Origin of the sequence: Aeromonas sp. R10-2, assembly GCF_040908445.1 — a bacterium.
Lineage (GTDB): Bacteria > Pseudomonadota > Gammaproteobacteria > Enterobacterales > Aeromonadaceae > Aeromonas > Aeromonas veronii.
In genome coordinates, this window is the sequence record NZ_JBFODS010000033.1 from 1 (window position 1) to 57671 (window position 57671).

Sequence of the window (57671 nt, forward strand, 5' to 3'; positions counted from 1 at the left end):
CATATACAGGACCTTAAGAAAACACTTCATTTGAAATTCCTTCTAAGGTCCTGTTCTGTATCGATTTTCGCTGCTTGGTTCGACGGGCATTTTTCGCCAAGTAAACGGCAGCCCATTCCAGACGCTCTCTTATTTCCACCAACACCCGATGAGCCACCGCTTCCAATAACGGGAACCACCAGGTTCCGCTATTTTTCGCCGCTTTCAGTGTGGATAAACCGTCCCCCATCAGCGTCTGAGCTACCCGTCTTTTCATCACCAGCGACAACAGGCTGGCCCACACCAGCCCCTCGGCAATGGCTTTCTGACCTGTCACAAAGCCCTTGAGCCGGTTGTGCGACTTCCACTCCTTAAACAGCAGCTCCACCTGCCAACGACAGCGGTACAGGCTCATCACCCGCTCTGCTGGCCATGCCTCTCGTGGCAGATTGGTCATCCAGATACAGAACCGTTTCTCCTCGGCAAACCAGCGTCGGATCAGCCGATACTCGAACTTGCCCGATTTCACCACCATATCCAGTACCTCTGCCCGACAGTGCCGCCGTCCAGCATCCTTGAGTGACAGGCCCGCCAGCTTCGGCACTTCCCGTTCGTCACCGCGCCATGCCCGGATAATCTTCGGGTTCAGGCTCTTACTACCCCTGACCAGATAGAAACCGCCCGCCTCGTTTAGTTTCGCAAAGTAGGCCATATCGATGTAACCCGCGTCCGCCAACAGCAGGCTGTTATTGAGCCGCTCGGGCTCAGGCAGGAACTGGCGCTCTGACGCCGTATCGGCAGAGACCTGCATGCAAACTGGACTTTGCTCCAATAGAGACATGAGCATATGACACTCGATTGCCGCCGGGCTAATGGTCTTGAACCTTCCCGGAAACACTTCGGCCAGGCTTTTGTGGACGGCAAAGGAAGTACCATCCTGCAACAACACCTGTTTGAATGCGCCAAGGGATGCAGTCTTCATCTGTTGGCCGATACGCAAGGCGATAGCCCGTTCAACCAGCGCCTTCATGAACAGGGCGAACGACGCTTTGCGCAACTGGTTGTGAAAGGGCTTGTAGGAAACCTGATGGGCATCAACCAGTTGCAAGGCATTGAAATGATGGTGCAATCCAGCGATACCATCGACCTGGTCGCAGCCAAGTGCCCGCAAGAGTGCAGTCACCAGCATGGCAGGCGTAATGGCTCGTTTGCGCAAGCAAAATTGGCAGTCACGGGCAATGCGGTCGAGTTCGGCAGGAGAGAGAAGTTGCTCAAGATAGTGGTTGGCATCGATAATGGTCATGGCTTCGTGCGTGGCGGTTTTGTTTGGCGATAAAATCAGATCACAATCGAAGCCATTTTTATATCTATTTCAATTGGTTGCTGCTAAAGATCCTGTACATGTGGGGTTACTAGGGTCTGGCCCTTTTTAACCTGAGTTTCCCCAAGCTGGATTGAGCCCAGTTTGAAGGTACAGGTGTCACCGTCATTAAAGAGGAACTGACCTTGCGAGTTCGTGACGTCCGAGTAATTGCCGCATTTGTAGTTCAACCCGGCTACCGCACTATCAATAAAGGTGGCAGTCAACGCAGGTTTGGTGGCGTTTCCACCATTGCCACTGTTATTGCCATTATTTGTGCTGGCACCGTCGCCACCACCGCCACAACCTGCCAGCGCCAAGCTGGATAACGCCGTCACAACCGATAAAGCCAGAATATTTTTTTTCATTTTTATTTTCCTGAAACAACGATGCATATGTCACCGGCACCTGGCTGAGGAAGTCAGAATGGGTGGCATGAATTGATGCAAAAGAAGCCCAATTGATGTTTTTGTTAGTTTCATTTGAGATCTATGCGGTGGGCATCATACAGGGGCTCATATGGTTTTCAACTTGATCTGGATCTCGAGTTCATATGAATTGTGAGCTTGCTCAACAAAGTGGAAGCGGGGGCTGATTGTTGGTTAGGGAATGTTGACTGGAGAGTATTAGAGAGAGGGTTTGTGAGCGTTGGTCGTTTCCAGCTGTAGCCAACTCTTGCTCGCGCGGTTTGTGGGGATTTTGCGAGCCGGATCACGGGCTTGCCGGGGGGCTGGATGAATAAGAGGGGAAAACGGTTTACAGTAACTTGCTGAACAATAAGAGAAATGTCGTTTGGGTCCTTTGGTTGTTAGCATAAAAAACTGAAAAGTAGCTAAAAAACAACTACTTATAAGGTTATTTGCTTAGAATTCAAACCGTTAACGCAAACGTTTTTCCCTTATCATTTGCTTGACCCGCATCGGGGCTGACTTAGAGTAAGCCTGCGTGCTAGATAGCCTGCTCTGACAGGCAAGCAAGTTCCCTCACTTAATAACAATCAAGGATACGATCGTGACTAAAGTGCTCAAGCTGGCCACTGTGGCCTCCCTCACTCTCGCTGCTCTCTCTGCTCAGGCTGCTTCCGAGCCAGCCGTCATTTATGACACCGCGGGCAAGTATGACAAATCATTCAACGAAGCCGTGTTCCGTAACGGCGTCGAGCTCTACAACAAGGACAAGGGCGTCAAGGTCAAAGAGTTTGAACCCCAGAACGAAGCCCAGCGCGAGCAGGGTCTGCGTCGTCTGGCCAGCCGTGGCAACGGCCCGATCGTGGCGGTCGGTTTCAACATGGGTTCTGCGGTAGAGAAGGTTGCGACCGAATTCCCGAAAACCCAGTTCACCATCATCGATATGGTGGTCGACAAGCCGAACGTCCAGTCCGTCATCTTCAAGGAGCATGAAGGTTCCTTCCTGGTGGGTGCACTGGCCGCCATCGCTTCCAAGAGCGGCAAGGTCGGCTTCGTGGGTGGCATGGATATCCCGCTGATCCGCAAATTCCAGTGCGGTTACGAGCAGGGTGCCAAGTTCGTCAATCCGAAGATCGAAGTGTTCCAGAACATGGCGGGCTCTACCCCGGCCGCGTTTGCTGACCCGGCCAAAGGTGCCGAGCTGGCCAAGTCCCAGTTCGCCAAGGGCGCTGACGTGGTTTACGCCGCAGCTGGCGGTACCGGTATTGGTGTCTATCAGGCAGCCAAGGACAGCGGCAAGTTCGCCATCGGTGTGGACTCCAACCAGAACCACCTGCAACCGGGCACCATGCTGACCTCCATGGTCAAGTCTGTGGGTCTGGCCGCTTACCAGACTTGGGATGACGCTGCCAAAGGCGAGTGGAAGCCGGGTATCAAGAACCTGGGTCTGGCCGAAGGCGGTGTGGATTGGGCGCTCGACAAGGACAACGAGAAGCTGATCACCCCGGAAATGAAAGCCAAGGTAGATGCCATCAAGGCTGAAATCATCGCTGGCAAGGTCAAGGTTCATGACTACATGAGCGATAACACCTGCAAATACTAATTAGATAGCTGCTACGACTCTCAACGCACCACCGGCCCGCACGGGCCGGTTTTTAGTCTTATTTCATGAAACGCAGGGCTGCATCATGGACCAGACAGATCGCTATGCCATCGAATTAAGAGGTATCGATAAGCGGTTCGGCGAAGTGTACGCCAACAAGCTGATCGACCTTAAGGTTCGCAAAGGCAGTATCCACGGCATTGTCGGCGAAAATGGCGCCGGTAAGTCCACCCTGATGAGCATCATTTATGGTTTCTACCATGCCGACAAAGGCGAGATGCTGATCGACGGGAATCCTTTCAAACCCCATGGCTCACAAGATGCGATTGCCGCAGGGGTGGGCATGGTTCACCAGCACTTCATGCTGGTCAATAACTTCACCGTATTGGAAAACGTCATCCTCGGCGCTGAGAACGGCTGGCACCTTCAGCAGAGCGTGGCGTCAGCCGAAAAGCTGCTTGGCGAACTGGCGCGGGATTATGGCCTCGACGTGCCGTTGCACGAAAAGGTCGAAGATCTGCCGGTTGGCTTGCAACAGCGGGTCGAAATTCTCAAAGCGCTCTATCGCGGCGCCCGCATCCTGATCCTCGACGAGCCGACCGGGGTACTGACCCCGCAAGAGGCGGATCACCTGTTCGAGGTGCTGAAAAAGCTGCGGGATCAGGGGGCGACCATCATTCTTATCACCCACAAGCTGCGGGAGATCCTGGCCATTACCGATCAGGTCTCCATCATGCGCCGTGGCGAGATGGTGGCACACGTCGCCACCAAGGATACCGACAAGGAGCAACTGGCCGAACTGATGGTGGGCCGCAAGGTGCGCCTCAAGGTCGACAAGGGGCCAACCCAGCCCGGTGAAGCCAAGCTGAAGATCGAAGGGCTCAGCTATTTCGATGCCAGCAAGGTGGAGCGGGTCAAATCGGTCAGCTTCGAGGTGCGGGCCGGTGAAGTGGTCGGCATCGCAGGGGTCTCCGGCAACGGTCAGTCCGAACTGCTCAGCCTGCTTGGCGGCATTCTCAAGCCGAGCAAGGGCAGCTTCACCATCAGCAGCCGCAGCGGCGTGCACAAAGTGAGCGCTGAGCACCCGGCCGATCCCGAACTGGTGCGCAACTACGGCCTCGGCCATGTGCCGGAAGATCGCCACAAGATGGGGCTGATCAACCGCTTCGAGGCGAAAGAGGCCTTTATTCTCGGTTATCACCGCCGTCCGCAATACAACAAGGGGTGGCTGCAGAACAAGGAGGCGATCCAGCAGGATTGTCAGGCCAAGATGGAGAAGTGGGACGTGCGCCCGCCCCATCCCGATCACAAGACCGCCAACTTCTCCGGTGGCAACCAGCAGAAGCTGGTGATCGCCCGTGAAGTGGAGCAGGACCCGGATGTGCTGTTGATCGGCCAGCCGACCCGCGGGGTCGACATCGGCGCCATCGAGTATATCCACCAGCAGATCATCGCCATGCGCGACAAGGGCAAGGCTGTCTTGTTGGTTTCGGTGGAGCTGGACGAGATCATGAGCCTCGCAGATCGCATTCTGGTCATTGCCGATGGTCGCATCGTCGGCGAGCTGGATGGTGCCAAGGCGGATGAGCGCACCATTGGTCTGATGATGGCGAATATCGTTCCCGATGACGTTGCCAAGGAGGCCCACTGATGAGACAAGTACGTATTCCTGCCTGGGTCTCCGTAGGCGTCTTGTCTGCGGTCAACATCCTGCTGGCCTTCCTGGTGTCGGCCATTCTGTTTTACTACCTCGACATCAACCCGGTCGATGCCGCCAAGATCATGTGGTACGGCGCGTTCGGCACCGGTGAAGGGGTCGGCTTCACCCTCTACTACGCAACCGGCTTTATCTTTACCGGTCTGTCGGTGGCGGTCGCCTTCCACGCCGGTCTGTTCAATATCGGCGGTGAAGGTCAGGCCTATATCGGCGGGCTTGGTGTCGGTCTGGTCTGTCTGATGCTCGGCGATGTGCTGCCGTTTGCCCTGCTGTTGCCGCTCTCCATCATTGCCGGTGGTCTGTTCGGTGCGGCCTGGGCCTTTATTCCGGCCTGGCTGCAAGCCAAGCGCGGCAGCCATATCGTGATCACCACCATCATGTTCAACTTCATCGCCGCCTCGCTGATGGCCTATCTGCTGGTGGAGGTGTTCAAGCCGCCCGGCTCGATGGCGACCGAGAGCAAGGTGTTTGCCGAAGCAAGCTGGCTGCCCAAGATGAGCGGGCTGGCGAACCTGTTCGGGATGGAGATCCCCAACAGCCCGCTCAATATCAGCTTCTTCTGGGCGCTGATCTGTGCGGCGCTGGTGTGGGTCTTTATCTGGCACACCCGCTGGGGTTACGAGATCCGCTCGGTCGGCGCCAGCCAAAGTGCCTCCGCCTACGCCGGTATCTCCTATCCCAAGGTGGTGATCCTGGCCATGGTCATCTCCGGCATGCTGTCGGGCTTCTTTGCCCTCAACGTGCTGCAGGGTGAGCTGCACCAGATCAAGCTCAACTTCGTGGAAGGGTTCGGTTTCACCGGTATCGCGGTGGCGCTGATGGGGCGCAACCATCCGGTCGGCGTCATCATCGCCAGCCTGCTGTTCGGTTTCCTCTATCAGGGGGGCGCCGAGCTCAGCTTCGAGTTCGGTGTCGACCGCAACATCGTGGTGGTGTTGCAGGGTCTGGTGATCCTGTTCTGTGGCGCCCTTGAGCACATGATGCGCCCGCGCATCGAGCAGCTCTATCTGGCATTTGCCAACCGCTCAGCCGCGAAAGCTAAAGGAGTCTGATCATGTTTGAAATTCTGATCCTGATGCTGGATGCGACCATTCGTACCGCGCCGCCCCTCATTCTTGCCGCCATGGCGGGCATGTTTTGCGAGCGCTCCGGGGTGGTCAATATCGCGCTGGAAGGCAAACTGCTGGCGGCGGCGTTCGCCAGTGGTGCGGCGGCGGCGGTCTCCGGTTCTGCCTGGGTAGGTCTGGGTGCCGGGGTGGGTGTCTCCATCCTGTTCGCCCTGATGCACGGTTTTGCCACCATCACCCATCGCGGTGATCAGGTGGTGAGCGGCATGGCCATCAACATTCTGGCGGCCGGTCTGACCGTCACCCTGGGCCGTTACTGGTTCGATCAGGGTGGCCAGACGCCGGCGCTCTCCGGTGATGCCCGTTTCGCCCCCATCGATCTGCCCTATGCCAAGGAGTTGTGGGATGTGCCGGTGATCGGCCAGCTCTACAGCGAGCTGCTGAGCGGCCACTCCCTGCTGGAGTACGTGGCGTTCGCCTGCGTGCCGCTGGCCTGGTGGGTGATGTTCCGTACCCGCTTCGGTCTGCGGCTGCGGGCGGTGGGCGAGGCACCGGCAGCGGTCGATACCGCCGGTATCTCTGTGGTGCGGATGCGCTACACCGCGCTCCTCATCGGCGGCCTGCTGGCCGGTATCGGTGGCACCTATCTGGCGGTGGCCCAGACGGCCCAGTTCATCCCCAACATGAGCGCGGGCAAGGGCTTTATGGCGCTGGCGGCGCTGGTGTTCGGCAAGTGGCGTCCCTGGAATGCCATGGCAGCCTGTCTGCTGTTCGGCTTCCTCGATGCGGTCGCCATCCGGCTGCAAGGGGTCAGCATCGGTGGCTTCGCCATTCCGGTGCAGGCCATCGAGGCACTGCCCTACATCCTGACCGTGTTCCTGCTGGCCGGTTTTATCGGCCGCGCGGTGGCACCCAAGGCACTTGGTACACCTTATGTGAAGGAGCGGGAGTAGCGCCTTTTATTGCGATATTCCCGATCACACAGATAACAGCAGGCCCACTTCGGTGGGCCTGTTTTTTATGGTTTGAGTGGCTGATTACAGCAGGAACAGGGTCGCCAGCCCGAGGAAGATAAAGAAGCCGCCTGTGTCGGTGATGGCGGTGATCATCACGCTGGCCCCCACAGCCGGGTCGCGGCCGAGGCGGGTCATGGTCATGGGGATGATGACTCCCATCAGGGCGGCCACCAGCAGGTTGAGCATCATGGCCAGGGTCATCACGGCACCGAGCGCCGCATCCTGATAGAGCAGATAGGTGGCGATGCCCATGGTGCCGCCCCACACCAGCCCGTTGATAAAAGCGACGCCGAGTTCCCGCAGCAGCAGGAAGGAGAGGTTGCCCGCCTGAATGTGCTGCAGCGCCAGCGCCCGCACTATCATGGTGATGGTCTGGTTGCCGGTGTTGCCGCCGATCCCGGCGACGATGGGCATCAGCGCCGCCAGCGCCACCAGTTGGGAGATGGTGTGCTCGAACAGGCCGATCACCCGCGAGGCGACAAAGGCGGTGCAGAGGTTGATGGCAAGCCAGGCCCAGCGGGTCTTGACCGCCTTGGAGACCGGGGCGAACACGTCTTCATCCTCGCTGATACCCCCCATCCGGCGCAGGTCGGTGTCACTCTCCTCATAGACCAGATCCACCACCTCTTCGACGGTGAGGCGGCCCATCAGCTTGCCCTTGCCATCCACCACGGCGGCGGAGAGCAGGTCATCCCGCTCGAAGGTGCGGGCGGCCGCTTCGTCGTTATCCTCCGGATCGAAGGTGACCGGATCACGCTCCATCACGTCGCTCACCAGGGTGGCGGGCTTGTGCAGCAGCACAGTGGTGAGGGCCAGCTCCCCCAGCAGGTGGTTGCGCCGATCGATGACGAACAGCTTGTCGGTGTTGGCGGGGATCTTGCCGCGTAGCCGCAGATAGCGCTGCACAGTGGCGAGCGTCACCTCGGGGCGGATGGTGATGATCTCGAAGTCCATCATGGCGCCGACGGTGTGCTTGCCGTAGCGGATCACCTCCCGCACCCGATCCCGGTCGGCGGGGGCCATATAGGTGAGCAGCCGCCCCATCAGGTTGCGGGGCAGGTACTGGCCCAGATAGATCTGGTCATCGATATCCAGAGAGCGCAGGGCGTGCAGCAGCTCCTTGTCGCTCATCCCGCTGATAAGGCTGTCCCACACCGTCTCCGACGCTTCAACCAGGATCTGGCCGCGCTTCTCCTCCTCCACCAGCGCCCACAGGGCATGACGCTCATCGGGCGGCAGCGACTCCAGCGCATCGGCGACGTCGGCGGCGGGCAACCCGTTGACCAGCGAGGTGAGTTCGCTGGTCTGATCGCGTTGCTCGGCATCCTGCACCACCTGCGGATCGAGCAGGCTGTCGGTGAGGGCGTCATCGCGTAGCAGCAGGGTGAGAATGCGGGATCTGTCATCCGCGCGCTGCCGGGCGCTGTTCTTGATGGGAAGAGACATGGGATGAATTCCTGAGATGGTAGCCAAGGGCTCAATGCCCATAGGATACCAGACTTAAAACAACAGGTTATGACCGTGATGGGAGAAGAGGGAGGTAAAGGTGAGGCCACCTGCTGGTGGCCTCATGATCGTTTGCCGAGGATCCCTCAGGCGAGGGCTCGCTGAGCCTGTGGTGCCTCGCCAAACCAGGCGAGCCGGTCGGCCAGGGTTACCACAGAACCCACCATGATCAGGGCCGGGCTTTCGACCCCCACCGCCAGCGCGGGTAGCTCATCGAGAGTGCCACGAATGACCCGCTGGCAGGGCTGGGTGCCGCGCTCGATCAGCGCCACCGGGGTGTTGCTCGCTTTGCCGTGGGCCAGCAGCTGCTCGCGGATGGTGGCGCAGGATGAGAGCCCCATGTAGAACACCAGGGTCTGCTTGTCCTTGGCGAGCAGCGGCCAGTCGAGATCCCGGGCGCCCCCCTTGCCGTGGGCGGTGACGAAGCGTACGCTCTGGGCGTGATCGCGGTGGGTGAGCGGAATACCGGCGTAGGCGGCGCAGCCGCTGGCCGCAGTGATCCCCGGCACCACCTGAAAGCCAATCCCAGTACCAACGAGCGTCTCCAGCTCCTCGCCGCCACGGCCGAAGATAAAGGGGTCACCCCCCTTCAGCCGCACCACCCGCTGGCCCTTTTTCGCCTCCTCCAGCAAGAGCTGGTTGATCCCCTCCTGCGGCACGCAGTGGTTGCCCGCCTGCTTGCCGACGAAGATGCGCTTGGCATCCCGGCGCACCAGCGCCATCACTTCGTCAGAGACCAGTCGGTCGTAAACCACCACGTCCGCCTGCTGCATCTGGCGCAGGGCGTGTAGGGTGAGCAGGCCCGGATCGCCGGGGCCAGCCCCCACCAGCACCACTTCGCCTCCGGTCTGGCTTTCATCGGCAAACAGGTTGTCGGCCAGCTGGTGGGCGCTGGCGCTATCGCCCCGCGCCAGCGCCTGCCCGAGGCGATCGGCCCCGAGCAGCCGCTCCCAGAAGCGGCGCCGCTCTCCCATGCTGGCGAAGCGGGCCTTGACCCGCTCCCGCAGGCTGCCGGCGAAGGCCGCCACGGCCCCCAGATGCTGCGGCAGCAGGGCTTCCAGTTTTTCCCGCAGCAAACGGGCCAGCACAGGCGCCTTGCCTCCGGAGGAGATGGCCACCATCAGCGGCGAGCGATCGATGATCGACGGCATGATGAAGCTGGAGCGTTTCGGGTCATCCACCACGTTGGCAAAGATCCGCGCCTGATTGGCGCTCTGGTAGACCAGCGCATTCACCTCGCGCCGATCGGTGGCGGCCACCACCAGCCACTTGCCCGCCAGTTGCTGCGGTGCAAATTCACCGGCCAGCCACTCGATGCTCCCGTTGGCAGCCAGTTCCGCCAGCTCGGGGTCGAGCTCGGGCGCCACGACGGTGAGGCGAGCACCGGCATCCAGCAGCAGGCGCGCCTTGCGCTCTGCTACCTCGCCGCCGCCGACCAGCAGTACGGGTTTGTTGTCGAGTCGGCAAAAGATGGGCAAGTAGTCCATGGGGCCTCCTGATCAGGCGGTTCGGGTCTGGTTGGCGGTGCTGGTGGTTTCGCTCACCGCGACCGGGCGCTCAGCCTTGGGGGTGGCATACCAGTAGCCGAGGCCCATAAAGAGGGCGCCGGAGACGGTGTTGCCGAGGGTCACCCACAGCAGGTTGTGGCCGATGCCGCTCAGGGTGTAGGCCTCCGAGTGGGCGCCAAACCAGGAGAGGGCGAACAGGGTCATGTTGGCGATGGAGTGTTCGTAGCCGGAGGCGATAAAGGCCAGCAGACACCACCAGATGGCGATGAAGCGGGCAGCCCCTTCGGTGCGCAGCGCCATCCAGATGGCGAGGCAGACCAGCCAGTTGCAGAGGATCCCCTTCATAAACAGGGTCAGCGCCGGTGCCTGGGTTTTGGCCAGCGCCACCTTGTGGGCCAGACTGCCTGCGTCCGGCAGCAGGCTGCCGCCGTAGGAGTAGATCAGCGCCACCACGATGGAGCCAATCAGATTGCCGGCCCAGGTTTGCGGCAGGATGCGCAGCAGGTCGGCCATGGTGATCTTGCCGGTTTTCACCCCGAAGGTGAGGAACATGGTGTGGCCGGTGAACAGCTCGGAGCCGGCGATGATCACCAGGGTCAGGGCGATGCCGAAGGTGGCTCCCATCACCAGCGGCCGGATGGCGGGATCCACCAGATTGCCGAGGGTGAAGATGAGGATGATGCCGAGGCCCACATAGGCCCCCGCCATGGCGGAGCTGAGCCAGAAGCCGAGCTTGTCGCTGCGCTCGAAGCAGTTGATGCGGGCCGCGTTGGCGGCGCATTTGTTGATGGTTTCCGTGTACATCTTGTGAGTCCTTGAAAGGGCTGCCCTCAGGCAGCCCGAAAGAGAGTGAAATCGGCTTTAGACGGCGACCCAGACCTGCTGGTCGCGCACTTCAACGGGATAGCTCTGCACCGACATGGCTGGGTTGTCGAAACAGTGGCCATCGCTCAGGCGAAAGCGCTGCTTCTTGAGCGGGCTGGCCACCCAGAGTTCGCCGTCGTGTTCGCAGATCAGGCCCCGCGACAGCACGTTGGCGGCGAAGAAGGGATCCCGGTTGTCGATGGCGAACACCTCGGCCGCCGCGCTCGGGCGGAACAGGGCGATCTGACGACCCTCAATCAGAGCGCAGACGCCGGTTCCCGGCAGGATGTCGTTGAGTTGGCAGGCAAGTTTCATCATTTGGTTTCCACCTCGATCTGGTAGACGGGGATGCGCTCGGCCGGAGTGGCGGGTCTGTGCTGGTCGCGCTCGCTGACGAACTGAACGTCCGGGTCGCGCTTGTCGCTGTTGATGAAGTGGCTGAAGCGCTTGAGCGCCTCCTCTTCATTAAGGGTGCGCGACCATTCGCACTCGTAGCTGTCGATGAGGGTCTGGATATCGCGCTCGAGCGTGTCGGCCAGTCCCAGCTTGTCGTCGACGATTACCTCACGCAGGTAGTCGACGCCCCCTTCCAGATTGCCGAGCCAGACCGAGGTGCGCTGCAGTTTGTCGGCGCTGGTGACGTAGAACATCATAAAGCGGTCGATCAGCTTGATGAGGGTCTCGCGGTCGAGGTCTGAAGCCAGCAGATCGGCGTGGCGCGGTTTCATGCCGCCGTTGCCGCCCACATAGAGGTTCCAACCCGCATCGGTGGCGATGATACCGACATCCTTACCTTGGGCTTCCGCACATTCACGGGTACAGCCGGAGACGCCGAACTTCATCTTGTGGGGGGTGCGAATGCCCTTGTAGCGGTTCTCGAGGAAGACCCCGAGGCCGACGCTGTCCTGTACGCCGAAGCGGCACCAGGTGCTGCCGACACAGGTCTTGGCCATGCGCAGCGCCTTGGCGTAGGCCTGACCGGTCTCGAAACCGGCCGCCAGCAGCTTGCGCCAGATGGCGGGCAGATCATCCTTCTGGGCCCCGAACAGGCCGATGCGCTGGGCGCCGGTGATCTTGGTGTAGAGCTGGTAGTCGCGGGCCACTTCGGCCACCGCCAGCAGCCCCTCCGGAGTCACTTCGCCACCGGCCATGCGCGGGATGACGGAGTAGCTGCCGTCCTTCTGCATGTTGCCGAGGAAGATGTCGTTGGTGTCCTGCAGCGGGATGTTGCGCGGGCTCAGCACATGCTCGTTCCAGCAGGAGGCGAGGATGGAACCTACGGTCGGTTTGCACACCTCGCAGCCATAGCCTTGGCCATGTTTGGCCAGCAGTTCGTCGAAGCTCTTGATCCCCTCCACCTTGACCAGATGGAACAGCTCCTGACGGGAGTGTTGGAAGTGGGCGCAGAGGTGGTTGTTGACCTCGATGCCCTGCTTCACCAGCTCGGCGTTGAGCACCTGACTGATGAGCGGCACGCAGCCGCCGCAGCCGGTACCGGCCTTGGTGTGCTGCTTGATGGCGGCCAGCGTGGTGTGACCCTCGGCCACCGCCTGGGCGATGTCGCCCTTGGAGACGTCGAAGCAGGAGCAGATCTGGGCGCTCTCCGGCAGGGCATCCACCCCCAGCGTCGGCTTGGCACCGGCGTAGGCGGGCAGGATCAGGGTATCCGGGTGGCTCGGCAGCGGCAGGGCGTTGAGCATCATCTGCAGCAGGTTGCCGTAATCTTCCACATCACCCACCAGCACGGCGCCGAGCAGGCGGCTGTTGTCTTCGCTCACCACGATCTTCTTGTAGACGCCGGCCTGATCGTCCTGAAACACATAGCTGTGGCTGCCCGGGGTGCGACCATGGGCATCGCCGATGGAGCCGACGGAGACGCCGAGCAGCTTGAGCTTGGCGCTCATGTCTGCCCCCTCGAAACAGCTGTCGCCGCCGAGCAGATGGTCGACGGTGATCTGGGCCATCTTGTAGCCCGGCGCTACCAGTCCGAAGAAGCGCCCCTGCCAGGCGGCGCACTCGCCGATGGCGTAGATGTCGGGGTCGGAGGTGAGGCAGTGATCGTCGATGACGATGCCGCCGCGCTCGGCGATGGCGAGATCACCGTAACGGCCCAACGTATCTTGCGGACGAATGCCGGTGGAGAAGACCACCACGTCCACTTCCAGCTGGCTGCCGTCGGCGAAGGCGAGGCGGTGTTTCGCCTGTTCACCGCCATGCATCAGGATCTCGCTGGTGCTCTTGCTGGTGTGTACCTGCACCCCCATGGATTCAATCTTGCGGCGCAGCAGCTGGCCACCCTGACCGTCGAGCTGCTCGGCCATCAGCACAGGAGCAAACTCCACCACGTGGGTCTCGAGACCCAGTGCCTTGAGGGCGCCGGCGGCTTCCAGGCCAAGCAGGCCGCCCCCGATCACCACCCCGCTCTTGCCACTCCTGGCGGCGCTGCGGATGGCTTTCAGATCCTCGATGGTGCGATAGACGAAGCACTCGTGGTGCTGACTGCCCGCAATGGAGGGCACCCAGGGGTAGGAACCGGTGGCCAGCACCAGCTTGTCGTACCCGACCACAGTGCCCTTGTTGGAGTGCACTTCGCGGTTGGCCCTGTCGATTGTTTTCACCGCTTCGCCGAGCAGCAGGCGGATGCCGTGCTTGTCGTAGAAGCCGGGTTTGACGAGGGAGAGATCTTCGCTGGTGTGATGGGAGAAGTAGGAGGAGAGATGGACGCGATCGTAGGCGGGACGGGGTTCTGCACCGAAGACGGTGATCTCGTAGCGGCCCGGCTCGGCCCGCTCGATCAGCTCTTCGATGAAGCGGTGCCCCACCATGCCGTTACCCACAACGACCAGTCTGACTTTGCTCATGATTGCCTCTAGTTTGGAGTAATAAAACATCATTCTGGGGCTAGGCTACCCAGTCAGTCGGGGCGGGCAATTGATGCAAATCAAGTGTCTATTTATATATCTCGTCAGGGGTAATTTAATAAAATTCAAAGATATACAAAAATAGGTATACCAGTTGAGTGTTTTGGTGCTGGGTGCGAGTGGGACATAGAGAGAAGGGGGCTGGGGCTTAAAATGCAAAACGCCCCCATTTCTGGAGGCGTTTTTTTACAAACAGAACTGCGCTTACAGAATAAAGCGGCTCAGATCCTCATCCTCGACAAGCGCACCGAGGTGGGCGTTGACGTAGTCGGTGTCGATGACAAAGGTCTCGCCGGACTTCTCGGAGGCGTCATAGGAGATATCTTCCATCAGGCGCTCCATCACGGTGTGCAGACGACGGGCACCGATGTTCTCGGTACGCTCGTTAACCTGCCAGGCCGCTTCGGCCAGACGGCGGATGCCATCCTTGGTGAACTCGATGTTGACCCCTTCGGTGGCCATCAGCGCCTTGTACTGATCGGTCAGGGAGGCGTTCGGTTCGGTCAGGATACGCTCGAAGTCATCTGTGGTCAGGGCGGTCAGCTCGACCCGGATCGGCAGACGGCCCTGCAGCTCGGGGATCAGATCTGACGGCTTGGCGATCTGGAAGGCGCCGGAGGCGACAAACAGGATATGGTCGGTCTTGACCATGCCGTGCTTGGTGTTGACGGTGCAGCCCTCGACCAGCGGCAGCAGGTCGCGTTGTACCCCTTCGCGGGAGACATCTGGACCCGAGCTCTCGCCGCGCTTGCAGATCTTGTCGATCTCGTCGAGGAAGACGATGCCGTTGTTCTCAACCGCTGCGATCGCTTTCTGCTTCAGCTCTTCCGGATTGACCAGACGGGCCGCTTCCTCTTCGATCAGCGCCTTCATGGCCTCTTTGACCTTGATCTTGCGCTTCTTCTTCTGGTTCTGGCCCAGGTTCTGGAACAGCCCCTGCAGTTGGTTGGCCATCTCTTCCATGCCCGGCGGGGTCATGATTTCGACGCCCATCGGGGAGGCGGAGAGTTCCAGCTCGATCTCTTTGTCATCCAGCTGACCTTCCCGCAGTTTCTTGCGGAAGATCTGGCGGGTGTTGGAGTTGTCGGCTTTCTCTTCCTCACCCCAGGTGTTGCGCGGGTTGGGCAGCAGGGCGTCGAGGATGCGCTCTTCGGCGGCTTCCTCGGCGCGATATTTCATCTTCTCCATCTCGGTTTCGCGCACCAGCTTGATGGCGGCATCGGTCAGATCGCGGATGATACTGTCCACTTCCTTGCCGACATAGCCCACTTCGGTGAACTTGGTCGCTTCCACCTTGATGAAGGGGGCGTTGGCCAGCTTGGCCAGACGACGGGCAATCTCGGTCTTGCCGACACCGGTCGGGCCGATCATCAGGATGTTTTTCGGGGTCACTTCATGGCGCATCTCTTCGTTGAGCTGCATCCGGCGCCAGCGGTTGCGCAGGGCAACGGCAACGGCGCGCTTGGCATCGGCCTGACCAATGATGTGTCTGTCCAGCTCGTGGACGATTTCTCTCGGGGTCATCTCGGACATGATGGTGTTCCTGTATCCGGGGCGGGCAGTGCCCACCCCTTGGGAAATTGGGTTGGCTGGCGGCCTTATTTGGCTACGTAGTCCAGCACTTCGATGGTGTGGTTGCCGTTGGTGAAGACACAGATGTCGCCCGCAATCTTGAGGGACTTCTCGACAATGGTCCTGGCATCCAGCTCGGTGTTTTCCAGCAGCGCGATGGCGGCGGACTGGGCGAAGTTGCCGCCGCTGCCGATGGCGATGAGATCGTGCTCCGGCTGCACCACGTCACCGTTGCCGGTGATGATGAAGGATTTGTGTTCGTCGGCCACGGCCAGCAGCGCTTCGAGGCGGCGCAGGGCGCGATCGGTGCGCCAATCTTTGGCCAGCGCCACGGCGGCGCGCTCCAGATTACCCTGATGGGCCTGCAGTTTTGCTTCGAAACGCTCGAGCAGGGTGAAGGCGTCGGCGGTACCGCCAGCGAAACCGGCCAGCACCTTGCCGTTATAGAGACGATGAACCTTGCGGGCGTTGCCCTTCATGACGGTGTTGCCAAGAGAAACCTGGCCATCGCCACCGATGACGACCTGACCGTTGCGGCGAACTGAAACTATGGTAGTCACTTTACTTACCTCGCTTGAGCCGAATGACGGCCTGACTGTGCATGGCAAGAAAGATGGGGATGGCAAACGGGCTTTTCAACCCTGCTTTTGGTCGGGATAAACGGGGTAGCAATTAGGGTGGGTGCGAGTGACACCAAAAGAACAGGGCCGGGTGTTGCCACCCGGCCCTGCGTCATCGGTAAGCGGATTACCCTTTCTTGGGAATGCAGCCGCTGATGCCGGAGCTCTGCAGCTTGCTGTTGGCCGCGTCGGCGGCCGCCTTGCCGTTGAAGGGGCCCACCATCACCTTGTAGACGGTGCCGTTGGCGCCATTGATCACCTGCAGGCTGGAAGAGAGGCCGGCGGTGAAGGCGATACGCGCCTTGAGCGACTCTGCGGAATCCTGCGAGCGCAGGGCGGCGCACTGCATCATGTAGCGACCGCTGTCGGCGGCTGCGGTCTGGGCTGGCGGGGTGGCCGCTTTGGCCTTGGCCTTGGCCGCTTCGGCGCGCTCCCGTTCCAGCTCGGCACGGATCTCCCGCTCCATCCGTTCCCGTTCTGCCTTGCGGTCGATCACCTGCTCTTGTGCGCTGGCAACCGGTGCACCCGAGGTGGAAGGGGTGGTCGCCGGATTGGGCTGATAGGGCTTGGGCTGGCCGATGGGTGTTCCCGGTTGGGGAATGTCGGTCGGCACCGGTTGTGGCAGTTTCTCCGGTTGCATGGTCATGGTATCTGCCGGTGGTGGCGGCAGCACACCTGGCTGGGTCGGCGGCTCTATGATATCGACCTGCTTGTTCTCAAGTCGTTCGATGTAGCTCCACTTCTCCTGAGGCAGCCCGTTATTCTGCGCTTTTGGCTTGTTGGCCTTTACCTGCTCCTCGATGGTGGGGGCGTCGTTGCCCTTGCCATTGATCATGTAAAGGAAGCCACCAAAGCCTGCCAGCAGTGCCACGACCAGCAGCACTGGAATAACAGGAAAGCGGCGAGGGGCCGCTTTCTTGGTATTGCGGCCACCCGCCCGACGTCGCGGGCGGCTGCCGACATAATCCCGGGTTGCCATCTATTACATGCGCTCCAGGGTATGGATGCCCAGTACGCCGAGGCCCAGTTTCAGCACCTTGGCGGTGGCGGCGCACAGCAGCAGACGGCTCTGACGGGTCGCCTCGTCCACGCCATCCTTGTTGATCGGGCAGGCTTCATAGAAGGTCATGAAGTTGCCTGACAACTCGTACAGGTAGGTACAGAGCAGGTGTGGCATGCCTTTGTCGGCCACGCCGTTGACCGCGTCGGAGAACTGGATCAGCTTCTGGGCCAGCACCTCTTCGGCCTCTTCGTTCAGGGTCACGTTGCCGGTCAGCGTCTCGGCATCGATGTTGGCCTTGCGGAAGATGGACTGGATACGGGTGTAGGCGTACTGCAGGTAAGGGGCGGTGTTGCCTTCAAAGGAGAGCATCAGATCCCAGTCGAAGATGTAGTCGGTGGTACGGTTCTTGGAGAGATCCGCATACTTGACCGCGCCCATGGCGATGGCGTTGACCACATTGGCCTTCTCTTCGGCAGAGAGGTCGCTGTTGCGGCTCTCCAGCAGGGCGGCGGCGCGCTCTTCGGCCTCGTTCAGCAGGTCAACCAGCTTGACGGTGCCACCGGAACGGGTCTTGTAGGGACGACCATCCTTGCCCAGCATCATGCCGAAAGCGTGGTGCTCGAGCGGTACGGATTCCGGCACATAGCCCGCCTTGCGGGTGATGGTCCAGGCCTGCATCAGGTGCTGGTGCTGACGGGAGTCGATGAAGTACATGACACGGTCGGCACCCAGGGTTTCATAACGGTATTTGGCACAGGCGATGTCGGTGGTGGTGTAGAGGAAACCGCCATCGCTCTTCTGGATGATGACGCCCATGGCCTCGCCATCCTTGTTCTTGAACTCGTCCAGGAAGACAACGGTGGCGCCTTCGCTCTCGACCGCCAGCCCCTTGGCTTTCAGGTCGGCAACGATCTCCGGCAGCATGTCGTTGTACATGGACTCGCCCATGATGTCCTTGTTGGTCAGGGAGACATTCAGGCGGTCGTAGTTGATCTGGTTCTGTTCCATGGTCATGTCGACCAGCTTCTTCCACATGGTACGGCAGTACTCGTCGCCACCCTGCAGCTTGACCACGTAGTTACGGGCGCGCTCGGCGAAGGCTTCGTCTTCGTCGTAGCAACGCTTGGCCTGGGTGTAGAAGGCTTCCAGATCCTTGAGCGCCATGTCGCTGGCGTGCTCGTTGGACATCTTTTCCAGATAGGCGATCAGCATGCCGAACTGGGTGCCCCAGTCACCGATGTGGTTGGCGCGGATCACTTTGTGGCCGAGGAATTCCAGTGCGCGAGCGGCCACGTCACCGAGTACGGTGGAGCGGATGTGGTGCACTGCCATCTCTTTGGCTACGTTGGGGGCGGAGTAGTCCACCACCACGGTTTGTGGCGCGGGCAACCGTACATTGGCGTTGGCAGAGGTCACCATGGCCTCGACCTGACCGGCCAGCCAGCGCTGGTCAAAGAAGAAGTTGATGAAGCCGGGACCGGCGATCTCGACCTTGGCGATCAGGTCGGAGGCAGGCAGATGCTCGATGATGGCAGCCGCCAGCTCACGGGGATTCTTGCGGGCCGGTTTGGCCAGCAGCATGGCCAGGTTGGTAGCCAGGTCGCCGTGAGCTTTTTCCTTGCATCGGTCTACTTGCACGCGGGCTTCCAGGTCCGCCGGCAGGACGCCTGCTGACTTGAGATTGGCTACCGTTTGTTCAAGTAGATGATGAATATGCTCTTTCATAACTGACCACCAAGGTTGCGCGTCGAAAAATGACTGATATATAAGGGCGTGAATTTTACCCGCATCGGCCCGAGAAAACTATAGGGATGACCCGCCGCTCGCTGTCGGGCGGATATTTCACTGCGTTTGGCGCCATATTCCAGAATATTGGGCGGAAATTACGGTGCTTATCCATTTCTACTGCATATCGAAGCGGCTTGTCCAGGCTATTTTCCCCTGATTGTTAAGGGTTTTTCCTTTCCGCTGACGGGAATGATCTCCTCCCTCTGGCCCGGCGTATCAACAGAGGTTCCCAACCGAGGAGTTTGCGATGCGACTGGCGCTGTTTCCCCTATCTGCCCACCTGCTGCCCGGCGGCGTCATGCCGTTGAGGATCTTCGAACCGAGATACCAGCGGATGATCGCAGAGGCGGGGGAGTCCGGCTTTGCCCTCTGCATGGTGGATCCGCGCCAGCCCGACGCCCTGCGCAACATGCTGCCCATCGCCACCCGGGTCACCATCATCGATTTCGACCGGCTGCCGGACGGCATGCTGGGGATCACGGTGCAGGGGATGGAGCGTGTGCAGATAGAGGATCTGTGGCAGGAGCAGGATGGCCTGCGTATCGGCGAGGTGACGCCGCTGACGGCCTGGCCGCCCCGCCGGCTCCATCCCGATCAGCAACCGCTGGTCGAGGCGTTGCGGGAGGTGTTTGCCGACTATCCCGACTATGCCGCCCTCTATCCCGCCCCCCGCTGGGATGATGGCAACTGGGTGGCCCAGCGCTGGCTGGAGGTGCTGCCGATCCCCCCCGAACAGAAGCAGCTGCTGCTGGCCGCTGCCGACAATCAGCCCGCCATCGCCCTGCTCAAGGGGGTGCTGGTGGCCAGCCACTGATTTTTTCTGACCTGCTGATCCGCCAGCGCCGCAGCGCCGTACAAGTCATCACCACAGCATGTTCGACAGCACACCAAAGGGATGGCGCAATGGCATATACTGGCCAACCACACTCGACCATACGCAGGACCTCGCCCGTGATGGATAACCCGGATGGCGACCTCAAATCTCTGCTGATCAGGGTGGCAGAGCAGGCCGACAAGGCTGCTTTTGCCCGCCTGTTCCAACACTTTGCGCCGCGTATTCGCAGCTACGGCCTGCGCCACCTCGGCAGCGAAGCCAACGCCATGGAGCTGGTGCAGGAGACCATGCTGCTGGTGTGGCAGAAGGCGCGTCTCTACCACCCCGAGAAGGGGGCGCCGACCACCTGGATCTACACCGTGATGCGCAACCAGTGCTTTGACATGCTGCGCCGTCGTCGCGCCAGCAAGGAGGATCTCTGTGCCGAGGAGCTGTGGCCGGTGCTGGAGTTTCAGGCCGAAGAGGAGCACCTGAGCGGGGGCGAGGATGCCGTGCTGACCCGTCAGATGGCCCACTACCTGGGCACCCTGCCGGAGCCGCAACAGCAGGTGGTGCGCGGCATCTATCTGCAGGAGTTCTCCCAGCAGGAGCTGGCGGAGAGACTCGGCGTGCCGCTCGGTACCATCAAGTCCCGCCTCAGACTGGCGTTACAGAAACTGAAAGAGCAAGTGGAGCAAGGCCATGATTAAAGCCCATCCGACCGACCCTATGCTGCGCGCCTTCGCCGCCGACGAGCTGCCTCTGCCGCTGGCGGTGGGGCTCTCCGCCCACTGTGAACTCTGCCCCGATTGTGCTGCCCGACTGAAGACATTCGAAGATGAGCTGGCGCAGCAATATCTTGCCTCGCCAGCAGAGCCCGAGCTGGCCTCACGCGATGAAGTGGGACTGGACGCCGGATTCGACGCCATGCTGGCGGATATTCTGGCCCAGCCGCTGGCAGAGCCCCTCTCCGAGCCAGCACACGACCAGCCCCGAACGCAGCACGGCGAGCTTGAGGTGGCCGGTCACGCCTACCGTTTGCCACGGGTGCTGGCCCGTTATCGTTCGCCCAAGTGGCGCCATATCGGGGCTATTCGTCAGCAGAGTCTGCCGCTGGACGAGATGGGGGCGCGCGCCAGTTTGCTCCATATCGAAGCGGGCGGTCGCATCCCCGAGCACACCCATCAGGGCTATGAGCTGACCCTGCTGCTGGCTGGCAACATTCAGGATGGCGATACCCTTTACAAGGCGGGGGATTTCATCTGGCGCGATGCCAGCCACTCCCACAGCCCGCATACGCCAGATGGCTGCCTCTGCTACACGGTGCAGGATGCGCCGGTGCAGTTCACCAAGGGGTTGTCGCGGCTGCTGAATGGCATCAGCCAGCACCTCTACTGAGCACCATGACGCCATAGAAAAAGGGACCAAGTTGGTCCCTTTTGTCATTTCATTGCAGGCTGCCGATCAGGCGACAAACACCAGATAGACGGCGAATGCCACGATAAAGCGGTAGATGGCGAACGGGATAAAGTCGATGCGGCGGATCAATGTCAGGAAGGTCTTGATCGCAAACATCGCTACCACGAAGGCGGTGATAAAGCCCACTGCAAACATCGGGAAGTCGGCCATCGAGAGGAAATCGCGGCTCTTGTAGAGATCCAGCCCACTGGCCGCAACCATCATGGGCACAGCCATGATGAAGGAGAACTCGGCGGCGGCGTGACGGCTGATCCCCATCAGCATGCCACCACTGATGGTGGCGCCGGAGCGGGAGAAGCCGGGCCACAGGGCCAGACACTGGAACAGACCGATGCCGAACGCCTGCTTGTAGCTGATGTCATCCAGGGTTTCGGCTGTGACGGCTGGGCGGAACTTCTCGGCGATGATCAGCAGGATGCCCCCCGCGACCAGTGCGTACATTACGGTCTGTGGACCAAACAAGTTGGCCTTGATCCAGCTGTGGATGGCCAGACCGACCACGATGGCGGGCAGCATGCCGAGGATGACGTGGATCAGCGACAGGGTGGCATGATCCTGAGAGGGCTTCTGGCCAAAGTGGATGCCAATCAGGCCAAACAGGCGGCGCCAGAAGACGGCGACGACGGCGAGGATGGAGCCCAGCTGGATCACCACTTCGAAGGTGGCAGCCTTGGGCCCTTCAAAGCCCAGCAGATGGCCGACGATAATCATGTGGCCGGTGGAGGAGACGGGGAGGAACTCGGTCAGCCCCTCGACGACGCCCAGAATAAAGGCGACCAGCAGGCTATAGGTGTCAGTCATCGAACAAACAATCCTTAACTTCGTTGATGTAAAAACGCCCCGGGAGGGTCTCGGGGCGGCTTATCTTGCTCGATAGTGACTGCTGAGGCTATGTAAAAATCATGAAACCTTTAAGTCAGTCGCGGATAAAACGGTAGCGGGTCTGGTGGTGATAACGCCCGCCCGGCAGCAGCCAGGGGTTGCCCAGCTCGGGGCGATTGGGGCTGTCCGGTAGCTGTTGCGCCTCAAGACAGAAGCCGTCGTGATCCCGGTGCGACTGGCCGCTGCGGTTCGGGGTATTGGCCAGCCAGTTTCCGGTGTAGAACTGTAGCGAGGGCTGGTTGGTATAGACCTCCATCGCCAACTGCTTGTCGCCAGAGACTATCCGAGCGGCCCATTCTGATGTCGGGCCGTTGAGCACAAAGGCGTGATCGTACCCCTTGGCCTGTTGCTGCTGGGGATGGTTCAGCCAATCCTGGCCAATCAGGCGCTCGCGGCGCAGATCGAATGGCCCCTCCACCGGAGTGATGGTGATCGGCAAACCGTTCGGGTCGGTCGGCAGGAAGTGGTCGGCATTGATGCTGATGAGGTGGTCACGGATATCGCCGCCATCGGTTTGCCCATCGAGATTGAAGTAGGCGTGGCTGGTAAGGCTGACCGGGGTCGCTGCATCTGTGCTGGCCACAAAATCGACCACCAGATCGCTCTGCTCCAGCCGGTACTCCAGGGTGACCCGCAGATTGCCGGGAAAGCCCTGATCTCCCGCCCGGGAGAGCAACGCCAGCTTGACCCGATCCGCCTCCAGCTCCTTGATTTGCCAGCGCTGGTGATGAAAGCCTGCCTGCCCGCCGTGCAGACAGTTGGGTGCCTGATTGGCATTCAGCGGCCAGCGCTGTCCATCACGCACCAGCTCGGCACCGCCGATGCGGTTGGCAAAGCGTCCTGCTACCGCGCCCAGCCACACCTGCTGGGTGGGATAGGCGTCGTCGGCACAGCCCAGCAGCACTTCACGCCGTTTGCCCGCCACCGGCAGGGTGAGGGAAGTGAGGGTGGCGCCGAAGTCGAGGCCGCGCAGCCGCAGCCCCTCTTCATTTTCCAGTTCGAACGGGGTCATGGCGCTGCTCATAGCTTGCCTGCACCGGCGCTGGCAGAGCAGACGTAGCAGTCGGCCTTGAGGCCCGAGATGGCCGGATACTCCGCCTCGACGGCGGCAATCACCTCGGCCACCTTCTCGGGGCGCAGCAGGGCGACCACGCAGCCGCCGAAGCCGCCACCGGTCATCCGCACGCCACCATCTGTGCCGATCCTAGCCTTGATGATCTCCACCAGACCGTCGATGGCGGGCACTGTGATCTCGAAGTCATCGCGCATGGCGGCGTGCGACTGGGCCATCAGCTCGCCGAGACGGGTCAGATCGTGGCTCGCCAGCGCATCGGCGGCCGCCAGAGTGCGGGCATTTTCCCCAACGATGTGGCGGGCACGACGATAGCAAGCATCATCCAGCCCGGCCTTGCGCGCTTCCAGTCCGGCCAGATCGAGGTCGCGCAGCGCCTTGACCCCGTAGTGACGGGCGGCCGCTTCGCACTGCTGGCGACGGGTGTTGTATTCGCTGTCCACCAGACCGCGGCGCACATTGGAGTTGACGATCAGCACCGCCAGATCGGTGGGCATGGGGATGAGGCGGGTCTCCAGCGAGCGGCAGTCGAGCAGCAGGGCATGATCGGTTTTGCCGCTGGCGGAGATCATCTGATCCATGATGCCGCAGTTGCAGCCGACGAACTTGTTCTCCGCCTGCTGGCCGTTGAGGGCGATCTCGGCCTGGCTGATGTCGAGCCCCAGCGCCTCTTTGAAGGCCTGACCAATGGCTACTTCCAGCGAGGCAGAGGAGGAGAGCCCCGCCCCCTGCGGCACGTTGCCGGAGACCACCAGATCGAGGCCGCGCAGGGCATAACCGCGCTCCTGCAGATACTTCACCACGCCGCGGATGTAGTCGCTCCAGCGTTGGTCGGCGTGGTGCTCGATGGGCTGATCGAGGTCGAACAGGTCACGCTGGTTGTCGTAGTCGGCGGCGATCACCTGTACTTGCCGGTCATCGCGCAGACCGATGGCGACGCAGGTCTCGTAGTCGATGGCGCAGGGCAGCACGAAGCCGTCGTTGTAGTCGGTATGTTCACCGATGAGGTTGACGCGGCCGGGGGCGCGCACCAGCAGATCGGGCGCTTTGGCAAATTGCTCGGCAAAAACGGTGCTGACGCGTTGGCTGGGGGTCATAGGGCCTCCTCATTGGTGTGGCTGGTCTGGTTGTAGTGAACGGGGCTCAGGGCACGCAGCCGCTCGGCAGCCTGCTCGGGGGTAAGGTCACGCTGGGTTTCGGCCAGCATCTCGAAGCCGACCATGAATTTACGCACGGTGGCGGAGCGCAGCAGTGGCGGATAGAAGTGGGCATGCAACTGCCACGCCTCGGGGCAATCCGATTTGGGCGGGGCAAAGTGCCAGCCCATGGAGTAGGGGAAGCTGCACTCGAACAGGTTGTCGTAACGGCTGGTGAGCTCCTTGAGCGCTACCGCCAGATCCTGTTGCTGGGCCTGGGTCATATTGAGCATGGAGGGGACGTGCGCCTTGGGCAGCAGCAGGGTTTCGAACGGCCAGGCGGCCCAGAAGGGGACCACGGCAAGCCAGTGTTCGGTATCTACCACGATGCGCGAGCGATCCGCCAGCTCCCGCTCCACATACTCCAGCAGCATGGGGCGGCCATGCTCGGCCAGCCAGTCACGCTGGTGCTGCTCTTCGCGGGCGATCTCGTTGGGCAGGAAATCGCTGCCCCAGATCTGGCCGTGGGGGTGCGGGTTGGAGCAGCCCATAACGGCCCCTTTGTTTTCAAATACCTGCACCCACTCCCACTGGGCCGACAACTCGGCGACCTGATCCCTCCAGGTGGTGATCACCCCTTCGATGGCGAGCAACGGCAGCTCGGGCAGGGTCTTGCCGTGATCCGGCGAGAAGCAGATCACCCGGCTGGTGCCGCGGGCGGCTTCCAGCTTCAGCAGGGGATCGCTGGCGCTATTGGCGGCCGGGGTATCCTGCATCAGGGCGGCGAAGTCGTTGGTAAAAACGAAGGTGCCCTTGTAGTCGGGGTTGATGTCGCCGGTGACCCGGGTGTTGCCCGCGCAGAGGAAACAGTCGGGATCGTGGGCCTGTTTGGGGGCCTGACTCACCTTCTCCACCTGTCCCTGCCAGGGGCGTTTGGCCCGATGGGGGGAGACCAGCACATACTGGCCGGTTAGCGGATTGAAGCGGCGATGGGGATGATCGATGGGGTTGAACATCATCTCTCCTGAATAAGGTATTGAAAAATAGGGTCATCTATTAACAGGGAGCAGGCAGGCCTACTCCTCGTAACCGTTCGGATTGGCAGATTGCCAGCGCCAGCTGTCGGCGCACATGGCGTCGATGTTGCGGGTCGCCTGCCAGCCCAGTTCACGCTGCGCCTTGGCCGGATCGGCCCAGCAGGCGGCGATGTCGCCCGGGCGGCGCGGTTCGATGCGAAACGGCAGCAGCTTGCCGCAGGCATTGGAGAAGGCGGCGACCAGCTGCAATACGCTCTGGCCCTGGCCTGTGCCCAGGTTGTAGGTGTGCACGCCACCCTTGCCGGCACAGTGTTGCAGTGCCTTGACGTGCCCCTCGGCGAGATCCATCACGTGGATGTAGTCGCGCACACCGGTGCCGTCCGGGGTGGGGTAATCGTTTCCAAAGACCGAGAGGCAGTCGCGACGGCCAATGGCGACCTGGGTGATATAGGGCATCAGGTTGTTGGGGATCCCTTGCGGGTCTTCACCCATGGTGCCCGATTCGTGGGCGCCGACCGGATTGAAGTAGCGCAGCAGGGTCATGCTCCAGTGGGGCTCGGCCAGTTGCAGATCTTCGAGGATCTCCTCGATGATCAGCTTGGATCGTCCGTAGGGGTTGGTGGCGCTGCGGGGGAAATCTTCGCGGATCGGCAGGCTGGCCGGATCGCCATAGACGGTGGCCGAGGAGCTGAACACCAGATTGTGCACATTGGCCCGCTTCATCGCCTGCAGCAGGGTGAGGGTGCCGCCGAGGTTGTTCTCGTAGTAATCCAGTGGAATGCGGGTCGATTCACCGACCGCCTTGAGGGCGGCAAAGTGGATCACTGCATCGATTTGCTGTTCGGCGAAGATCCGGTCCAGCAGGGCGGCATCGCGAATATCCCCTTGATAGAACAGGGGTTGCTGGCCGCTGATGGCGGCTATTCGCGCCAGCACGCTGCGCTTGCTGTTGCCGAGGTTGTCGACCACCACGGGATTCATGCCTGCCGCTTGCAGGGCCAGACAGGTGTGGCTGCCGATATATCCGCAACCGCCGGTGACCAGAACGTTCATCTTGCTCTCCACTGAAAAGTGTCTGGAAGCAGTCTAGCCGAGGGTGTGGCGACCAAACTGTGAGCTTGCTTGCAAAATGGTGTAAACGATTACACTGTTTTTATGGTTATCCTGACGGCAGATATGCGTTTCACCCCTGTTTTCAATGGCTTTGCTGGGTATAATGGCGCTCTATTGCACAGTGAAAGAAGTGAAAACAGCATGAGCACCATCAAGGATGTCGCCCGTTTGGCCAATGTGTCGGTGGCAACGGTTTCACGGGTGATGAACAACTCCCCCAAGGCCAGTGCCGCGTCTCGCGAAGTGGTGCAGAAGGCCATGGCTGAACTGGGCTACACCCCCAACGCCAACGCGCGGGCACTGGTCAGCCAGACTTGCGACACCATGGGGGTAGTGGTCGGTGACGTGGCCGATCCCTTCTTCGGTGCACTGGTTAAGGGTGTCTCCGGCATCGCCGTCGAGCAGAACCTTCACCTGCTGATGGGTAACGGTTTTCACAAGGCGCGTCAGGAGCGTGAAGCGATCGAGCTGCTGATCGGCAAGCGCTGCGAGGCGCTGGTGGTGCACAGCAAGGCGTTGAGCGACGAGGAGCTTTACGATTACGCCATGCGGGTGCCCGGCATGGTGCTGATCAACCGCGATATTCCGGCCCTCAAGGGACGCTGCATTGCCCTCAATAACCGGCTGGGTGCGGCTACGGCGACTCGCCACCTGATCGAACTGGGCCACCGCCATATCGCCTTCATCAGCTCGGATCACGCCATCGAGGATGCCACCTTGCGCCTGCAGGGTTATCAGGATGGACTGATGGAGGCGGGTCTGGCAGCCGATCCCGAGCTTATCGAGAGTGGCACCCCGAACGAGGAGGGGGGCGAGCGCGCCATGCTCAACCTGCTGGCCAAGGGGCTCAAGGTGACCGCCGTGGTGGCTTATAACGATGCCATGGCGGCGGGCGCCATCTCGGTGCTGGCGGACAACGGCCTGCGAGTGCCGGAGGAGGTATCGGTAGTGGGCTTCGATGACATCATCTATGCCAGATATTTGCGCCCCAAGCTCTCCACCATGCGCTATCCCATCGAGTTGATGGCGGCCCAGGCGGCCAAGCTGGCCATTCAGCTGGCGGCGGGGGAGAGTGACGCGACCCAGAGCCGGATCTATACCCCCACCCTGATCAATCGCCACTCGGTGGCACCGGTTCGGGCCGGATAGCCCCCTTTTGCGGCTCTGTTCAGGGCCGTTTCTTGCACAGTTATTGTTTTACCTATTTTTAATCATTTTTACTCCGCTTTACTTAACAAAATTAGTGTAATCGTTTACATCTGTGTGAGCGAGATCGCCGTTCCCTGCGTCATACTTCTCTAGACTGAATACGTTTTCCAATCAGCAGGGAGAGAGTGAATGCTCAGGGAGATAGTGGCGCGTCAGGATTGGCAGACTCAGGCCATTACGTCGGTAAATCGTCTGGCTGCCCATACCCCCATGTGCAGCTGGCGCAGCGAAACGGATGCCAGGGGTGATCTGGCCTCTTCCTCCCGTCTCTTGCTCGATGGCGAGTGGCGCTTCTCCTTCTTTGCCGCCCCCGAGCGGGTGCCCGAGAGCTGGCTGGTGCAGGATCTGGCGGATGCCACTCCCATTACCGTGCCGGGTAACTGGCAGCTGGATGCCGCCTATCCGGCTGCGCGGCCGCTCACCGATGGCCCCATCTATACCAATATCAAGTACCCCTTTCCTTGCGATCCGCCCCGGGTGCCTTCGGAGAACCCCACCGGTTGCTACTCCCGCGAGTTCGAACTGCCCGCCGACTGGCTGGCCAGCGGTCAGAGCCGGATCATCTTCGACGGGGTGAGCAGCGCCTTCCACCTTTTTTGCAACGGCCGCTGGGTCGGTTACTCCCAGGACAGCCGCCTGCCCGCCGAATTCGATCTGACTCCTTATCTGCAGAGCGGTCGCAACCGGCTGGCGGTGCTGGTGCTGCGCTGGTCCGACGGCTCCTATCTGGAAGATCAGGATATGTGGTGGCTGTCGGGGATCTTCCGCTCCGTCAGCCTGCTGCACAAACCGTCCCGTCATCTGATGGATATGCGGGTGACCCCCGAGCTGGATGCCAGCTATCGGGATGGCCGTCTCAAGATTGCACTGCAGGTGGCTAATGGGGCCGGTCTGTCGGTGGAGGTCAATCTCTATGACGGCGGCGAGCGGGTCGCGACCCTGTGCCAGCCGATCGGTACCCAAGCCATTGATGAAAAAGGGGCTTACGACGATCGCGCCGAGTTCTGGCTCGACGTGGCTGCGCCGCGCAAGTGGAGCGCCGAGACGCCCCATCTCTATCGCCTGACCCTGACCCTGCTCGACGAGCAGGGTCAGGTTATCGAGAGCGAGGCGTGCGATATGGGCTTTCGGGTGGTGGAGATCCGTGGCGGCCTGCTGCGAGTCAACGGGCAGCCGCTGCTTATACGCGGTGCCAACCGTCATGAACACCATCCCGCCAAGGGTTATGCCATCGATCGCGCCACCATGGAGCGGGATCTGCTGCTGATGAAGCGGCACAACTTCAATGCGGTGCGTTGCTCCCACTATCCCAACCATCCCGACTTCTATCGCCTCTGCGATCGGCTCGGTCTCTATGTGGTGGACGAGGCGAATCTGGAGACCCACGGCATGACCCCCATGGGGCGGCTGGCGCGGGATCCCGCCTGGAGCAACGCCTTTCTGGAGCGGGCGACCCGCATGGTGGCACGGGATTTCAACCACCCCTCGATCATCATCTGGTCGCTCGGCAACGAGTCGGGTTACGGCCCGGCCCATGATGCCATGTATGGCTGGATCAAGCGCAGCGACCCGAGCCGTCCGGTGCAGTACGAGGGGGGCGGGGCCGATACCCCGGCCACCGACATCATCTGCCCCATGTATGCCAGAACCCATCAGGATCAACCCTTTCCTGCGGTACCCAAGTGGGCGCTGGCCAAGTGGATCGGCCTGCCCGGCGAGCACCGGCCGCTGATCCTCTGCGAATATGCCCACGCCATGGGCAACAGTCTGGGGGGCTACGTCCACTATTGGCAGGCGTTTCGCGATCATCCACGCCTGCAAGGCGGGTTTGTCTGGGATTGGGTCGATCAGGGGCTCGACAAATACACCGCCGATGGTCGCCACTACTGGGGCTATGGCGGCGACTTTGGTGATGTGCAAAACGATCGTCAGTTCTGCTGCAACGGTCTGCTGTTCCCGGATCGCACCCCCCATCCCACCCTGTTCGAGGCAAAACGTGCCCAGCAGCCGTTCCGCTTCACCCTGCTTGAGCACACACCGCTGCGGGTGCGGATCGAGAGCGAATACCTGTTTCGGGAAACCGACAACGAGCGGCTTTGCTGGCAGCTGTGCGAGAACGGCCATGTGCAGCAGCAGGGGGAGGTTTCCCTCATGCTGGAGCCGCAAGGGGTGGTCGAGTTGACCCTGAGCGGGACGCTGCCCCCCTTTTGCGGCAGGCTCACTGGCCTGGCTCGATCTGGCCATCGTGCAGCCACAGGCCACTCTCTGGTCGCAGGCGGATCACAAGGTCGCCCGTCAGCAGTTCACCCTGCCGACTCCCCTTGCCCTGCCAGCGCCGGTCGCTGCCGCTACCCTGAGCGAGCAGCCGGATGGCTGGCGGATCACCGCCGCAAACAGCCAGTGGTGGCTCGACAAGCAGAGCGGCTGCATCACCAGTTGGCAAAAATCGGGGCAGGAGCAGTTGCTGGCGCCGATCATGGATCACTTCTACCGGGCGCCGCTCGACAACGACATTGGCACCAGCGAAGCGGATCACGCCGACCCCAACTCCTGGATTGCTCGCTGGCAGGGCTGTGGTCTCGGTCAGTGGCAGCACCGCTGTCTGGGGATCACGGTCGCCGGAGGGGATATCCGGGTCAGTCATGGCTACTTCCACCACGATGAGCTGCTGCTGGTGAGTCACTGGCATCACCGCTTTACCGACGATGGCGCCATGAGCCTGGAGATAGAGACCGAGCTGGCGCAGGTGCTGCCTTCGCTGCCGCGGATTGGTCTGCAGATCCATCTGGCCGAGGTGCCAGCGCGAGCAGAATGGCTGGGGCGTGGCCCTCACGAGAACTATCCGGATCGTCTGCTGGGCGCCGATCTTGGTCTCTGGAGTTTGCCGCTGGAGGCGATGCATACCCCTTACATTTTCCCGAGTGACAACGGCTTGCGCTGTGATACCCGCCAGTTGCAGCTGGGCAGCACTATGGTGAGCAGCAGCTTCCATTTCAGTGCCAGCCGCTTCAGTCAGCAGCAGCTGGCCGCCGCCCGTCACCAGAGCGATCTGGTGGCTGAAGAGGGGCTGTGGGTCTGTCTCGATGGCGCCCACATGGGGGTGGGCGGTGATGACTCCTGGAGCCAAAGCGTGCGTCCCGAGTATCAACTGCTCGAGCGTCGTTACCGTTGGGGCTGCACTCTCTGTTAAGCCAGCTATTGAGGCGACTGCCTGGCCAGTGCGCCATTTTGACAACAGACCAGTAACGACTAGCCTCAATGCTGTGGGAAAGATTGAGTCTCAAGTTTGATTTTTATTTATATGTATTTGAAAAATAAATATAAAGTTTCAATGTAACAGAGTGTAAACGTTTTCATTTTGTCGTCATGATCACAGAAGAAATGACAACAAACTGATTACATTGATTGGCGCTTGCTCAATTGCTCGCCACCCTACAACACAGATAGACACATCGGAGCACACATAATGAAAAAACTGACCACAGTTGCCGCCCTGCTGATGGGCATGATGGCTGGAGCCAATGCCCAGGCTGACACTCGTATCGGGGTAACCGTCTACAAATACGACGACAACTTCATGGCGGTCGTGCGCAAGGCCATCGAGAAGGAGGCGTCAGCCACTCCGGGGGTGGAGCTGCTGATGAACGACTCCCAGAACGACCAGTCCAAGCAGAACGACCAGATCGACGTGCTGCTGGCCAAAGGGGTGAAGGCGCTGGCCATCAACCTGGTTGACCCGGCTGCGGCCCCGGTGGTGATCGAGAAAGCCCGTGGCGAAGATATCCCGGTGGTCTTCTACAACAAGGAGCCGAGCGCTACCGATCTGGCCAGCTACGACAAGGCCTACTACGTGGGCACCGACTCCAAGGAGTCAGGGATCATCCAGGGTCAGCTGATTGCCAAACACTGGAAAGCCCATCCGGAGTGGGATCTGAACAAGGATGGCGTGATCCAGTTCGTGCTGCTGAAAGGGGAGCCGGGCCACCCGGATGCCGAAGCGCGCACCTCCTACGTGGTCAAGACCCTGAACGATGGCGGCGTCAAGACTGAACAACTGCACATGGATACCGGTATGTGGGATACCGCCATGGCGAAAGACAAGATGGACGCCTGGATCTCAGGCCCCAACGCCAACAAGATCGAAGTGGTCATCGCCAACAACGACGGCATGGCAATGGGTGCAGTCGAGTCACTGAAAGCCCAGGGCAAGACTGCCATTCCGGTATTCGGCGTCGATGCGCTGCCGGAAGCGCTGGCCATGGTCAAGAGCGGTGCCATGGCGGGTACCGTGCTGAACGATGCGGCCAACCAGGCCAAAGCCACCTTCGAGCTGACCAAGAATCTGGCTGAAGGCAAACCGGCCGGTGAAGGCACCAAGTGGAATATCGTCGACAAGGTAGTACGTGTTGCCTACGTCGGTGTGGATAAAGACAACCTGTCCCAATTCGAGTAATTCCCTCCTCCAGGGCAAGGGAGATCCCCTTGCCCTTTTTTCAACCAGATGTGATGGCTGATATGACAACACAGCAACAATCAGAATGGCTGTTGGAGATGATTGACGTCAGTAAGAGCTTTCCCGGCGTCAAGGCACTCGATAATGTCAATTTACGGGTCCGTCCTCATTCTGTGCATGCGTTGATGGGCGAGAACGGAGCGGGAAAATCCACACTGCTCAAGTGCCTGTTCGGCATTTACGAGAAGGATCAGGGCAAGATCTTCTTCAAGGGGCAGGAGATCAACTTCACCTCCTCGAAAGAGGCGCTGGAAAATGGCGTCTCCATGGTGCATCAGGAGCTCAACCTGGTGCTGCAGCGTACCGTGATGGACAACATGTGGCTCGGCCGCTACCCCACCAAGGGGTGGTTTATCGACCACGGCAAGATGTATGACGACACCAAGCGCATATTCGATGAGCTGGATATCGACATCGACCCCAAGGTGAAGGTCGCGACCCTGTCGGTCTCCCAGATGCAGATGATCGAGATCGCCAAGGCGTTCTCCTACGACGCCAAGATCGTCATCATGGACGAACCCACCTCCTCGCTGACCGAGAAAGAGGTGAACCACCTCTTCAAGATCATCAACAAGTTGAAGGAGAAGGGGTGCGGCATCGTCTACATCTCTCACAAGATGGAAGAGATCTTCCAGCTCTGTGACGAGATCACTATATTGCGGGATGGCCAGTGGGTGGCAACCCAGCCGCTCAAGGGCATGACCATGGATCAGATCATCGGCATGATGGTCGGCCGTGAACTGACCCAGCGCTTCCCGGAAAAGACCAACCAGCCGAAAGAGGTGATCCTCGAGATCGAACACCTGACGGCGAAGAACCAGCCCTCTATTCAGGATGTGACCTTCAACCTGCACAAGGGGGAGATCCTCGGCATCGCCGGACTGGTGGGGGCCAAGCGCACCGACATCGTCGAGACCCTGTTCGGTATTCGTGATCGCAGTCAGGGCAGCATCAAGCTGCACGGCAAAGAGGTGGCCAACCACAACGCCCACGAAGCGATCCGCAACGGCTTTGCGCTGGTGACGGAAGAGCGCCGCTCCACCGGTATCTACTCCCGGCTCGATATCGCCTTCAACTCCCTGATCGCCAACATGGACAGCTACAAGGGCTCCATGGGGCTGCTCAGCGACAACAAGATGAAGAGCGATACCCAGTGGGTGATCGACTCCATGCGGGTCAAGACGCCGACCCAGCAGACCCAGATCGGTTCCCTCTCCGGGGGCAACCAGCAGAAGGTGATCATCGGTCGCTGGCTGCTGACCCAGCCGGAGATCCTGATGCTCGACGAGCCCACCCGCGGTATCGACGTCGGGGCCAAGTTCGAGATCTACCAGCTCATCCTGGAGCTGGCGAAGAAGGACAAAGGGATCATCATCATCTCGTCAGAGATGCCGGAACTGCTGGGGATTACCGACCGCATCATGGTGATGAGTAATGGCCGGGTCGCCGGGATCGTCAATACCAAAGAAACTGACCAGAGCGAGATACTGCGCCTGGCATCTCTGTACCTCTAGAGACAGGAAGACATTTATGGAGTCGGCTAAAAATTTCAATCTGATGCAGGCGCTCAAGGAAAACGCCATCTATCTGGTGCTGCTGGTGCTGCTCATGGTCATCGTGATCCAGGAGCCCTCCTTCCTGAGCCTCACCAACTTCAGCAACATCCTGACCCAGTCCTCGGTGCGGGTCATCATCGCGCTGGGGGTGGCGGGCATCATCATCACCCAGGGGACGGATCTCTCGGCCGGTCGTCAGGTCGGTCTGGCGGCACTCATCGCGGCAACCATGTTGCAGGCGCTGACCAACGTCAACAAGGTGTTCCCGACGCTGGGGGAGGTGCCCATTCCTGCGGTGATCCTGCTGGTGTGCGTGGTGGGGGCGCTGATTGGTCTGGTCAACGGTCTGATCGTCGCCTACCTGAACGTTACCCCGTTCATTACCACCCTGGGCACCATGATCATCGTGTACGGTATCAACTCCCTCTACTTTGACTCGGTAGGGGCTTCGCCGGTGGCCGGGTTTGACCCCCGCTTCTCCAGCTTCGCCCAAGGGTTTATCCGGATAGGAGGATTCAAGCTCTCCTATCTCACGTTCTATGCGGCCATCGCCAGCGTCTTTGTCTGGGTGCTGTGGAACAAGACCCGCTTTGGCAAAAACATCTTCGCCATCGGTGGCAACCCCGAGGCAGCCAAGGTCTCCGGCGTCAACGTGGCGGTCAATCTGGTGATGATCTATGCGCTGGCGGGGGTCTTCTACGCCTTCGGCGGCATGCTGGAAGCGGGCCGGATCGGTAGTGCCACCAACAACCTCGGCTTCATGTACGAGCTGGATGCCATCGCGGCGTGCGTGGTGGGCGGCGTGTCGTTTGCCGGCGGGGTGGGAACGGTCGCGGGTGTGATTACCGGCGTACTTATCTTCACCCTGATCAACTATGGTTTGACCTATATCGGGGTCAGCCCTTACTGGCAGTTCATCATCAAGGGCGGTATCATCATTCTGGCGGTGGCCCTGGACTCCATGAAGTACGCCAAGAAGAAATAACGATTGGCAGAGAGGGTTGGCGTTGTCAGCCCTCTCTTCTGGAGGGAACCCATGCCATTCAAGGTCAAGATTTACCTCTTGCTGCTACTGGCCATTCTGGTCACCATCGGCACTGCCGGGCTCAGCGTCAACCACTTCATCAGTGGCTATATTCGCACTCAGGCCACCCACAACATCAACGAGCAGATCACCCTGGTCAAAGAGAAGCTGGCCAGCGACATTAATCAGAAAATCCTGTTGGCCGCCAACCTCAACTTCGGGGTGACCAACGTCAAGAAGACCCTGCAAGAGACCGGCTTTCACAACATCGTCAAGGTGATCGGCGACATGGCCTTCGACGTGAGCGGGGTCATCAACGACAACGCCAAAGTTGATGCCCTGCGCAAGCTGATCCCCGCCGCCAACAACCAGATCACCGTCAGCCCGCTGCAACAGGTGGATGGCAAGCCGGTCATCACCATTCTGGTGCCGCGCGGTGCCGATTCCGCCTATCTCTACTACCTCGACATGAGTGAGTTCAAAAGCCTGCTTGAGAAGATGAGTGGCGATGGCCGCTACTTCACGCTGGCCGACAGTCAGGGCAACAGCCTCTATGACAGCAAGCCGCAGGGGGAGAGCGAAGCGCGTCCCAACCAGCTGGATATTCGTGGCAGCAGCTGGACGCTGACCGGCTACATCGACCTTGACTACATCCGGGCCATGACCCGGGCTCTCAACGGCCAGATCATCATGGCGCTGTGCGGCGTGGCGATCGTGGTGATGGTGCTGGCGATGCTGGCGCTCAATGTGGCCTATCGCCCCATCCTCTCGCTGCGGGATCTGGTGCTGGAGCTCTCCCGCGGCAGCGGCGATCTCACTCGCCGACTGGCGGTGACCAGCAAGGATGACCTTGGCCAGATCTCGGCCGGCATCAACCGCTTTATCGAGCGGTTGCAGGAGATGATGGGGGAGGTGCGACAGGCGAGCGGCCAGCTCAACAGCGGTATCGAGGGGCTGGCCAGTCAGACCGGTGCCGCCCAGTCCCTGCTGGCGGAACATGTACGCGAGACCGAGCAGGTGGTGACTGCCATCAACGAGATGAGCCGCACCGCGGTCTCCGTCTCCGAGAGTGCGGCCAGCACCGCCCAGCTCACCGGCCAGAGTCAGCAGCTGGCGAGCCAGTCCCGTCAGGTGGTGGATCAGGCGATGGCCAGCGTGATGGCGCTGGTGGACGAAGTGGAAGCCACTGCCCGCTCCATCGAGGCGATGCAGCAGGATGTGCAGCAGATTGGCTCCGTGCTGGGGGTGATCGGCAGCATTGCCGAACAGACCAACCTGCTGGCCCTCAACGCCGCCATCGAGGCGGCCCGCGCCGGTGAACAGGGTCGTGGCTTTGCGGTGGTGGCAGACGAAGTGCGTTCCCTCGCGGCCCGCACCCAGCAGAGCACTGCCGAGATCCAGACCATGCTGGCCAGTCTGCAGCGGGGCACCCGAACTGTGGTGGATGCCATGGGCAACACCAAGCAGAGCTGTCAGGGGGCGGCCGAGAACACCACCCGGGTCAACGAGTCGCTGGATCTGATGGCAGGGGAAGTAGTGGAGATCAACGATCTCATCAGCCATATCGCCACGGCGGCGGAGCAGCAGAGCGCGGTGGCCGAAGAGATCAACCGCAACATGAGCGCCATCGCCGAGGTGATCCGCCAGCTGACCCACAATGGCGAAGCGACGGTCGCCAGCTCCGCGGCGATGCAACAGACCTACGACCGGCTGCGGGAGATCGTGGGCCACTTCCGGCTGGAGTGAGGCCGGTGTTCAGTCAATAACAAAACAGGGCCATCCGGCCCTGTAGTTGTTTTCCCGTCTGCCTGAATCAACCGGCCTTGCGGCGCAGATAGACCCCGGCTTCCATGTGATGGGTCCAGGGGAACTGGTCGAACAGGGCGAAACGGGCGATCTCGTGGGTTTCGCCCAGCACGGCCATGTTGGCCTGCAGTGTCTCGGGGTTGCAGGAGATGTAGAGGATGTTGTCGTACTCCTGCACCAGCTTGACGGTGGCATCATCGAGACCGGCGCGGGGCGGGTCGACGAAGATGGTGTTGCACTGGTAGCTCTTGAGATCGACCCCCTTGAGGCGGTTGAACTCCCGCTCGCCACGCATCGCCATGGTGAACTCTTCGGCCGACATGCGAAGGATGATCAGGTTGTCGACGCCGTTGGCGGCGATGTTGAACTGGGCGGAGTCGACGCTCGGCTTGGCGATCTCGGTGGCCAGCACCTTGCGGAAGTTCTGCGCCAGCGCGATGGAGAAGTTGCCGTTGCCGCAATAGAGCTCCAGCAGGTCCCCTTCGCTCCCCTTGGTCACATCCAGCGCCCAGGCCAGCATCTGCTCGTTGATGGCGGCGTTGGGCTGGGTGAAGCTGTTCTCCACCTGTTTGTAGGTGAGCTGGCGACCCGCCACGTTGAGCTGTTCGATGACGAAGTCATCCCCCAGACAGATCTTCTGCTTGTGGGCGCGGCCAATCAATTGCAGCTCGAACCCCTTGGCGCGCAGATCGGCCTGCAGCACTTCGGCGGCTTGTTGCCATTCGGCCTCCAGCTTGCGGTGATAGAGCAGGCTGACAATGATCTGGCCGGACTGGGTGGAGAGGTAGTCAATCTGGAACAGCTTGCGGCGCAGCACCGGGTGTGGGCGCAGCCCCTCCAGCAGCAGCGGCATCAACTGGTTGATGAGGCGGCTGGCGGTGGGGAAGTGGTCTATCTTGATGATCTCTTTGGTCGCCGGGGCATACATGCAGTGGAAGAGGTCATCCCCTTCGTGCCAGATGCGAAATTCGGCGCGCATCCGGTAGTACTCCGCCGGTGAGCTGTGCACCTCCAGCGCGGGAGGGTTGAAGCTGGCAAACAGCCCGGTGAGGCGCCCGCGCTTTTCGTCGAGCTGGGCCTGATAGTCGGCCGGGGTTCTTGGCGCCGGAGCATCCGCAAAAGGCTGTTGGGACTGGGTCATAGATACCTCATGTGCACACCGGCCGGGCCGGGTCGAAATCGGGGGAAGGCAACAGGCCACCCAAAGGGGCCGATTTTAAAAGCCAGTCGCAGATTGTCCAGTATTTTGTGGTCAAGAAGTGTTCAGTCAGGCCGATAGCTGATCTACAGGCATGGTGGGAGGACACATTATGCAAATCGAAGGCGTGGGCGCAGCCCAACCCAAGGGAGTGGGTGTTTCTCCCAAATCGCCCCAACAGGCGGAGCAGAAACAGGTCAAGAGCGAGGAGGCGGTCTCCTTGCACAAGCCGCCCAAGTGGGCGCAGGTGCTGATCCAGCAGGCGTTGCAGTTCTCGCTGGAGATCAACGGCCAGGGCTATCAGGCGCCGAAGGTGAAAGAACCTGAGGAGATCACCCCGGAGACCCTGTTCGACTTCCAGTCGGTGGCTGACAACGTGCTGCAGTTTGTGACCGGGCGGCTTGGCGCCGCACGGGCTGATGGCAAATCTGACGACGACCTGACCGGAATGATGGAGCAGGCCCGCAAGGGGGTCGACAAGGGCTTTGACGAGGCGAAGAAGCAGCTCGGCAAGTGGGCGACTGACAACGACGATATCAAAACCGGTATCGATCAGAGCTACAAGCTGATCCAGAAAGGGCTCGAGGAGTTCGAGAAGGAGTTCTTCGGCAAGGTTTCCCCGACCGACATGGGGCAGGCCGAGATGGCCAGCCGCCAGCAGGGGTATCTGGAGATCCAGACCAAGGATGGCGACAAGGTGGTGCTGCGCTTCAACGACAGCTGGCAGACCAAGTCCCAGACCAGCGAGAGCGGCAGCCAGTTCAGCCTCAAGTCGAGCCAGAGCTTCAGCTTCTCGCTGGAGGGGGACCTCAGCAGCGACGAGATGGAGTCCATCGGCAAGCTGGTCAAGGGAATCGATGAGCTGGCGGGGAACTTCTTCTCCGGCAACTTCGAGGATCTGCTGGACAAGGCGGGCGAGCTGAAACTGGATGACAGCCAGCTGGCCTCCTACTCTCTCAAGCTCAAGCAGAGCGTCAAGCTGAGCCAGACCTATCAGGGGGCGCACTCCCTGCAGGATCTGATCAAGCCGTTTGCCGACTATCTGCCCAAGCTGGATCAGGTGCAGAAACAGGCGGATAGCCTGCTGCCAGCATCCCAGCAACAGGCGCTGACCCCGGCCGTGCTGGCCGCGAGAGGGGAAGGGGAACCGGCACAGGTCGATCGCTTCACCAGCTTCAACCAGCGGATGCTGGAGGCGCTGCGGATGATCAACCAGTTCCAGCCCTCCACCGAGCCCGCCAGTAAGAACGCCTGAGCCACAGCGCGTAACGCAAGTAATGACCTGCCGTTTGCCAGCCCTTCCCGGGGCTGGCAAACTGGCCTTTTCTCCAATCCGGTTGCCCCATGAACCCCAAGAAGCCAAGAGACAAGCGCGAGCTCTGCTACCCCTTTATCTTCGAAACCTCGCTCAAATGTGATTTTGAAATCGCCACCGACGAGCTCTGTTGTCAGGTTGGGGCCGTGCTGTCACACCTTGCGCCGGATGCCGATACCGAGCCCATGATGGCGGATCTCGCGGCGTTGCAGCGGCTTATCTACAACCTCAACGGCTCGGTGCGCGGCAAGCTGGGGATCTTCGATGCAGATCTTGAGTGGCTCAAGGCCCGTTACGACCACTACAACGAGGCGAGTCGCGGCAGCGTCACCGGTTTTGTGCTGCCACAGGGGCCACTGCCCATTCCCACCATCCATCTGTGCCGCTGCGGCAGCAAGAAGGTGGTGCGGCTGCTGGTCCGGTTGGAAGAGAGCGGGGTGGCCTTCGATCCCATTCTCTATCGCTTCGCTAACCTGCTGGCCAACTTCTTCTTCGTGCTCACCGTCTACCTCAAGCTGCGCTGGCAGGTGCCGGAAGTGCCCTACGTCAGCATCAATTACTGATGGCGGCTGGTTAGCGGCCAGACGTCATGGTGGATTGAACGGAATAAAAAACCGGAGCCTTGGGCTCCGGTTTTGTTTTTCAGCGCGTCAGTTGCCCGCTCAGCTGGAGATCAGCACCCGGGCCGAGTTGGCAGGGATGGTGAGCTGCACCTCGCCCTGCACCACCTCGAACTTCTCGCCATTGAAGGCGTCAGTGAAGCGGCTGGCAGGGCTGGCGGTCTGCCACAGGGGCAGGCTGATGGTGCGCGGCTCGCTCGGATGGCGGTTGCAGGCCACTACCACCTGATCGCTTTGCAGGGTACGGGCAAACACATAGCTGTGGGGGCCGGCATAGAGGGTCTGGATATCGCCACGGCGCAGGGAGGGGCGCTGGCGGCGGATCTGGATCAGCCGGCGATAGTGGTCGTGCAGCACGTGATCCCAGTCTGTGGTATCCCACGGGAAGCAGCGGCGGCAGTCCGGGTCGTTGCCGCCGGAGAGCCCCACTTCATCGCCATAGTAGATGGAGGGCACACCGATATAGGTGAGCAGCAGGGTGGCGGCCAGCTGCATCCGCTGCTTGTCTTCACCCAGCAGATGGAGGAAACGGGCGGTGTCGTGGCTGTCCAGCAGGTTGAACTGGGCCAGCTGGTTCTTGAACGGGATGTGGGCCCGCGCCAGTTTGAGCCAGCGATCCAGCTCTTCGGCGCTGATCTTGATGGGGTGGTAGGCGATATCCTGCCCCGCCAGGAAGGCGCGGATCGGGTGGGCGAAGCCATAGTAGTTCATGGCGCCATCCTCCTGATCCCCTTGCAGCCACTGGCTCGCCTCGAAGAAGTGTTCGCCGAGCACATAGGCGTCCGGGTTCTCCTGCTTCACTGCCCCGCGAATGGCGCGTACATGGCTGCGGTTGCCCTCGGCGGTGCCGCGCTCACCCAGCATGTGGATGACGTCAAAGCGCCAGCCATCGATCTGGTAGGGGGCGCGCATCCAGTAACGGAGGATGGCGTCGTCGGCCCGATAGACGGCGTCTTGCACCTTCTCGCAGGAGAAGTCGAGCTTGGGCAGGCTGCGAATGCCCTTCCAGCTGACGTAATCCCCTTCTTTATCAAAGGTGTAGAAGCTGCGCCACGGCGAATCCGGGTTGCTCTGGGCGCCCAGTGGCGGGCAGAACCAGGGGTGTTCAGTGGAGGTGTGGTTGACCACCGCATCGAGAATGATCTTCATGCCGCGCTGGTGCAGGTTGCGGGTCAGCTCGGCGAACTGCTCGTTGCTGCCGAGGTGGGCGTCCACCTTGAAGTAGTCCTGGGTGTCGTACTTGTGGTTGCTCGGGGAATCGAAGATGGGGTTGAGGTAGAGCGCCGTCACCCCGAGAGATTGCAGGTAGTGGAGCTTGGCATCGATCCCCGCCAGATCGCCACCGTAAAACTCGCAGGCGCCGTGACCCTCTTCGTGGCGGCTGACCGGCTCGCCCCACGCCTTGCTGATCACCGCTTTGCCGCGATATTCGTACTCGTGATGCTTGACGCTCAGCGACGGGTCGCCGTTGCAGAAACGGTCGGGGAAGATCTGGTAGAACACCTGATCCTGCACCCAGGCCGGTGGCTGGTGCAGGCTGTTGAAGCGAAAATGCTGTTCCCGTGGCGGCATGGACGCGCTGACGCCCGCCCCGTGCAGCCACCACTGCTCCTCGTCGGTGAGGCACTTGAAGCTGTAGAGGTGGATATCCTGTCCCTTGATGAGCGGCAGGGTCGCCTGCCACACCTGCAGCCGATCGCGGGTGGAGACCGCCGTCATCGGGATCAGGTACTCCTCGTTATCCGGCTCGTGGCGCAGCCACACCTCGCGGATCGGCGCATCCAGCTCGCTAAAAAGGGTCAATTGCAGTGCGTCGGCGCTCTCTTTGAACCAGGGCGCCACCTGGGGATGAAACAGAAACGGATGGGTCATGATGCTTATTGAGTCAGAAGATCGGCGAGGGCATTACCCTGTTCATGCAGTGTTTCGAGCTGGCCTGCCAGCGACTTGGGATCCAGTCCCAACTGGTCGGCGAGCGGTTTGGGGAAGCGGGCGATAATGGCCTGGGCAGGCACGCCCGCGTTCCAGGCGAAGGAGATAAACACGGCGAGGCGGATCAGCACCGCCTCCTTGCTGACCGGATCGTGGGAGAGCGGGTCAAGCTGTTGGGAGATGGCATCGACGAAGGCCTCGGAGAGGTTCCAGCGTCGCGCCAGCTCGGCGCCGAGCTGGGCATAGTCGTAGCCCAGCATCTCCCGCTGGGCCTCGACCCGGCTGCTGCCGTTCTGGATCGCCATGTTGATGAGCTCGGCCTCTTCCGGCAAGGTGCTCTGGATAAGCAGTTCGCCGATGTTGTGGATCAGAGCGCAGGTGAAGGCGGTCTCGGGATCCATCACCTTGGCCTCTTGGGCCAGGGTTTTGGCTATGGTGGCGACCTGGAAGGTCTCGGTCCAGAACTTGTTCTTGTCGAAGCTGGGCGGGGCCTTGAAGGTGCCGATGATGCCGGAGGCGACCACCACGGAGCGCAGCCGGTTGAAGCCGAGCCGGATCACCGCCTGTTCAATAGAAGTCACTTCGTTGCCCCGGCGCAGGGCGGCCGAGTTGGCCATCCGCAGCACTTTGACGCTGATCACCTGATCCATGGCGATCTTGGCCGCAATCTCGTCGATGCGGGCATTCTCGTCGTTGAAGCTCTGCATCAACTCGTGCAGCAGCTTGGGAATAGTGGGGAGTTGTTTGATCTTGTCAAACAGGCGATCCATCGACATGGCTGAGGCAGCCTCCATTGCGAACTCTGCCTCATATTGTGCCACAGCCGGACAACATGTTCCTGTTTGTGATGCGGCTTTGTGAGCGCTAGAACACCCAGTCGCGCAAGGTGTATTCCAAACGGTGCTGTTTGCCCTGCAGGATCAGGTTCTGACTGGTGCCGCTCAAGGTCGCCCCCTCGGTAAGGGTGGTCAGTACAGCCTGTTCGATAGTGTCGAGCGGTGGCATGCAGGCCATTTCGGTGCTGCCCAGACTGGTGACCCACAGTTTGTCATCTTCCAGATGGCCCTGACCGAAGTAGCGGTTGCAACCGGCGATGCCGTTGACAGTGAAGTGCTCGCCGATCTCGAAATCGGGGGGATTGTCGCGGGGGGCCTCAATCGGTTGGCCATCCAGTTTGCTCAGTACCCAGTGGTGGTGTTGCAGATCTTGCTGAACAAAGGCGGTCGAGCTGCAGCCAGCGAGCAGTAACAGGGGGATCAGCAAAAAGGGCAATCTGGGCATGAGGGGGCTCCGGTTGGGGGAGCGTCAAGAATACCCTTTTTGGGCTGTCGGGAGCAGGGCGGGAGAGGGGACGACCGACCGCTTCTGTCGCCCCTTGTCCCGCACGACTGTCGCTTAATGGCAACACACGGGTGATGTTGCCATCGATTTACGCTATCTCAGGGCTCAGTTGGCGAACAGCCGCTCGGCATAACGGGCAAGACCGGCAGCCACCGAGCCAAAGTCATCGCCACCCTCAAGCGGGATGGAGGGGAGCTTCTGGCGGATAAAGCTGGCGATCAGCGGCGAGCGGGCGCTACCGCCAGTGACGAAGATGCGATCCGGCTGCACACCGGCAGCGGCAATCGCTTCGTCCATCAGCTCGCCAATCTTCTCCAGCAGCAGGGCCGAGGCGTTGGCCAGCTGTTCGCGGGTCAGCTCCGCTTCCAACCCTTTTTCCAGCTCGGCCAGCGACTGGCGATTGAGTTCCTGCTCCGAGAGGGCGATCTTGCCCTGCTCGGCACGCCACACCAGCTGGTGGCTCAGCTTGTGGGCCCGCAGGCTGGCCAGACGCCCCAGCTTGCTGCCAGGCTGGCTGTCGAGCTGCAGATCCTGCAGCTGGCGGGCGGTGTCGAGGCTGTAGAAGCGGCTCTGGGCGCTGACGTCGTTGATGGCGGCCGCATCCCAGAACAGCGGGTGGGGCAGCGGCTTGCCGGTCTTGAGGGTCTCGTGCATGCCGAGCAGCGGCATCATCCCTTCCACCGTCAGGCGGATATCGAAGTCGTTGCCGCCGATCCGCTGGCCGCTGTGGCCGAGCAGATCGCCGCTGCGATCCAGCTGATCGCGGTAGCTGGGGCCCATCCGCAGCATGGAGCAGTCGGTGGTACCGCCACCGATATCCACCACCAGCACCACGGCGTCTTCGGTGAGGCGCGCCTCGAATTCAAACCCGGCGGCCACCGGTTCATAGAGGAACTCCACCTTTTCGAAACCGGCCAGACGGGCCGCCTCGGTCAGGATGGCGATAGCTTGCTGGTTGCTCTCTTCCCCCGCCAGCCCCTGGAAGTTGACCGGTCGGCCGATCACCGCCTGGCGGATCGGGGCGCCGAGCTGCTGCTCCGCCTGCTGGTGGACGTGGAGCATCATGGCGCAGACGATGTCTTCAAACAGGGCGATCTGGGGGGCCTTGAGGCCATAAGCGCCGAGGAAGGATTTCGGCGATTTGATGTAGTAGCCGTCGTCCGGCTCTTCCAGATAGCGCTCCAGCGCGGCACCGCCAAAGCTCAGCTCGTCGATCAGTCCCTCTTCGCGCATCTGGCGGCGAACCATCTGGGCGCGGGTGACCACGGGGCCACGCAGCTTGAGGTACTCCGCCTGCTGGGCGGGGGCCAGCCCTTCGGCCAGCAGACCGGCGATAGCATCCCGGTGGGGGGCATGCAGGGTGGAGGGGAGATAGCGGGATGCGCCAAGATTCAGCAGCCTGGGGCTACCTTGTTCCATCACGGCCACGGCACAGTTGGAGGTGCCGTAATCAAATCCGATAAACATGGGCGCCAGACTCCTGAATAAAAAAGGGGGGCTAGCCTACCCGAAGGCGCCGGGTCTCACAACCCGGCGCGTGACGAAGAGAGGGCTAGCCCTTATTCCACTTCGTTGTCGCAGCGGCCCTGGCTCTCGATGGCGCGGATATTACCGAGGGTGGTATCTGCGATGGCGTGCAGCGCCTCGCGGGTCAGGAACGCCTGATGGCCGGTGAACAGCACGTTGTGGCAGGCGGACAGACGGCGGAACACGTCATCGGTGATCACCTCGTTGGACTTGTCGGAGAAGAAGAGATCCTCTTCCTCTTCGTAGACGTCCAGCCCCAGCGCACCGATACGGGAGGTTTTGAGTGCCTCGATGGCGGCGTTGGAGTCGAGCAGGCCGCCACGGCTGGTGTTGATGATCATCACCCCGTCCTTCATCTTGGCAAATGCCTCCTTGTTCAACAGGTGGTAGTTCTCTTTGAACAGCGGGCAGTGCAGGCTGATGATGTCGGATTGGCGGAACAGGGTATCGAGATCAACGTACTCGGCACCCAGCTCGATGGCTGCCGGATTCTGGTAAGGATCGTTGACCAGCAGGCGAACCCCGAAGCCCTTGAGGATGCGCAGGGCGGCCAGACCGATCTTGCCGGTGCCGATGACGCCAACGGTCTTGCCATGCATGTTGAAGCCGACCAGCCCTTCCAGCGAGAAGTTGGCGTCGCGGGTGCGCTGATAAGCCTTATGGATGCGGCGGTTGAGGCACATCATCATGCCGACAGCATGCTCGGCGGTCGCCTCGGGGGAGTAGGCGGGCACCCGCACCACTTTCAGCCCCAGCTCTTTGGCGGCGGCCAGATCCACGTTGTTGTAACCGGCGCAGCGCAGGGCAATCACCTGGGTGCCGTTGGCAGCCAGTTCGGTCAATACCTCGCGGTCGGCATCGTCATTGACGAACAGACACACCACCGGGAAGCCGTGAGCCAGTCGGGCCGTTTTGGCCTCCAGCCGCACATCGAAAAACTCCAGATCGAAGCCGTACTGGCTGTTGGCCTGGTTGAAATGCTCTTTGTCATAGCTCTTGGTACTGAATACGGCGACTTTCATGGTATGTGCTCCGCAGCGTGTGTGTCGTCAAATTACAACAAAATGGGTCAGCTATCACCGGACAAACCGGCTGGTTATTGTCCCCACGGCATGATGGGAACGGCGCTGACTGCACTCTTGTACGAACCATCCACCAGTTTGGTGCTGTAGGTCAGGTAAACCAGTGCATTGCGTTTCTTGTCGTAAAAACGCACCACTTTCTGCTCCTTGAACACCAGCGAGGTGCTGACATCGAACACCTCTTCCCCCGCCTTCAGCTTTTCGGGCAGGGTGATGGGGCCGATCTGGTGGCACGACAGGGAGGCGTGGGAGGGATCTTCCGCCAGTCCCAGCCCGCCTTTGACTCCACCTGTCTTGGGGCGCGCCAGATAGCAAGCGACGCCGTCGATGCGTGGGTCGTCGAACGCCTCCACCAGGATCTTGTGGTTGGGGCCAAACAGCTTGAAGGCGGTGCTCACTTCACCGACCGGGTCGGCCTTGTCGGCCAGCGCCGGGCCGGCAAACAAGGCCCCCAGCAGCAGGGGCAGGGCGCGGCGCAGGGCATTATGTCGCGTGTGGTTATGTGTCATGGTCTCTCCTGTTGGCCCGGCACTCCTCAATAGGGAATGCCCAGGCGACGATAGAGGCTGGCAAGCACCCAGGCGGGGCCTATCAGCAGAAATTGCAGGTCGGCGAGGAAGGAGGGGCGCTTGCCCTCGATCTTGTGGCCGACAAACTGGGCTATCCAGAGCAGCACGAACGCCGCCACCGAGGGCCACAACAGCGGCCCCTGCCATTGGTGGCAGAAGGCCAGCCCGAGCGCGGTCAGCACCGCCATCCCCGCGAACAGCGAAAACGACAGCTGCAGATAGAACAGCAGCACCGGAATGGCTGCCACTGCCGCCCAGTTGAGGGGCTCTGGCAAGGGCCCGTGTGGCAGACACCAGAGCAGCGCCAGCGAGCAGAGATAGATGCCCGGCACCGCCAGTTTGTGGATGGCGACGTTTGTCGGATGGCGATGGCTCTGGCCGTACTGCGCAAACCACTCCTGGATTCCCTTCATGGCACCTCCCTGGCGCACTGTGTTCTCGCTGCCTGACCTTCGTGGTCAGGCGCTCGGGATGCTTATCCCTGCGGTGGATACTCCCAATATTGGGCCGGAATGGATTTTAGCAACGGGGTCATATCCGGATTGGGCAGGGCGATGGTGACCCGCTGATCGAGGTTGGCGCTGGCGAGCGCTTCGCGGATCTTGGGGTTGTCATTGAAGAACTTCATAAAGCTGCCATCGGCATAGGCCCGCTCCAGCCCGGTCTGAATCGCCTTGGCCAGCTTGGGGTATTCGGGGCTGACGAAGAAGAACTGGGCGAAGGGGTAACGGATCAGCAGATGCTGCTCGATGGCGAGGTTGGGATACTGCGCCACAAGCTCGCTGCGCTCGGCGAAGATCTCCACCAGGGCGCGCGGGAAGAAGTCGATCTTGTCGCCGTCGTTGATAAGGCGAAACAGACTGCTGTATCGGCCGGAGAAGGTCGGGATGCCCGCATTGTCCAGAATTTTGTTATCGGCCCAACCGACCCCTTGCGCCGCCTTAAGCTGTTTGAGGTCGGCCAGGGTATTGATCTGGTTGAACTTCTCCTGAGCGTCCGCGTGGATGAACGACAACCGCAATCCTTCCAGCCCGCGAAACAGCGGAATGGGGACGGCAATCAGGGAGGATTCGAGCTCGCTGGAGGTGCCCATCCAGAAGACGTTGATGGTCTTGCCCTTGCTCAGCTGCTGCTGGAGGGTGAACTGGTTGAGGTCGAGTTCGACAGGCTGGATGCGAAAGGGTTGCCCGGAGCGGGTCAGGGCCAGTTCCAGCAGCTTGTACTGGTACTCCTGGTCAAGATTGTTGACGGGACGGCTGGGGACCTTGACCGTCAGAACCTGTGCTTGTGCCAGCAGTGGCAGGCACAAACACAGCTTGATGAGCCATTTCACTCTCTGTTCTCCTGTAGATTCCGGAAGGTGTCCGGAGTCTAACAGAACTTGTCACCATCTTGCTGCGAGGCGTTGTGCAAGGTTTGAGCGTAGGGCCCTGTCTTGCTGGCGTCTGTTGCACCAGAATGGTGACGGTTCTTCGAAGAATCAGGCGACGCGACGGAACACGTGGGTATCGTTAAATTCCTTGGTGCTCTGGCATTCGACGCAGAAACGGGATTCCGGACGGGCATGCAGCCGCTTGAGGGAGATCTCGTCACCGCAAGATTCGCAGTAACCAAAATCCCCTTCGCTGATGCGCTTCAATGCGCCCCGCAGCTTGCGCAGGTGCAGCTTGTCGTGCTCGATGCGGTTCAGCTCCAGACGGCGGGCTTCCTCGATACTGGCACGGTCAATTTCATCAGCCATCTCGTTGGTGTCGGTGGCGATGGCCTGGCTGGCCTGGGAGTTCAGGCGCTCTTCGAGCTCGACGATCTGTCGCTCGATCTGCCCCTTGTAAAAGGCCAGTTGGTCTTCAGTCATGAAATCACACATACGATTAACTACCAGTCAGTTTACTAACCCAATTATCCCTGTTTATGGGGGCTGTCTGCCTACAGACCAAGCCCTTGTATCCCGATTTGCACCTGTTTCATGCAAGAGAGTGCAAATCAGGGCGGGCCTTGTACCAAAAAAATGCAGCCAAGCAAAGCAAATAGGATAAGGATTGTGCGCCCTTGCAAAAAAATGGTCCGTTCCTGCGGGGGATTGGTCGGGATCTGGCGCCTGCTTCACCCTCTGTTGGCATCGCCTTTGCAACGATGAGAAGGGTGGGCTTCGTACGGATTTGAGTGTTTAGTATTTGGTGCCGCTTTGGTCATTATATACGCCGTTATTTATAGTTTTTTAAACACGCCCGCTTGACATTGCCCTTGATGGCGGGCTTTTATGGTGATGTTGATTACAATTTTATAACAAGGGTGTTCCATATATTAGACACCCTTGCCAATGGCAACCGTAAAGTCGGGGTTTAACATGGACAGTATCAAAGGCTGGATGGAGAGCAATCGCATCACGGAGGTGGAGTGCCTGTTCCCGGATTTCACCGGCAACGCCCGGGGCAAGATCATCCCAGCCAACAAGTTTTTGCGTGAAGGGGGCATGCGTCTGCCCGAGGTGATTTTCACCCAGACGGTGACCGGCGAATATCCGGATGACGACAGCATGATCGACCCGCTGGAGCGGGACATGCAGCTCTATCCCGACCCCAACACCATCCGTTTTGTCCCCTGGGCGCTGGAGCCCACTGCACAGGTGATCCACGACTGTTTCGACGTCAACGGCAAGCTGATCGACATCGCGCCGCGCTCCGTGCTGCGTCGGGTTCTGTCATTTTACGAGAAGCAGGGCTGGAAGCCGGTGGTGGCGCCCGAGCTGGAATTCTATCTGGTCACCCGCAACGAAGACCCCGATTATCCGCTGGTGCCGCCGGTGGGTCGCAACGGCCGCCCTGAGACCGCCCGCCAATCGTTCAGTATCGATGCGGTCAACGAGTTCGACCCCATCTTTGAAGACATGTATGACTACTGCGAGGCGCAGGAGCTGGAGGTGGACACCCTGATCCACGAGTCGGGCGCCGCCCAGATGGAGATCAACTTCCTGCACGGGGATGCCATCGATCTGGCGGATCAGGTGTTCCTGTTCAAGCGCACCATGCGTGAGGCCGCTCACCGCCACGGCATCTATGCCACCTTCATGGCCAAGCCGATGAGTGACGAACCGGGGTCGGCCATGCACATCCACCAGAGTCTGGAAGATGTGAACGGCCACAACCTGTTCGGCACTCCGAATGGCGGCAATAGCGAACAGTTCATGCACTTTATCGCCGGTCTGCAGAAATACACCCCGGCGGTGACCGCCCTGCTGGCCCCCAACGTCAACTCCTACCGCCGCCTCACCTTTGGCGAGAGCGCGCCGCGCAACGTCCAGTGGGGGGTTGAGAACCGTACCTGCGGCCTGCGGGTGCCCTTCTCCGACCCGAGCGCGCGGCGGGTGGAGAACCGCTTCGCCGGTGCCGATGCCAACCCCTATCTGGCACTGGCCGCCACTCTGGCTTGTGGCTATCTCGGCATGATGGAGAAGCTGGAACCGCTGCCGGAGATGAAGTCGAGCGCCTATGACCTGCCCTACAGCCTGCCCCGCTCGCTGGAAGAGGCGCTCAGCCATCTCGAACAGTGCGAGCCCATCAAGGAGATGCTGGGGGAGCGCTTCACCCGCGCCTTCGTCGCGGTCAAACGCAAAGAGTACGAGACCTACTTCGGGGTGATCAGTCGCTGGGAGCGGGAGTTCCTGCTGCTGAACGTCTGATCCCCCTGTAACGGGGAGGCCGGAGTCGGCCTCCCCGATCCCTGTATCGAAGAGACCGGAACGCGAGTCAGGTGGCGGCAGCCACCTGTGAGTGGTTGTGGCCGAAAGAGCGCAGCCACCTGGACTGATTAACGACTGAATCTTGCCAAATCGAAGGCGCAGGGGAGTAACGAATGCAGCAGACACGCCGTGAGTGACTGTGGCTGCGAACGTGCCAACGCACCTGACTATTTGACGACTGAATATTGCTAAATCGAAGGAACCGAGGAGCAACAAATGCAGCAGACAACCCGTGAGTGGCAACAACTGGATGCCAGCCACCACCTGCACCCCTTTACCGATTTTCAGGCCCTGAACAAGAAGGGCTCGCGCATCATTACCAAAGCCAGCGGCGTCTATCTGGAAGACTCCGACGGCAAACGCATTCTCGACGGCATGGCGGGCCTGTGGTGCGTCAATATGGGCTATGGCCGCCAGGAGCTGGTAGATGCCGCTACCCGCCAGATGCAGCAGTTGCCCTACTACAACCTGTTCTTCCAGACCGCTCACCCGCCGGTGATCGAGCTGGCGACCCTGCTGGCCGAGGTGACGCCAGCCCATCTCAACCACGTCTTCTTCACCGGCTCCGGCTCCGAGTGCAACGACACCGTGCTGCGGATGGTGCGCCACTACTGGGCCAGCAAGGGGCAGCCTGATAAACAGGTGATCATCAGTCGCCATAACGCCTATCACGGCTCCACCGTGGCGGGGGCGAGTCTGGGTGGCATGAAGGGGATGCATGCCCAGGGCGGACTGCCCATTCCCGGCATAGTGCACATCGATCAGCCCTACCACTTCGGTGAGGGGCAGGGGATGAGTGCCCACGAGTTCGGGCTGGAGCGGGCCCGTCAGCTGGAGCAGAAGATTCTGGAGCTGGGGGTGGACAAGGTGGCTGCCTTTATCGGCGAGCCGATCCAGGGGGCGGGCGGCGTCATCATTCCGCCTGACAGCTACTGGCCGGAGATCCAGCGTATCTGCGATCACTACGGCATCCTACTGATCGCCGACGAGGTGATCTGCGGCTTTGGCCGTACCGGCCACTGGTTTGCAAGCGAAGGGTTTGGCATCAAGCCGGACCTGATGTGTCTGGCCAAGGGGATCACCTCCGGTTATCTGCCGCTCGGCGCAGTGATGGTCAGTGACCGGGTTGCCAAGGGGCTGCTGGAGGAGGGGGGCGAGTTCAACCACGGCTTCACCTACTCGGGCCATCCGGTCTCTTGCGCCGTGGCGGTGGCCAACATCCAGCTTATGCAGAAAGAGAGCATAGTTAAGCGAGTGCATGATACTATCGGCCCCTATTTGCAGCGCCGCTGGGCGGAGCTGGCCGATCATTCGCTGGTGGGAGAAACCCGTGGCAAAGGATTGGTCGCCGCGCTGGAAATCGTTGAGGACAAGCAGACCAACCGGCGTTTCCCGGCCGAGGCAAATGCGGGGATGACTTGCCGGGAGTTCTGCTTTAACAATGGCTTGGTGATGAGGGCGGTAGGCGATACCATGATCATATCGCCCCCCTTGGTCATCACCGAGGAACAGGTTGATGAATTGGTCGATCTGGCCAGGCGCAGTCTGGATCTGACAGCCGCAAAGCTGAAGGGTTGAGGTGGGTCGGGCAGGTTGGCATGCGCATACAATTTGCTTAGGAGACAAGGATGATGTCTTTCAAAACAGGAGTGATCGCTGCCTCTGTGGCTCTGGTCATGGCAAGTGCCGGAGCAATGGCTGAAGAGAAGGTGCTGCACGTCTACAACTGGAGCGACTACATAGCGCCGGATACCCTGGATAACTTCCAGAAGGAGACGGGGATCAAGGTGGTCTATGACGTGTTCGACAGTAACGAGGTACTGGAAGCCAAGTTGCTGGCGGGTAGTTCGGGCTACGACATCGTGGTGCCATCCAACCCCTTCCTGGCCAAGCAGATCAAGGCGGGCGTGTTCCAGAAACTGGACAAGTCCAAGCTCTCCAATTGGCAAAACATGGATGTCGACCTGCTCAAGGCGCTCGAGCCGAGCGATCCGGGCAACCAGTACTCCATCCCCTATCTGTGGGGCACCATCGGCTATGCCTACAACGCCGAGAAAGTGAAAGCCGTGCTGGGGGCCGATGCCCCGGTCAACTCCTGGGATCTGGTGTTCAAGCCGGAGAACATGGCCAAGTTGAAAGAGTGTGGCGTCTCCTTCCTCGATTCACCGACCGAAATGCTGCCGGCTGCCCTGCAATATCTGGGCTTCAAACCGGATAGCCAGAAACCGGCCGAGCTGAAGAAGGCTGAGGAGCTGTTCCTCTCCATCCGTCCCTATACCGCCTATTTCCACTCCTCCAAGTACATCTCGGATCTGGCCAACGGCAACCTCTGCGTCGCGGTCGGTTACTCCGGTGACTTGCAGCAGTCCAAGGCGCGGGCAGCCGAGGCCAAGAATGGCGTCGCGCTCACCTACACCATTCCGAAAGAGGGGGCAGGCAGCTTCTTTGACATGATCGCCATTCCGGCGGATGCCAAGAACGTCGAGGCGGCCCACACCTTCATCAACTACCTGATGAAGCCCGAGGTGATCGCCAACATCACCAACGTGGTGCAGTTCCCGAACGGCAACAAGGCGGCGACCCCGCTGGTGGATGAGGCGATCCGCACCGATCCGGGTATCTACCCCGATGCGGCGACCCTGCAGAAGATCTACACCTTCCCGGATCTGCCGGCCAAGGTGCAGCGTCTGATGACCCGCAGCTGGACCAAGATCAAGTCCGGCAAGTAAGTAACGAATGCCCCTCCCGGTCCGCAGTTCGGCCGGGAGGGTAGTGATGCCATCCATCAGGATGGGCCGCGCGAATGGATGCGCAGACGGTCAACCACTGAAACAGGAGAACTGACACCGTGAATACAACCAGATTGCTAACCATAGCGCTGACCATGGGATTGGCGAATGTGGCCCAGGCTTCCCCTGTGCTGCACTTCTACAACTGGTCTGACTATATCGGCGAGACCACCCTCAGCGATTTCCAGCAGGCGACCGGGATCAAGACCGTCTATGACGTGTTTGACTCCAACGAGACCCTGGAAGGCAAGTTGCTGACGGGGCGGACCGGTTACGATCTGGTGGTGCCCTCCAATAATTTCCTGGCCAAGCAGATCAAGGCGGGAGCCTTCCAGAAACTGGATAAATCCCTGCTGCCCAATCTGGCCAACCTGGATCCCGTGCTGCTCAAGCAGCTCGACAAGGTGGATCCGGGTCATCAGTACGCGGTGCCCTATCTGTGGGGGACCAACGGCATCGGCTACAACGTCGACAAAATCAAGGCGGTGCTGGGGGTCGACAAGATTGACTCCTGGGCCACCATCTTCGAACCGGAAAACATGGCGAAACTCTCTCGCTGCGGCGTCGCCTTCCTCGACTCTGCCGACGAGATGATCCCTGCTGCTCTGAACTACCTCGGACTCGATCCCAACAGTCATGCGACGGGGGATATCAAGCAGGCCGAGGCGCTGCTGCTCAAGGTGCGGCCCTATGTGGCCTACTTCCACTCCTCCAAATACATCGGCGATCTCGCCAATGGCGACATCTGCGTGGCGGCCGGTTTTTCCGGCGACATCCTGCAAGCCGCTGCCCGCGCCGATGAAGCTGGCAAGGGGGTGAAAATTGCCTACAGCATTCCGAAAGAGGGGGGCAATCTCTGGTTCGACATGATGGCGATCCCGTCCGATGCCACCAATGTCAAAGAGGCGCACGCCCTCATCAACTACGTCCTGCAGCCCGAAGTGATCGCCAAGGTCAGCGACTATGTGGGCTACGCGAATCCCAACTCAAGGGCGGGCGAGTTTATGGATGAGGCGGTGCGCAACAATGAGGAGGTATATCCCCCTCAGGCCGTGCTGGAGCGACTCTATGTGCAGGAAGCACATCCCCGCTCGGTACAGCGTCTAATCACCCGGAGTTGGACCAAGATCAAGTCCGGTACCTAACCTTGGTGCCCGTTCGGGGGCGCCAAATCGCTTTTATGGATCGGCCGCAAGGCCGGTATCACGTTGGGGAGTTTGGTAATGGCGATAGCCTCCAGTGCCTACAAGAAAGCCCTCGAGGGCAGTCAGCAGCGCAAAGAAGTGCTGGTGAAAATTGATCGGGTAAGCAAGCAGTTCGACGAAACGCTGGCGGTCGATAACGTATCTCTCAATATTCACAAGGGGGAGATTTTCGCCCTGCTCGGCGGGTCCGGTTCCGGCAAATCGACCCTGCTGCGGATGCTGGCGGGTTTCGAGCGCCCGACCGAGGGGCGGCTGTTCCTCGACGGGGTCGATATCACCGACATGCCTCCCTATGAACGCCCCATCAACATGATGTTCCAGTCCTACGCCCTGTTCCCCCATATGACGGTGGCCCAGAACATTGCCTTTGGCCTCAAGCAGGATGGCCTGCCCAAGGCCGAGATCGATGCCCGCGTGGAGGAGATGCTCAAGCTGGTGCAGATGACCCAGTATGCCCGCCGCAAACCGCATCAGCTCTCCGGTGGCCAGCGTCAGCGGGTGGCGTTGGCTCGTTCCCTGGCCAAGCGTCCCAAGTTGCTGCTGCTGGATGAACCCATGGGGGCGCTCGACAAGAAGCTGCGTTCCAAGATGCAGCTGGAGCTGGTAGAGATCATCGAGCGGGTCGGGGTTACCTGCGTCATGGTGACCCACGATCAGGAAGAGGCCATGACCATGGCGGAGCGGATCGCCATCATGCACCTCGGCTGCATCGAGCAGATCGGCAGCCCGATGGATATCTACGAGACTCCGGCCAGTCGGCTGGTGTGCGAGTTCATCGGCAACGTCAACCTGTTTGACGGCCTGCTGGTGGAGGATGAACAGGACCACGCCACCATCGCCTGCGCCGATCTGGAGCAACCCATCTATGTGGGCCACGGCATCAGCTCCCGCGCCGAAAACAAGAAGGTGACCTACGCCCTGCGGCCGGAAAAACTGCTGATGAGTCTGCAAAAGCCGGAGGAGATCGAGCACCCGGACTTCAACTGGACCAAGGGTGAGGTCTATGACATCGCTTATCTGGGCGGTCACTCGGTTTATCACATCCAGCTGCCCTCGGGCAAAATCGTTCAGGCTTTCATCGCCAATGCCGAACGCCACGGCAAGCGGCCAACCTGGGATGACCAGGTGTTCCTCTACTGGGAAGATGACAGCGGCGTGGTGCTGCAATCATGAAGTTCTTGCAACGACTGAAGCGGGTCGGGGGGCGCCGACTGGTGATCGGCATCCCCTTCTTCTGGCTGTTCCTCTTCTTCCTGCTGCCCTTCGTCATCGTGGTGAAGATCAGTTTTGCGGAAGCGGATGTGGCGATCCCGCCCTACACCGACGTGGTGAGCTGGGCCGACAATCAGCTCACCATCCTGCTCAATATGGGCAACTACCTGCTGCTACAGGAGGATGAGCTCTATATCGCGGCCTATCTGGGCTCCCTCAAGATGGCCTTCGTCAGCACTTTGCTCTGCCTGCTGATTGGCTATCCGATGGCCTACTCCATCGCCCGTGCCAACAAGGAGACCCAAACCGTTCTGCTGCTGCTGATCATGATGCCGACCTGGACCGCCATTCTGATCCGGGTCTACGCGTGGATGGGGATCCTCAGCAACAACGGCCTGCTCAACAGCGTCTTGCTGGGGATCGGGGTGATCGACGAACCGCTGCAGATCCTCAACACCAACCTGGCGGTCTATATCGGCATCGTTTACTCCTACCTGCCCTTCATGGTGCTGCCGCTCTACGCCAATCTGGTCAAACACGATCAGAGCCTGCTGGAGGCTGCTTCCGATCTGGGGGCCCGCAACCTGACCCGGTTCTGGCAGATCACGGTACCGCTCTCCAAGAACGGCATCATCGCCGGCTGCATGCTGGTGTTCATTCCGGTGGTGGGGGAGTTCGTTATTCCGGAAATGCTGGGCGGCCCGGAGACCCTGATGATCGGCAAGGTGCTGTGGCAGGAGTTCTTCAACAATCGCGACTGGCCGGTTGCCTCTGCGCTGGCGGTGGTGATGCTGGCGGTGCTGATTATTCCGATCATCCTCTTCAACCGTAACCAGGCCAAAGAGCTGGAGGGCAAGGCATGATGAGACGTTTCGGTTTTGCCAAACTGATGCTCTGGCTGGGGCTGCTGTTTATCTACCTGCCCATGATCATCATGGTGATCTACTCCTTCAACGCCTCCAAGCTGGTGACGGTGTGGGGCGGTTGGTCGCTCAAGTGGTACTTCGGCCTGCTCGATAACAAGCAGCTGATCGGGTCTGTGTTCCGCTCGCTGGAGATCGCCTTCTACACCGCGATCGCCGCGGTGGCGCTGGGGACGGTGGCAGCCTTCGTGCTGACCCGAATTCCCCACTTCCGTGGTCGCACCCTGTTCGGCGGCATGGTGACGGCGCCGCTGGTGATGCCCGAGGTGATCACCGGCCTGTCGTTGTTGCTGCTGTTCGTGGCGATGGCCCAGCTGGTGGGCTGGCCCGCCGAGCGGGGAATGCTGACCATCTGGATCGCACACACTACCTTCTGTACCGCCTACGTGGCGATCGTGGTATCGGCGCGCTTGCGGGAGCTGGATCTCTCCATTGAGGAGGCGGCAATGGATCTCGGTGCCAAGCCGTGGAAGGTGTTCTTCCTGATCACCATCCCGATGATCGCCCCCTCGCTGGCGGCAGGCGGTATGATGTCGTTCGCCCTGTCGCTGGATGATCTGGTGCTGGCGAGCTTCGTCTCCGGCCCGGGCTCCACCACCCTGCCGATGGAGGTCTTCTCGGCGGTGCGGCTAGGGGTGAAACCCGAGATCAACGCGGTGGCCAGCCTGATCCTGTTGTCGGTATCGCTCTTTACCTTCGGCAGCTGGTATCTGATGGCCAGGGCGGAGAAGCGCCGTCGTGCCGAGATCGCCATGACCACCCAGATGCAGGCCGTCGTCTGACGCCATGATAAGATCCGCCTACTCTCGTCAACCTGGAGGATGAGTATGCGGATCTCCCTTTTTAGCGGTCGTGGCACCGAGCTGGTGCCCGGCCTCACCAGCGCCATTCACAAGCAACCGATCTCTGCACCAGTTCGCTGTACTTTTGCCGGTCTGGAAGGAGATGAACAGTGTGACCAGCGCCACCACGGTGGCCCGGATCGGGCGCTCCACTACTATCCTGCCGATCACTATCTCTGGTGGCAGACCTGGCAAACCGCGCTGGGCTTGCCTGCGCCACGCACACCCTGGCAACCTGCCGCCTTTGGCGAGAACCTCTCCGGTATCGGGCTGACCGAGGTGCAAGCCTGCATTGGCGATGTCTATCGACTCGGCGAGGCGCTGATCCAGATCAGCCAGCCGAGATCCCCCTGTTTCAAGCTCAACCAGCGCTTTGGCTATGGCCAGATGTCCCAGGTGATGCAGCTAAATGGCCGTTGTGGCTGGCTGCTGCGGGTGCTGGAGGAGGGGATGATCGCGCCTGACACGGCCATGGAGCTGGTAGACAGACCCTATCCCGAACTGACGGTGAAGCGCACGGCGGATATCCTGTTCAATCAGGTGCGCAATGAAGCGGATCTGCTGATGCTGCTGGAGAATCCTGCTCTCTCCCCCAACTGGCGCCAGCATGCAGCCGACTGGCTGGAGCATGGCACTGTGGCTGACTGGCAGCGCCGTCTGCTGGGGCCTGCATCCCTGCGCCTGGCCTGACGGCCGGTTGCCGGAATGTCATCAGCTGGCTGCAGTCCGGTAAACGGGTGAAAAGAGTGCTGAATAGTTGAGCGAACAGCACTTTTTTTCCTGCAAAATGCAAAAAAGGCTTGTG

Annotated in this window: 48 protein-coding genes and 1 pseudogene; 23 read left to right on the top strand and 26 right to left on the bottom strand. The window is 60.6% G+C overall.

The features are described 5' to 3' along the window. Nucleotides 1–13: 13 nt before the first annotated feature. On the bottom strand, nt 14–1282 hold the full coding sequence (locus AB5Y97_RS07265) for an IS4-like element ISAeme4 family transposase (protein ID WP_041206016.1): 1269 nt from the start codon (nt 1280–1282) through the stop codon (nt 14–16). An 83-nt stretch (nt 1283–1365) separates the two neighbouring features. Further along, the gene (locus AB5Y97_RS07270) at nt 1366–1707 is read right to left on the bottom strand and encodes a hypothetical protein (protein WP_368157453.1); all 342 of its coding nucleotides are present in this window, start codon (nt 1705–1707) and stop codon (nt 1366–1368) included. Between the two features lie 643 nt (nt 1708–2350). On the opposite strand from AB5Y97_RS07270, the gene AB5Y97_RS07275 reads away from it, so the two are divergent. The 4 genes from AB5Y97_RS07275 to AB5Y97_RS07290 all read left to right on the top strand — a co-directional run bounded on the left by AB5Y97_RS07275 (nt 2351) and on the right by AB5Y97_RS07290 (nt 7086). Then, the gene (locus tag AB5Y97_RS07275) at nt 2351–3349 is read left to right on the top strand and encodes a BMP family protein (protein ID WP_005340803.1); all 999 of its coding nucleotides are present in this window, start codon (nt 2351–2353) and stop codon (nt 3347–3349) included. An 85-nt stretch (nt 3350–3434) separates the two neighbouring features. After that, nucleotides 3435–5000 carry an ABC transporter ATP-binding protein gene (locus AB5Y97_RS07280; RefSeq protein ID WP_005355628.1) on the top strand — a complete coding sequence of 522 codons (1566 nt, stop codon included), beginning with the start codon at nt 3435–3437 and terminating at the stop codon, nt 4998–5000. Then, nucleotides 5000–6118, top strand: a complete 1119-nt coding sequence (locus AB5Y97_RS07285) for an ABC transporter permease (RefSeq protein WP_368157456.1) — start codon at nt 5000–5002, stop codon at nt 6116–6118. Before AB5Y97_RS07280 ends, AB5Y97_RS07285 begins: the two co-directional genes overlap by 1 nt. A 2-nt stretch (nt 6119–6120) precedes the next feature. Beyond that, a complete protein-coding gene (locus AB5Y97_RS07290) occupies nt 6121–7086 on the top strand; it encodes an ABC transporter permease (protein WP_005340795.1) in 966 nt (321 codons plus the stop codon). An 84-nt stretch (nt 7087–7170) separates the two neighbouring features. On the opposite strand, the gene mgtE is transcribed toward AB5Y97_RS07290, so the two are convergent. From mgtE to argS, 9 genes are all read right to left on the bottom strand, one after another. Beyond that, entirely contained in the window at nt 7171–8595 is a 1425-nt protein-coding gene (gene mgtE / locus AB5Y97_RS07295) for a magnesium transporter (RefSeq protein WP_257687606.1), read from the bottom strand. Nucleotides 8596–8741: 146 nt separating this feature from the next. Next, nucleotides 8742–10142 (bottom strand): siroheme synthase CysG, encoded by a 1401-nt coding sequence (cysG, locus tag AB5Y97_RS07300; RefSeq protein WP_368157457.1) that lies wholly within the window; start codon nt 10140–10142, stop codon nt 8742–8744. Nucleotides 10143–10154: 12 nt separating this feature from the next. After that, a complete protein-coding gene (nirC, locus tag AB5Y97_RS07305) occupies nt 10155–10967 on the bottom strand; it encodes a nitrite transporter NirC (RefSeq protein WP_368157458.1) in 813 nt (270 codons plus the stop codon). 57 nt (nt 10968–11024) lie between these two features. Then, the gene (gene nirD / locus AB5Y97_RS07310; RefSeq protein WP_041202829.1) at nt 11025–11342 is read right to left on the bottom strand and encodes a nitrite reductase small subunit NirD; all 318 of its coding nucleotides are present in this window, start codon (nt 11340–11342) and stop codon (nt 11025–11027) included. Beyond that, nucleotides 11342–13888: a nitrite reductase large subunit NirB gene (gene nirB, locus AB5Y97_RS07315; RefSeq protein WP_368157460.1), complete on the bottom strand. Its 2547-nt coding sequence runs from the start codon at nt 13886–13888 to the stop codon at nt 11342–11344. The genes nirD and nirB overlap by 1 nt, the downstream gene beginning before the upstream one ends. Nucleotides 13889–14152: 264 nt before the next feature. Continuing rightward, complete coding sequence (gene hslU / locus AB5Y97_RS07320) at nt 14153–15481, bottom strand: HslU--HslV peptidase ATPase subunit (protein ID WP_005340773.1); 1329 nt, start codon at nt 15479–15481, stop codon at nt 14153–14155. A gap of 65 nt (nt 15482–15546) precedes the next feature. Continuing rightward, the gene (hslV, locus tag AB5Y97_RS07325; protein ID WP_042081748.1) at nt 15547–16080 is read right to left on the bottom strand and encodes an ATP-dependent protease subunit HslV; all 534 of its coding nucleotides are present in this window, start codon (nt 16078–16080) and stop codon (nt 15547–15549) included. Between the two features lie 187 nt (nt 16081–16267). Next, a complete protein-coding gene (locus tag AB5Y97_RS07330) occupies nt 16268–17119 on the bottom strand; it encodes an SPOR domain-containing protein (protein WP_201947673.1) in 852 nt (283 codons plus the stop codon). A 3-nt stretch (nt 17120–17122) separates the two neighbouring features. After that, on the bottom strand, nt 17123–18868 hold the full coding sequence (argS, locus tag AB5Y97_RS07335) for an arginine--tRNA ligase (protein ID WP_005355547.1): 1746 nt from the start codon (nt 18866–18868) through the stop codon (nt 17123–17125). A 310-nt stretch (nt 18869–19178) separates the two neighbouring features. Here argS and AB5Y97_RS07340 point away from each other — a divergent pair, with 310 nt between their 5' ends. The 3 genes from AB5Y97_RS07340 (at nt 19179) to AB5Y97_RS07350 (ending at nt 21143) form a co-directional block, all read left to right on the top strand. After that, on the top strand, nt 19179–19745 hold the full coding sequence (locus tag AB5Y97_RS07340) for an LON peptidase substrate-binding domain-containing protein (RefSeq protein WP_101530424.1): 567 nt from the start codon (nt 19179–19181) through the stop codon (nt 19743–19745). Nucleotides 19746–19885: 140 nt separating this feature from the next. Further along, the gene (locus AB5Y97_RS07345) at nt 19886–20455 is read left to right on the top strand and encodes a sigma-70 family RNA polymerase sigma factor (protein WP_005355542.1); all 570 of its coding nucleotides are present in this window, start codon (nt 19886–19888) and stop codon (nt 20453–20455) included. Beyond that, entirely contained in the window at nt 20448–21143 is a 696-nt protein-coding gene (locus tag AB5Y97_RS07350; RefSeq protein ID WP_201947674.1) for a ChrR family anti-sigma-E factor, read from the top strand. The genes AB5Y97_RS07345 and AB5Y97_RS07350 overlap by 8 nt, the downstream gene beginning before the upstream one ends. A 66-nt stretch (nt 21144–21209) precedes the next feature. Here the strand turns inward: AB5Y97_RS07350 and bacA are convergent, their stop codons facing one another. The 5 genes from bacA to galE all read right to left on the bottom strand — a co-directional run bounded on the left by bacA (nt 21210) and on the right by galE (nt 26404). After that, on the bottom strand, nt 21210–22025 hold the full coding sequence (gene bacA, locus AB5Y97_RS07355; protein WP_167571508.1) for an undecaprenyl-diphosphate phosphatase: 816 nt from the start codon (nt 22023–22025) through the stop codon (nt 21210–21212). 115 nt (nt 22026–22140) lie between these two features. After that, entirely contained in the window at nt 22141–23130 is a 990-nt protein-coding gene (gene galM, locus AB5Y97_RS07360; RefSeq protein ID WP_201947677.1) for a galactose-1-epimerase, read from the bottom strand. Beyond that, nucleotides 23127–24275 carry a galactokinase gene (galK, locus tag AB5Y97_RS07365; RefSeq protein WP_201947678.1) on the bottom strand — a complete coding sequence of 383 codons (1149 nt, stop codon included), beginning with the start codon at nt 24273–24275 and terminating at the stop codon, nt 23127–23129. Before galK ends, galM begins: the two co-directional genes overlap by 4 nt. Continuing rightward, nucleotides 24272–25330: a UDP-glucose--hexose-1-phosphate uridylyltransferase gene (locus tag AB5Y97_RS07370; protein ID WP_368157480.1), complete on the bottom strand. Its 1059-nt coding sequence runs from the start codon at nt 25328–25330 to the stop codon at nt 24272–24274. Before AB5Y97_RS07370 ends, galK begins: the two co-directional genes overlap by 4 nt. A 60-nt stretch (nt 25331–25390) precedes the next feature. Then, a complete protein-coding gene (galE, locus tag AB5Y97_RS07375) occupies nt 25391–26404 on the bottom strand; it encodes a UDP-glucose 4-epimerase GalE (protein WP_368157463.1) in 1014 nt (337 codons plus the stop codon). 201 nt (nt 26405–26605) lie between these two features. Between galE and AB5Y97_RS07380 the strand changes: the two genes are divergently transcribed. The 6 genes and pseudogenes from AB5Y97_RS07380 (at nt 26606) to AB5Y97_RS07405 (ending at nt 36512) form a co-directional block, all read left to right on the top strand. Then, the gene (locus AB5Y97_RS07380) at nt 26606–27613 is read left to right on the top strand and encodes a substrate-binding domain-containing protein (protein WP_041915397.1); all 1008 of its coding nucleotides are present in this window, start codon (nt 26606–26608) and stop codon (nt 27611–27613) included. Between the two features lie 189 nt (nt 27614–27802). Beyond that, nucleotides 27803–30863, top strand: a pseudogene (locus AB5Y97_RS07385) (beta-galactosidase). Nucleotides 30864–31139: 276 nt separating this feature from the next. Then, nucleotides 31140–32126 carry a galactose/glucose ABC transporter substrate-binding protein MglB gene (mglB, locus tag AB5Y97_RS07390; RefSeq protein WP_101530431.1) on the top strand — a complete coding sequence of 329 codons (987 nt, stop codon included), beginning with the start codon at nt 31140–31142 and terminating at the stop codon, nt 32124–32126. 53 nt (nt 32127–32179) lie between these two features. Next, nucleotides 32180–33700 (top strand): galactose/methyl galactoside ABC transporter ATP-binding protein MglA, encoded by a 1521-nt coding sequence (gene mglA / locus AB5Y97_RS07395; RefSeq protein WP_041234376.1) that lies wholly within the window; start codon nt 32180–32182, stop codon nt 33698–33700. Nucleotides 33701–33716: 16 nt separating this feature from the next. Next, a complete protein-coding gene (gene mglC, locus AB5Y97_RS07400; protein WP_005342585.1) occupies nt 33717–34727 on the top strand; it encodes a galactose/methyl galactoside ABC transporter permease MglC in 1011 nt (336 codons plus the stop codon). A 51-nt stretch (nt 34728–34778) separates the two neighbouring features. Then, nucleotides 34779–36512, top strand: coding sequence for a methyl-accepting chemotaxis protein (locus tag AB5Y97_RS07405; RefSeq protein ID WP_335843736.1), 1734 nt, complete (start codon nt 34779–34781; stop codon nt 36510–36512). A gap of 67 nt (nt 36513–36579) precedes the next feature. Here AB5Y97_RS07405 and trmA read toward each other — a convergent pair whose 3' ends face one another. Further along, a complete protein-coding gene (trmA, locus tag AB5Y97_RS07410; protein ID WP_368157465.1) occupies nt 36580–37713 on the bottom strand; it encodes a tRNA (uridine(54)-C5)-methyltransferase TrmA in 1134 nt (377 codons plus the stop codon). Nucleotides 37714–37882: 169 nt separating this feature from the next. Between trmA and AB5Y97_RS07415 the strand changes: the two genes are divergently transcribed. Together AB5Y97_RS07415 and AB5Y97_RS07420 are read left to right on the top strand one after the other, a co-directional pair. After that, nucleotides 37883–39025, top strand: a complete 1143-nt coding sequence (locus tag AB5Y97_RS07415; protein WP_335843738.1) for a DUF5610 domain-containing protein — start codon at nt 37883–37885, stop codon at nt 39023–39025. A gap of 89 nt (nt 39026–39114) precedes the next feature. After that, nucleotides 39115–39648, top strand: a complete 534-nt coding sequence (locus AB5Y97_RS07420) for an ATP--cob(I)alamin adenosyltransferase (RefSeq protein WP_335843739.1) — start codon at nt 39115–39117, stop codon at nt 39646–39648. Between the two features lie 99 nt (nt 39649–39747). Here the strand turns inward: AB5Y97_RS07420 and malZ are convergent, their stop codons facing one another. From malZ to AB5Y97_RS07465, 9 genes are all read right to left on the bottom strand, one after another. Further along, the gene (gene malZ / locus AB5Y97_RS07425; protein WP_005356962.1) at nt 39748–41577 is read right to left on the bottom strand and encodes a maltodextrin glucosidase; all 1830 of its coding nucleotides are present in this window, start codon (nt 41575–41577) and stop codon (nt 39748–39750) included. A gap of 5 nt (nt 41578–41582) precedes the next feature. Continuing rightward, a complete protein-coding gene (locus AB5Y97_RS07430; protein ID WP_064341032.1) occupies nt 41583–42431 on the bottom strand; it encodes an HDOD domain-containing protein in 849 nt (282 codons plus the stop codon). Nucleotides 42432–42501: 70 nt separating this feature from the next. Continuing rightward, on the bottom strand, nt 42502–42918 hold the full coding sequence (locus tag AB5Y97_RS07435; RefSeq protein ID WP_064339147.1) for an META domain-containing protein: 417 nt from the start codon (nt 42916–42918) through the stop codon (nt 42502–42504). A 165-nt stretch (nt 42919–43083) separates the two neighbouring features. Further along, nucleotides 43084–44445: a molecular chaperone gene (gene yegD, locus AB5Y97_RS07440; protein WP_201909297.1), complete on the bottom strand. Its 1362-nt coding sequence runs from the start codon at nt 44443–44445 to the stop codon at nt 43084–43086. A gap of 92 nt (nt 44446–44537) precedes the next feature. Continuing rightward, nucleotides 44538–45527 carry a 2-hydroxyacid dehydrogenase gene (locus tag AB5Y97_RS07445; RefSeq protein ID WP_005340720.1) on the bottom strand — a complete coding sequence of 330 codons (990 nt, stop codon included), beginning with the start codon at nt 45525–45527 and terminating at the stop codon, nt 44538–44540. 74 nt (nt 45528–45601) lie between these two features. After that, entirely contained in the window at nt 45602–46096 is a 495-nt protein-coding gene (locus tag AB5Y97_RS07450) for a CreA family protein (RefSeq protein ID WP_005355485.1), read from the bottom strand. Between the two features lie 26 nt (nt 46097–46122). Further along, nucleotides 46123–46569, bottom strand: a complete 447-nt coding sequence (locus tag AB5Y97_RS07455) for an Mpo1-like protein (RefSeq protein ID WP_110304277.1) — start codon at nt 46567–46569, stop codon at nt 46123–46125. Between the two features lie 62 nt (nt 46570–46631). Further along, nucleotides 46632–47489 (bottom strand): hypothetical protein, encoded by an 858-nt coding sequence (locus AB5Y97_RS07460; RefSeq protein ID WP_201947694.1) that lies wholly within the window; start codon nt 47487–47489, stop codon nt 46632–46634. 147 nt (nt 47490–47636) lie between these two features. Further along, entirely contained in the window at nt 47637–48023 is a 387-nt protein-coding gene (locus AB5Y97_RS07465) for a TraR/DksA C4-type zinc finger protein (protein ID WP_005356952.1), read from the bottom strand. 480 nt (nt 48024–48503) lie between these two features. On the opposite strand from AB5Y97_RS07465, the gene AB5Y97_RS07470 reads away from it, so the two are divergent. From AB5Y97_RS07470 to AB5Y97_RS07505, 8 genes are all read left to right on the top strand, one after another. Next, the gene (locus AB5Y97_RS07470; protein WP_013723370.1) at nt 48504–49835 is read left to right on the top strand and encodes a glutamine synthetase family protein; all 1332 of its coding nucleotides are present in this window, start codon (nt 48504–48506) and stop codon (nt 49833–49835) included. A gap of 276 nt (nt 49836–50111) precedes the next feature. Continuing rightward, on the top strand, nt 50112–51473 hold the full coding sequence (locus AB5Y97_RS07475; RefSeq protein ID WP_201947695.1) for an aspartate aminotransferase family protein: 1362 nt from the start codon (nt 50112–50114) through the stop codon (nt 51471–51473). A 53-nt stretch (nt 51474–51526) separates the two neighbouring features. Beyond that, nucleotides 51527–52624 (top strand): extracellular solute-binding protein, encoded by a 1098-nt coding sequence (locus AB5Y97_RS07480; RefSeq protein WP_005340709.1) that lies wholly within the window; start codon nt 51527–51529, stop codon nt 52622–52624. Between the two features lie 119 nt (nt 52625–52743). Next, nucleotides 52744–53829, top strand: a complete 1086-nt coding sequence (locus AB5Y97_RS07485; RefSeq protein ID WP_101530366.1) for a polyamine ABC transporter substrate-binding protein — start codon at nt 52744–52746, stop codon at nt 53827–53829. Nucleotides 53830–53907: 78 nt separating this feature from the next. Next, nucleotides 53908–55062: a polyamine ABC transporter ATP-binding protein gene (gene potA, locus AB5Y97_RS07490; RefSeq protein ID WP_005340704.1), complete on the top strand. Its 1155-nt coding sequence runs from the start codon at nt 53908–53910 to the stop codon at nt 55060–55062. Then, nucleotides 55059–55964 carry an ABC transporter permease subunit gene (locus AB5Y97_RS07495; RefSeq protein WP_005340703.1) on the top strand — a complete coding sequence of 302 codons (906 nt, stop codon included), beginning with the start codon at nt 55059–55061 and terminating at the stop codon, nt 55962–55964. The genes potA and AB5Y97_RS07495 overlap by 4 nt, the downstream gene beginning before the upstream one ends. Further along, nucleotides 55964–56806: an ABC transporter permease subunit gene (locus tag AB5Y97_RS07500; protein WP_031227712.1), complete on the top strand. Its 843-nt coding sequence runs from the start codon at nt 55964–55966 to the stop codon at nt 56804–56806. The genes AB5Y97_RS07495 and AB5Y97_RS07500 overlap by 1 nt, the downstream gene beginning before the upstream one ends. A 45-nt stretch (nt 56807–56851) precedes the next feature. Beyond that, the gene (locus AB5Y97_RS07505) at nt 56852–57556 is read left to right on the top strand and encodes an MOSC domain-containing protein (RefSeq protein WP_144715675.1); all 705 of its coding nucleotides are present in this window, start codon (nt 56852–56854) and stop codon (nt 57554–57556) included. Nucleotides 57557–57671: the final 115 nt, after the last annotated feature.

What these genes read in the sequence shown, in the direction of transcription:
- AB5Y97_RS07405 (WP_335843736.1), top strand. Translation starts at nt 34,779, where the DNA reads ATGCCATTCAAGGTCAAGATTTACCTCTTGCTGCTACTGGCCATTCTG.
- AB5Y97_RS07475 (WP_201947695.1), top strand. Translation starts at nt 50,112, where the DNA reads ATGCAGCAGACAACCCGTGAGTGGCAACAACTGGATGCCAGCCACCAC.
- AB5Y97_RS07480 (WP_005340709.1), top strand. Translation starts at nt 51,527, where the DNA reads ATGTCTTTCAAAACAGGAGTGATCGCTGCCTCTGTGGCTCTGGTCATG.
- AB5Y97_RS07340 (WP_101530424.1), top strand. Translation starts at nt 19,179, where the DNA reads ATGCGACTGGCGCTGTTTCCCCTATCTGCCCACCTGCTGCCCGGCGGC.
- AB5Y97_RS07280 (WP_005355628.1), top strand. Translation starts at nt 3,435, where the DNA reads ATGGACCAGACAGATCGCTATGCCATCGAATTAAGAGGTATCGATAAG.
- AB5Y97_RS07445 (WP_005340720.1), bottom strand. Translation starts at nt 45,527, where the DNA reads ATGAAAGTCGCCGTATTCAGTACCAAGAGCTATGACAAAGAGCATTTC.
- AB5Y97_RS07270 (WP_368157453.1), bottom strand. Translation starts at nt 1,707, where the DNA reads ATGAAAAAAAATATTCTGGCTTTATCGGTTGTGACGGCGTTATCCAGC.
- AB5Y97_RS07465 (WP_005356952.1), bottom strand. Translation starts at nt 48,023, where the DNA reads ATGTGTGATTTCATGACTGAAGACCAACTGGCCTTTTACAAGGGGCAG.
- AB5Y97_RS07290 (WP_005340795.1), top strand. Translation starts at nt 6,121, where the DNA reads ATGTTTGAAATTCTGATCCTGATGCTGGATGCGACCATTCGTACCGCG.
- mglA (WP_041234376.1), top strand. Translation starts at nt 32,180, where the DNA reads ATGGCTGATATGACAACACAGCAACAATCAGAATGGCTGTTGGAGATG.
- yegD (WP_201909297.1), bottom strand. Translation starts at nt 44,445, where the DNA reads ATGTTTATCGGATTTGATTACGGCACCTCCAACTGTGCCGTGGCCGTG.
- nirC (WP_368157458.1), bottom strand. Translation starts at nt 10,967, where the DNA reads ATGTACACGGAAACCATCAACAAATGCGCCGCCAACGCGGCCCGCATC.
- malZ (WP_005356962.1), bottom strand. Translation starts at nt 41,577, where the DNA reads ATGACCCATCCGTTTCTGTTTCATCCCCAGGTGGCGCCCTGGTTCAAA.
- hslU (WP_005340773.1), bottom strand. Translation starts at nt 15,481, where the DNA reads ATGTCCGAGATGACCCCGAGAGAAATCGTCCACGAGCTGGACAGACAC.
- AB5Y97_RS07330 (WP_201947673.1), bottom strand. Translation starts at nt 17,119, where the DNA reads ATGGCAACCCGGGATTATGTCGGCAGCCGCCCGCGACGTCGGGCGGGT.
- AB5Y97_RS07345 (WP_005355542.1), top strand. Translation starts at nt 19,886, where the DNA reads ATGGATAACCCGGATGGCGACCTCAAATCTCTGCTGATCAGGGTGGCA.
- nirB (WP_368157460.1), bottom strand. Translation starts at nt 13,888, where the DNA reads ATGAGCAAAGTCAGACTGGTCGTTGTGGGTAACGGCATGGTGGGGCAC.
- AB5Y97_RS07370 (WP_368157480.1), bottom strand. Translation starts at nt 25,330, where the DNA reads ATGTTCAACCCCATCGATCATCCCCATCGCCGCTTCAATCCGCTAACC.
- nirD (WP_041202829.1), bottom strand. Translation starts at nt 11,342, where the DNA reads ATGAAACTTGCCTGCCAACTCAACGACATCCTGCCGGGAACCGGCGTC.
- AB5Y97_RS07450 (WP_005355485.1), bottom strand. Translation starts at nt 46,096, where the DNA reads ATGACACATAACCACACGCGACATAATGCCCTGCGCCGCGCCCTGCCC.
- AB5Y97_RS07265 (WP_041206016.1), bottom strand. Translation starts at nt 1,282, where the DNA reads ATGACCATTATCGATGCCAACCACTATCTTGAGCAACTTCTCTCTCCT.
- argS (WP_005355547.1), bottom strand. Translation starts at nt 18,868, where the DNA reads ATGAAAGAGCATATTCATCATCTACTTGAACAAACGGTAGCCAATCTC.
- bacA (WP_167571508.1), bottom strand. Translation starts at nt 22,025, where the DNA reads ATGACTGACACCTATAGCCTGCTGGTCGCCTTTATTCTGGGCGTCGTC.
- potA (WP_005340704.1), top strand. Translation starts at nt 53,908, where the DNA reads ATGGCGATAGCCTCCAGTGCCTACAAGAAAGCCCTCGAGGGCAGTCAG.
- AB5Y97_RS07500 (WP_031227712.1), top strand. Translation starts at nt 55,964, where the DNA reads ATGAGACGTTTCGGTTTTGCCAAACTGATGCTCTGGCTGGGGCTGCTG.
- trmA (WP_368157465.1), bottom strand. Translation starts at nt 37,713, where the DNA reads ATGACCCAGTCCCAACAGCCTTTTGCGGATGCTCCGGCGCCAAGAACC.
- mglC (WP_005342585.1), top strand. Translation starts at nt 33,717, where the DNA reads ATGGAGTCGGCTAAAAATTTCAATCTGATGCAGGCGCTCAAGGAAAAC.
- galM (WP_201947677.1), bottom strand. Translation starts at nt 23,130, where the DNA reads ATGAGCAGCGCCATGACCCCGTTCGAACTGGAAAATGAAGAGGGGCTG.
- galE (WP_368157463.1), bottom strand. Translation starts at nt 26,404, where the DNA reads ATGAACGTTCTGGTCACCGGCGGTTGCGGATATATCGGCAGCCACACC.
- AB5Y97_RS07415 (WP_335843738.1), top strand. Translation starts at nt 37,883, where the DNA reads ATGCAAATCGAAGGCGTGGGCGCAGCCCAACCCAAGGGAGTGGGTGTT.
- AB5Y97_RS07285 (WP_368157456.1), top strand. Translation starts at nt 5,000, where the DNA reads ATGAGACAAGTACGTATTCCTGCCTGGGTCTCCGTAGGCGTCTTGTCT.
- mglB (WP_101530431.1), top strand. Translation starts at nt 31,140, where the DNA reads ATGAAAAAACTGACCACAGTTGCCGCCCTGCTGATGGGCATGATGGCT.
- mgtE (WP_257687606.1), bottom strand. Translation starts at nt 8,595, where the DNA reads ATGTCTCTTCCCATCAAGAACAGCGCCCGGCAGCGCGCGGATGACAGA.
- cysG (WP_368157457.1), bottom strand. Translation starts at nt 10,142, where the DNA reads ATGGACTACTTGCCCATCTTTTGCCGACTCGACAACAAACCCGTACTG.
- galK (WP_201947678.1), bottom strand. Translation starts at nt 24,275, where the DNA reads ATGACCCCCAGCCAACGCGTCAGCACCGTTTTTGCCGAGCAATTTGCC.
- AB5Y97_RS07380 (WP_041915397.1), top strand. Translation starts at nt 26,606, where the DNA reads ATGAGCACCATCAAGGATGTCGCCCGTTTGGCCAATGTGTCGGTGGCA.
- AB5Y97_RS07470 (WP_013723370.1), top strand. Translation starts at nt 48,504, where the DNA reads ATGGACAGTATCAAAGGCTGGATGGAGAGCAATCGCATCACGGAGGTG.
- AB5Y97_RS07435 (WP_064339147.1), bottom strand. Translation starts at nt 42,918, where the DNA reads ATGCCCAGATTGCCCTTTTTGCTGATCCCCCTGTTACTGCTCGCTGGC.
- AB5Y97_RS07420 (WP_335843739.1), top strand. Translation starts at nt 39,115, where the DNA reads ATGAACCCCAAGAAGCCAAGAGACAAGCGCGAGCTCTGCTACCCCTTT.
- AB5Y97_RS07505 (WP_144715675.1), top strand. Translation starts at nt 56,852, where the DNA reads ATGCGGATCTCCCTTTTTAGCGGTCGTGGCACCGAGCTGGTGCCCGGC.
- AB5Y97_RS07495 (WP_005340703.1), top strand. Translation starts at nt 55,059, where the DNA reads ATGAAGTTCTTGCAACGACTGAAGCGGGTCGGGGGGCGCCGACTGGTG.
- AB5Y97_RS07350 (WP_201947674.1), top strand. Translation starts at nt 20,448, where the DNA reads ATGATTAAAGCCCATCCGACCGACCCTATGCTGCGCGCCTTCGCCGCC.
- AB5Y97_RS07455 (WP_110304277.1), bottom strand. Translation starts at nt 46,569, where the DNA reads ATGAAGGGAATCCAGGAGTGGTTTGCGCAGTACGGCCAGAGCCATCGC.
- AB5Y97_RS07430 (WP_064341032.1), bottom strand. Translation starts at nt 42,431, where the DNA reads ATGGAGGCTGCCTCAGCCATGTCGATGGATCGCCTGTTTGACAAGATC.